This is a genomic window from Actinomadura latina NBRC 106108 (assembly GCF_001552195.1).
Classification (GTDB): domain Bacteria; phylum Actinomycetota; class Actinomycetes; order Streptosporangiales; family Streptosporangiaceae; genus Spirillospora; species Spirillospora latina.
The window spans coordinates 1-57,330 of sequence record NZ_BCQS01000020.1 but is presented as its reverse complement, the minus strand read 5'-3'; the positions used below and the strand labels follow the sequence as shown (position 1 = coordinate 57,330).

The 57,330-nt window shown below is 72.6% G+C and carries 52 protein-coding genes (1 of these 52 only partly in view); 27 read left to right on the top strand and 25 right to left on the bottom strand.

Going from position 1 to position 57,330, the window contains the following annotated elements; genetic code table 11:
- The 3 genes from AL2_RS39840 to AL2_RS37685 all read left to right on the top strand — a co-directional run.
- A protein-coding gene (locus tag AL2_RS39840) for a hypothetical protein (RefSeq protein ID WP_067637638.1) crosses the window boundary here: on the top strand, positions 1–909 show its 3' portion. It extends 3,075 nt beyond the left edge of the window; the window shows 909 of its 3,984 coding nt (coding positions 3,076–3,984); the start codon falls outside the window, past its left edge; its stop codon occupies positions 907–909.
- 71 nt (positions 910–980) lie between these two features.
- A complete protein-coding gene (locus AL2_RS25145; protein WP_067637636.1) occupies positions 981–1,778 on the top strand; it encodes a GNAT family N-acetyltransferase in 798 nt (265 codons plus the stop codon).
- 140 nt (positions 1,779–1,918) lie between these two features.
- Positions 1,919–2,467: a hypothetical protein gene (locus AL2_RS37685; RefSeq protein WP_157438349.1), complete on the top strand. Its 549-nt coding sequence runs from the start codon at positions 1,919–1,921 to the stop codon at positions 2,465–2,467.
- Here the strand turns inward: AL2_RS37685 and lysX are convergent.
- Positions 2,464–5,763: a bifunctional lysylphosphatidylglycerol synthetase/lysine--tRNA ligase LysX gene (gene lysX / locus AL2_RS25135; RefSeq protein WP_174550879.1), complete on the bottom strand. Its 3,300-nt coding sequence runs from the start codon at positions 5,761–5,763 to the stop codon at positions 2,464–2,466. The two genes, AL2_RS37685 and lysX, sit on opposite strands and share 4 nt — an antisense overlap.
- Before the next feature lie 200 nt (positions 5,764–5,963).
- Between lysX and AL2_RS25130 the strand changes: the two genes are divergently transcribed.
- Genes AL2_RS25130 through AL2_RS25120 form a run of 3 tightly spaced genes read left to right on the top strand, consistent with a single transcriptional unit; the run spans position 5,964 to position 10,930 of the window.
- Positions 5,964–7,802 (top strand): serine/threonine-protein kinase, encoded by a 1,839-nt coding sequence (locus AL2_RS25130; protein WP_245666897.1) that lies wholly within the window; start codon positions 5,964–5,966, stop codon positions 7,800–7,802.
- The gene (locus tag AL2_RS38675) at positions 7,802–9,487 is read left to right on the top strand and encodes a serine/threonine-protein kinase (protein ID WP_067637629.1); all 1,686 of its coding nucleotides are present in this window, start codon (positions 7,802–7,804) and stop codon (positions 9,485–9,487) included. The genes AL2_RS25130 and AL2_RS38675 overlap by 1 nt, the downstream gene beginning before the upstream one ends.
- 21 nt (positions 9,488–9,508) lie before the next feature.
- Positions 9,509–10,930 carry a serine/threonine-protein kinase gene (locus tag AL2_RS25120; protein ID WP_067637627.1) on the top strand — a complete coding sequence of 474 codons (1,422 nt, stop codon included), beginning with the start codon at positions 9,509–9,511 and terminating at the stop codon, positions 10,928–10,930.
- On the opposite strand, the gene AL2_RS25115 is transcribed toward AL2_RS25120, so the two are convergent.
- The 8 genes from AL2_RS25115 to AL2_RS25080 form a co-directional block, all read right to left on the bottom strand.
- Positions 10,840–12,066, bottom strand: a complete 1,227-nt coding sequence (locus AL2_RS25115; protein WP_247612201.1) for a DUF6114 domain-containing protein — start codon at positions 12,064–12,066, stop codon at positions 10,840–10,842. The two genes, AL2_RS25120 and AL2_RS25115, sit on opposite strands and share 91 nt — an antisense overlap.
- Before the next feature lie 4 nt (positions 12,067–12,070).
- Positions 12,071–12,664, bottom strand: a complete 594-nt coding sequence (locus AL2_RS25110; protein WP_067637622.1) for a DUF6230 family protein — start codon at positions 12,662–12,664, stop codon at positions 12,071–12,073.
- A 273-nt stretch (positions 12,665–12,937) separates the two neighbouring features.
- Positions 12,938–13,549 carry a response regulator gene (locus AL2_RS25105; RefSeq protein ID WP_067637619.1) on the bottom strand — a complete coding sequence of 204 codons (612 nt, stop codon included), beginning with the start codon at positions 13,547–13,549 and terminating at the stop codon, positions 12,938–12,940.
- Positions 13,550–13,638: 89 nt separating this feature from the next.
- On the bottom strand, positions 13,639–14,304 hold the full coding sequence (locus AL2_RS25100) for a response regulator transcription factor (protein ID WP_067637617.1): 666 nt from the start codon (positions 14,302–14,304) through the stop codon (positions 13,639–13,641).
- Entirely contained in the window at positions 14,301–15,596 is a 1,296-nt protein-coding gene (locus AL2_RS25095; protein WP_067637615.1) for a sensor histidine kinase, read from the bottom strand. Before AL2_RS25095 ends, AL2_RS25100 begins: the two co-directional genes overlap by 4 nt.
- Positions 15,597–15,689: 93 nt before the next feature.
- On the bottom strand, positions 15,690–16,589 hold the full coding sequence (locus tag AL2_RS25090) for a cytochrome P450 (protein WP_067637612.1): 900 nt from the start codon (positions 16,587–16,589) through the stop codon (positions 15,690–15,692).
- Between the two features lie 131 nt (positions 16,590–16,720).
- Positions 16,721–17,368 carry a response regulator transcription factor gene (locus AL2_RS25085; RefSeq protein ID WP_083946882.1) on the bottom strand — a complete coding sequence of 216 codons (648 nt, stop codon included), beginning with the start codon at positions 17,366–17,368 and terminating at the stop codon, positions 16,721–16,723.
- Positions 17,365–18,171 (bottom strand): sensor histidine kinase, encoded by an 807-nt coding sequence (locus AL2_RS25080; RefSeq protein ID WP_067637606.1) that lies wholly within the window; start codon positions 18,169–18,171, stop codon positions 17,365–17,367. The genes AL2_RS25085 and AL2_RS25080 overlap by 4 nt, the downstream gene beginning before the upstream one ends.
- Before the next feature lie 254 nt (positions 18,172–18,425).
- Between AL2_RS25080 and AL2_RS25075 the strand changes: the two genes are divergently transcribed.
- The gene (locus AL2_RS25075; RefSeq protein ID WP_067637603.1) at positions 18,426–19,991 is read left to right on the top strand and encodes a Rieske 2Fe-2S domain-containing protein; all 1,566 of its coding nucleotides are present in this window, start codon (positions 18,426–18,428) and stop codon (positions 19,989–19,991) included.
- A 172-nt stretch (positions 19,992–20,163) separates the two neighbouring features.
- The gene (locus AL2_RS37680) at positions 20,164–20,316 is read left to right on the top strand and encodes a hypothetical protein (RefSeq protein WP_157438348.1); all 153 of its coding nucleotides are present in this window, start codon (positions 20,164–20,166) and stop codon (positions 20,314–20,316) included.
- Here the strand turns inward: AL2_RS37680 and AL2_RS25070 are convergent.
- The 9 genes from AL2_RS25070 to AL2_RS25030 form a co-directional block, all read right to left on the bottom strand.
- Positions 20,313–21,233, bottom strand: coding sequence for a hypothetical protein (locus AL2_RS25070; protein ID WP_067637601.1), 921 nt, complete (start codon positions 21,231–21,233; stop codon positions 20,313–20,315). The genes AL2_RS37680 and AL2_RS25070 overlap by 4 nt on opposite strands.
- 108 nt (positions 21,234–21,341) lie before the next feature.
- Positions 21,342–22,064 carry a sugar transferase gene (locus AL2_RS25065; RefSeq protein ID WP_067637599.1) on the bottom strand — a complete coding sequence of 241 codons (723 nt, stop codon included), beginning with the start codon at positions 22,062–22,064 and terminating at the stop codon, positions 21,342–21,344.
- A gap of 2 nt (positions 22,065–22,066) precedes the next feature.
- Entirely contained in the window at positions 22,067–23,380 is a 1,314-nt protein-coding gene (locus AL2_RS25060; RefSeq protein WP_067637597.1) for a lipopolysaccharide biosynthesis protein, read from the bottom strand.
- Positions 23,377–24,672 (bottom strand): O-antigen ligase family protein, encoded by a 1,296-nt coding sequence (locus tag AL2_RS25055; protein WP_067637595.1) that lies wholly within the window; start codon positions 24,670–24,672, stop codon positions 23,377–23,379. Before AL2_RS25055 ends, AL2_RS25060 begins: the two co-directional genes overlap by 4 nt.
- Positions 24,669–25,886, bottom strand: a complete 1,218-nt coding sequence (locus AL2_RS25050) for a glycosyltransferase (RefSeq protein WP_067637593.1) — start codon at positions 25,884–25,886, stop codon at positions 24,669–24,671. The genes AL2_RS25055 and AL2_RS25050 overlap by 4 nt, the downstream gene beginning before the upstream one ends.
- A gap of 12 nt (positions 25,887–25,898) precedes the next feature.
- Entirely contained in the window at positions 25,899–27,062 is a 1,164-nt protein-coding gene (locus tag AL2_RS25045) for an SDR family NAD(P)-dependent oxidoreductase (protein WP_067637591.1), read from the bottom strand.
- Between the two features lie 3 nt (positions 27,063–27,065).
- On the bottom strand, positions 27,066–28,178 hold the full coding sequence (locus AL2_RS25040; RefSeq protein WP_210748420.1) for a DegT/DnrJ/EryC1/StrS family aminotransferase: 1,113 nt from the start codon (positions 28,176–28,178) through the stop codon (positions 27,066–27,068).
- A gap of 36 nt (positions 28,179–28,214) precedes the next feature.
- Positions 28,215–29,618, bottom strand: coding sequence for a YveK family protein (locus AL2_RS25035; protein WP_067637587.1), 1,404 nt, complete (start codon positions 29,616–29,618; stop codon positions 28,215–28,217).
- A 68-nt stretch (positions 29,619–29,686) separates the two neighbouring features.
- Complete coding sequence (locus tag AL2_RS25030) at positions 29,687–30,343, bottom strand: response regulator (RefSeq protein WP_067637585.1); 657 nt, start codon at positions 30,341–30,343, stop codon at positions 29,687–29,689.
- 227 nt (positions 30,344–30,570) lie between these two features.
- On the opposite strand from AL2_RS25030, the gene galE reads away from it, so the two are divergent.
- A complete protein-coding gene (gene galE / locus AL2_RS25025) occupies positions 30,571–31,575 on the top strand; it encodes a UDP-glucose 4-epimerase GalE (protein WP_067637583.1) in 1,005 nt (334 codons plus the stop codon).
- A 556-nt stretch (positions 31,576–32,131) separates the two neighbouring features.
- A complete protein-coding gene (locus AL2_RS25020; RefSeq protein ID WP_157438347.1) occupies positions 32,132–32,869 on the top strand; it encodes a hypothetical protein in 738 nt (245 codons plus the stop codon).
- Between the two features lie 205 nt (positions 32,870–33,074).
- Here the strand turns inward: AL2_RS25020 and AL2_RS25015 are convergent, their stop codons facing one another.
- Positions 33,075–33,671: a TetR/AcrR family transcriptional regulator gene (locus tag AL2_RS25015; RefSeq protein ID WP_067637580.1), complete on the bottom strand. Its 597-nt coding sequence runs from the start codon at positions 33,669–33,671 to the stop codon at positions 33,075–33,077.
- Positions 33,672–33,803: 132 nt separating this feature from the next.
- Between AL2_RS25015 and AL2_RS25010 the strand changes: the two genes are divergently transcribed.
- Positions 33,804–35,288, top strand: coding sequence for a flavin-containing monooxygenase (locus AL2_RS25010; RefSeq protein ID WP_067637577.1), 1,485 nt, complete (start codon positions 33,804–33,806; stop codon positions 35,286–35,288).
- 14 nt (positions 35,289–35,302) lie between these two features.
- Entirely contained in the window at positions 35,303–35,563 is a 261-nt protein-coding gene (locus AL2_RS25005) for a DoxX-related protein (RefSeq protein WP_067637575.1), read from the top strand.
- A gap of 206 nt (positions 35,564–35,769) precedes the next feature.
- On the opposite strand, the gene AL2_RS25000 is transcribed toward AL2_RS25005, so the two are convergent.
- Entirely contained in the window at positions 35,770–36,702 is a 933-nt protein-coding gene (locus tag AL2_RS25000) for an NAD-dependent epimerase/dehydratase family protein (RefSeq protein ID WP_067637573.1), read from the bottom strand.
- Between the two features lie 169 nt (positions 36,703–36,871).
- On the opposite strand from AL2_RS25000, the gene AL2_RS24995 reads away from it, so the two are divergent.
- Entirely contained in the window at positions 36,872–37,345 is a 474-nt protein-coding gene (locus AL2_RS24995) for a carboxymuconolactone decarboxylase family protein (protein WP_067637571.1), read from the top strand.
- 64 nt (positions 37,346–37,409) lie between these two features.
- On the opposite strand, the gene AL2_RS24990 is transcribed toward AL2_RS24995, so the two are convergent.
- Positions 37,410–39,548, bottom strand: a complete 2,139-nt coding sequence (locus AL2_RS24990) for an MMPL family transporter (RefSeq protein ID WP_245666895.1) — start codon at positions 39,546–39,548, stop codon at positions 37,410–37,412.
- Positions 39,549–39,807: 259 nt separating this feature from the next.
- Between AL2_RS24990 and AL2_RS24985 the strand changes: the two genes are divergently transcribed.
- The 8 genes from AL2_RS24985 (at position 39,808) to AL2_RS24950 (ending at position 47,857) form a co-directional block, all read left to right on the top strand.
- Entirely contained in the window at positions 39,808–40,938 is a 1,131-nt protein-coding gene (locus tag AL2_RS24985; RefSeq protein WP_067637567.1) for a sensor histidine kinase, read from the top strand.
- Positions 40,935–41,597, top strand: a complete 663-nt coding sequence (locus AL2_RS24980) for a response regulator (RefSeq protein ID WP_067637565.1) — start codon at positions 40,935–40,937, stop codon at positions 41,595–41,597. The genes AL2_RS24985 and AL2_RS24980 overlap by 4 nt, the downstream gene beginning before the upstream one ends.
- Before the next feature lie 174 nt (positions 41,598–41,771).
- Entirely contained in the window at positions 41,772–42,383 is a 612-nt protein-coding gene (locus AL2_RS24975) for a TetR/AcrR family transcriptional regulator (protein ID WP_067637563.1), read from the top strand.
- 66 nt (positions 42,384–42,449) lie between these two features.
- Positions 42,450–43,079 carry a LysE family translocator gene (locus tag AL2_RS24970; RefSeq protein WP_067637561.1) on the top strand — a complete coding sequence of 210 codons (630 nt, stop codon included), beginning with the start codon at positions 42,450–42,452 and terminating at the stop codon, positions 43,077–43,079.
- Between the two features lie 153 nt (positions 43,080–43,232).
- Positions 43,233–44,453 (top strand): PucR family transcriptional regulator, encoded by a 1,221-nt coding sequence (locus tag AL2_RS24965; RefSeq protein ID WP_245666894.1) that lies wholly within the window; start codon positions 43,233–43,235, stop codon positions 44,451–44,453.
- Between the two features lie 32 nt (positions 44,454–44,485).
- The gene (locus tag AL2_RS24960) at positions 44,486–45,094 is read left to right on the top strand and encodes a TetR/AcrR family transcriptional regulator (protein ID WP_067637559.1); all 609 of its coding nucleotides are present in this window, start codon (positions 44,486–44,488) and stop codon (positions 45,092–45,094) included.
- Positions 45,091–46,443 (top strand): MFS transporter, encoded by a 1,353-nt coding sequence (locus AL2_RS24955; protein ID WP_067637557.1) that lies wholly within the window; start codon positions 45,091–45,093, stop codon positions 46,441–46,443. Before AL2_RS24960 ends, AL2_RS24955 begins: the two co-directional genes overlap by 4 nt.
- Positions 46,433–47,857 (top strand): pyridoxal phosphate-dependent decarboxylase family protein, encoded by a 1,425-nt coding sequence (locus AL2_RS24950; protein ID WP_067637555.1) that lies wholly within the window; start codon positions 46,433–46,435, stop codon positions 47,855–47,857. The genes AL2_RS24955 and AL2_RS24950 overlap by 11 nt, the downstream gene beginning before the upstream one ends.
- 12 nt (positions 47,858–47,869) lie before the next feature.
- Here the strand turns inward: AL2_RS24950 and AL2_RS39395 are convergent, their stop codons facing one another.
- Entirely contained in the window at positions 47,870–49,729 is a 1,860-nt protein-coding gene (locus AL2_RS39395; protein WP_245666892.1) for a D-alanyl-D-alanine carboxypeptidase family protein, read from the bottom strand.
- 226 nt (positions 49,730–49,955) lie between these two features.
- Here AL2_RS39395 and AL2_RS24940 point away from each other — a divergent pair, with 226 nt between their 5' ends.
- From AL2_RS24940 to AL2_RS24930, 3 genes are all read left to right on the top strand, one after another.
- A complete protein-coding gene (locus AL2_RS24940; RefSeq protein ID WP_067637883.1) occupies positions 49,956–50,537 on the top strand; it encodes an RNA polymerase sigma factor in 582 nt (193 codons plus the stop codon).
- Positions 50,534–51,550, top strand: coding sequence for an LCP family protein (locus AL2_RS24935; protein ID WP_157438345.1), 1,017 nt, complete (start codon positions 50,534–50,536; stop codon positions 51,548–51,550). Before AL2_RS24940 ends, AL2_RS24935 begins: the two co-directional genes overlap by 4 nt.
- Before the next feature lie 82 nt (positions 51,551–51,632).
- Positions 51,633–52,052, top strand: coding sequence for a CBS domain-containing protein (locus tag AL2_RS24930; protein WP_067637551.1), 420 nt, complete (start codon positions 51,633–51,635; stop codon positions 52,050–52,052).
- A 73-nt stretch (positions 52,053–52,125) separates the two neighbouring features.
- Here the strand turns inward: AL2_RS24930 and AL2_RS24925 are convergent, their stop codons facing one another.
- On the bottom strand, positions 52,126–53,289 hold the full coding sequence (locus AL2_RS24925) for an aminotransferase class V-fold PLP-dependent enzyme (RefSeq protein WP_083946879.1): 1,164 nt from the start codon (positions 53,287–53,289) through the stop codon (positions 52,126–52,128).
- A gap of 120 nt (positions 53,290–53,409) precedes the next feature.
- Between AL2_RS24925 and AL2_RS24920 the strand changes: the two genes are divergently transcribed.
- The 3 genes from AL2_RS24920 (at position 53,410) to AL2_RS39835 (ending at position 56,440) form a co-directional block, all read left to right on the top strand.
- Positions 53,410–55,290: an ABC transporter ATP-binding protein gene (locus tag AL2_RS24920; protein ID WP_067637547.1), complete on the top strand. Its 1,881-nt coding sequence runs from the start codon at positions 53,410–53,412 to the stop codon at positions 55,288–55,290.
- A gap of 92 nt (positions 55,291–55,382) precedes the next feature.
- Positions 55,383–56,309 (top strand): NADP-dependent oxidoreductase, encoded by a 927-nt coding sequence (locus tag AL2_RS24915; RefSeq protein WP_168444729.1) that lies wholly within the window; start codon positions 55,383–55,385, stop codon positions 56,307–56,309.
- Positions 56,306–56,440, top strand: a complete 135-nt coding sequence (locus AL2_RS39835; RefSeq protein WP_281181611.1) for a hypothetical protein — start codon at positions 56,306–56,308, stop codon at positions 56,438–56,440. Before AL2_RS24915 ends, AL2_RS39835 begins: the two co-directional genes overlap by 4 nt.
- Before the next feature lie 44 nt (positions 56,441–56,484).
- On the opposite strand, the gene AL2_RS24910 is transcribed toward AL2_RS39835, so the two are convergent.
- Both AL2_RS24910 and AL2_RS24905 read right to left on the bottom strand, forming a co-directional pair.
- Positions 56,485–56,766 carry a YciI family protein gene (locus AL2_RS24910; RefSeq protein ID WP_067637543.1) on the bottom strand — a complete coding sequence of 94 codons (282 nt, stop codon included), beginning with the start codon at positions 56,764–56,766 and terminating at the stop codon, positions 56,485–56,487.
- Between the two features lie 402 nt (positions 56,767–57,168).
- On the bottom strand, positions 57,169–57,330 hold a 162-nt coding region (locus tag AL2_RS24905; protein ID WP_067637540.1), incomplete at its 5' end, for a DUF397 domain-containing protein.

Genomic DNA, 57,330 nt, shown 5'->3' with positions numbered 1-57,330 from the left:
CCGCCTGCATCGGAACAACGGCCGGGCGGCCCGCCCCGCCGACTGGACGCCCCCGCCCAAGACGCCATGCCCACGCGCCCGGGCACGCCCGCGCCGGGGCCGGGCGCCCCGGGCGAGGGCGCGGCTCGCAGGCCGCGCCCCCCGGCGGCCCAGGCGCCGCAGCCGGGGCCGGACGCTCCCCGCGTGCCCGCGGACGCGAGTCGTGAGCCGGATTCCCCGGCGGCCACGAGACGGTCGCCGGTGGTGGGGCCGAACGCGCCGCAGACGCGTCCGGGGGCACCGGTCTCCCCGGACGGCGGTCCGCCCAGGGAGAGAGACAGTGGTCCGCCCAGGGAAAGAGACAGTGGCCCCCCCAGGGAAAGAGACGGCGGTCCGCCCGGGCAGAGGGACGGCGCGGTGCGCGGTCCGCGCCGCGCGGAACCGGGCGTGCGGCCGCCGGAGCGTGCTCCGGAGTCCGCGAACGTCCCGCCGCGCAGGCTGGACGCGCCCCGGCTCGAGCCGCGCGAGGGCCGGCCGGGCGGGCGCGGGGCCGCGGGCCCGCCGCCCCGGCGCCTGGACGCGGCGGGGCAGGACCAGCGCGGTTCCGGGGCGGAGCGGCGGCCGCCCGCGGCGCCTTCGGACATTCCCGCCATCTGGGGCAGGCCCGGTGCCAGGACCGAGCCGCCCGTTCCGCCGGAGGAGACGCCGGCCGCCCCGGTGCAGGTGCGGCGCGGGCAGTCGATCGCCGCGTACAAGCGGCCCGAGCTGGTCGAGATCGTCGGGCGCATCGCCGAGCGCGAGCCGGACCTCAGCGACGATCAGATCGTCGAGCTGGTCGCGCGGCTCCTCGCGTGTCCCGAGGACGAGGCGCTCCTCGTCGGCGCCCGGCTCCGCTACGCCGTCCAGATGTACCGGCAGCGCCCCCGCTAACGCGGTGACCACGAACGCCGGCCAGGTCGTCGGAGGGCCTTTCGCGGCGGGCGATACGTGAGGATTGGTCGATGGTCGACGCCGTGAAGAGCCCGGAAAACGTCATGTTCCTGCAGGAGAGCGCGGCCCGTGGCCAGCCCGCAGAGCGCGTGGATGACGTCGGTGGGTGGTGGCTGCGCTTCTCCCCGGACTGCTCCTGGTGGGTGGGGGCGGTTCTGCCGCATGGTGGCGCCGGTGTGGACGACGTGACCCGCAGGGTCGTCGAAGCGGAAGAATTCTATGCCGTGCACGGCTCGATTCCGCGGTTCCAAGTTACGCCGCGGGTTTGTGCGGAAGAGCTCGACGCTGTTTTGGGCGCACGCGGATATCTCCGGCACAGTTCGGTGTCGTTGCAGGTCGCGGACACTTCCCGCGTCCTGGAGCGGGCAAGGAGATTGCACGTTCGGCTGGACGAACGGCCGACGCGGACGTGGTTCGCGACCTGGCAGGCGGTGAATGGTGATTCTCGCGCTGAATGGGACATGCTCGCCCGCGTTGATCTGCCGTCCGCCTACGCGTCCGCGATGGTGGGGGACGAAGTCGTCGCCGTCGGACGTGCGGTAGCCGACAGGGGATGGGCGGGCATTTTCAGCATGGCGACTCTTCCCCGGGCCCGTGGGAAGGGCTCGGCGCGAAATGTGCTGGCAACCCTGGCCGACTGGGCCGCCGGGAACGGAGCCGACCGCATGTATCTCCAGGTCGAGCGCGACAATGGCCCGGCGACGCGGCTCTATGAGCGGGCGGGCTTCACCGAGATATGCGCCTACCACTACCGCATCCCGAACTCTGCGCGAGAACGGGCCCGTCTGTGTGAGCTTCCCGGCCGGTGACTTCGGGACGGTCGATCTGGGACCCGCGCCCCGGATGAGGCGCGGATCAGGACGGCCGGGAACGCCCGGTGGTTCATGGACGACAAGCGGTCTCACTGAATCCGCGCACCAATGTCAGTGGATGTCTGTACAAATATCATGTGACGGAGTGGGACGAGGAGGCGCTGGCGCGGTTGCGCGCCGCCGCCCACACGGGCGACGGCGATGCCGGTGTGCTTCGGGGACGCCCGCTCGAGCCCGTGCTCCAATACGCCGGCGACGTGCTCGTGGCCGCACTCGCCAAGGGCCGAACAGACGCCGAACTGGCTCGCGAATGCCTGAATGAACTGCACGAACGTGATCTTCCGGGCGATGCCGAACTGGCCGCCGAACTCGCCGCCGCGCTCGGGACGCGTCCCGCCGAACCGCTCGTCCCGCTGCCCGTCGACCTGGGCGCCGTGGCAGCGGCCATGGACGACGGCGATCAGGTCCTCGACCTGGCGCGCGGCGACGTCCTGCCCGCCGATGACCTGCCCGCCTATGAGGGGGGCGGGGGCTGCGGGCCGCCGGGAGATGAGATCCCCCATGGTGGGCGGGGATGGTTGCCGATCCCGCCGGCCGCCGTCCCGCGTGGAGAGGACGCCCAGCGGGGAGCCGCGCGGAAATGGCTTGCCGGCGAGGGGTACCGGGCCGTTCCGCGGCGGCTCTAGGAGCCGGGGCGGACCAGGGGGAACGGGATCGTCTCGCGGATGCTGCGGCCCGTCAGGGTGATCAGGAGGCGGTCGATGCCCATGCCCATGCCGCCGGCGGGCGGCATCGCGTACTCCAGGGCGCGCAGGAAGTCCTCGTCGAGTTCCATGGCCTCCGGGTCGCCGCCCGCGGCCTGCAGCGACTGCTCGGTGAGGCGGCGGCGCTGCAGGATCGGGTCGATCAGCTCGGAGTAGGCGGTGCCCAGTTCGAGACCGAAGACGATCAAGTCCCATTTCTCGGCGAGCCGCGGGTCCGACCGGTGCGGGCGGGTCAGCGGGGACGTCTCGGCCGGGTAGTCGCGGACGAACGTCGGCGCCGTCAGGTCCTCCTCGACGAGGGCCTCGAACAGCTCCTGGACGATCTTTCCCTGCCGCCACTGCGGGTCGACGTTCAGTTTGTGGCGTTCGGCCAGCCCCCGCACCGCCGTGAGGGACGTGTCGGGCGTGACCTCCTCCCCGACGGCCTTCGACACCGACTCGTAGACGGTGATCTCCTGCCAGGGCTCGGCGAGGTCGTACTCGACGCCGTCCCGGACGACGACGGAGGTGCCGAGGGCGGCGCGGGCGGCGTCCACGACCAGGGAGCGGGTCAGCGTCGCCATGGTGTCGTAGTCGCCGTAGGGCTCGTACGCCTCCAGCATCGTGAACTCGGGGTTGTGCTTCTGCGAGACGCCCTCGTTGCGGAAGTTGCGGTTCAGCTCGAAGACGCGCCCGATGCCGCCGACGAGGAGGCGCTTCAGGTACAGCTCGGGCGCGATCCGCAGGTAGAGCTGCATGTTGTAGGCGTTGATGCGGGTGGTGAACGGACGCGCGGCGGCGCCGCCGTGGACGGGCTGCAGCATCGGCGTCTCGACTTCGAGGTAGCCGCGGTCGCGCAGCCCGTCGCGGACGGCGGCGATCGCGTCGCCGCGCATCCGCAGCATCCGGCGGGACTCGTCGTTCACGATGAAGTCGACGTACCGCTGCCGGACGCGGGCCTCGGGGTCGGACAGTCCGGAGCTCTTGTTGGGCAGCGGGCGCAGGCATTTCGCCGTGAGCGTCCACGACGAGGCGAGCACCGACAGCTCCCCGCGCCGGGACGTGACGATCTCGCCGCGCACGCCCACCTGGTCGCCGAGGTCGATGAACGTCTTCCAGTGCCGCAGCGACTCGTCGCCGAGCGCGTCCGCGGTCAGCATGACCTGCAGGTCGGCGGTCTCGTCCCGCAGCGTGACGAAGATCAGCCGGCCGTGCTCGCGGGCGAGGACGACCCGTCCCGCGATGGCCGCCGGCACGCCGGTATGGGTGTCGGGGGCCAGCCCCGGGAAGCGGGAGAGGATGTCGGCGGCGAAGTCGGTGCGCTCGCAGCCGAGCGCGTAGGGCTCCATCCCGGCGGCGCGGATCTGGTCGAGCTTGGCGTGCCGCACCCGTTCCTGCTCCGACAGCCGCCGCTGCGGGGCGCGCGCCGCGTCCGCCGCCGCCTCGATCTCCTGGATCTTGTCGACGAGCTCGGTGGACGGGACCATCGCCGCGGCCCGGTCCAGCTTCGGGCGGTTGAAGCTCGGCAGGAACCCCTCGGCGCGGGCATAGGCGAGGCCCAGCCGGATGAGGTGCCGCCCCTGCATGTAGCAGATGAAGCGGGGGCGCCAGTGCGGCAGGTACTTGGCGTTCGACAGGTACAGCGATTCGAGCTGCCAGAACCTCGACGCGAACGACAGGAACCGGTAGTAGAGCCGCGCGACCGGCCCGGCCCCTATCTGGGAGCCGCGCTCGAACGCCGACCGCAGCATCGCGAAGTTCAGCGAGAGCTGCTGCGCGCCGACCGCGGCGGCCTTCTCCGCCAGCTTGGCGACCATGTACTCGTTGAGGCCGTTCTCGGCGAGCCGGTCGCGGCGCATCAGGTCGAGCGACAGCCCGGCCCGCCCCCACGGGACGAAGCTGAGCAGCCCGCGCAGCTCACCGTGCGCGTCGAACGCCTCGACCATGACGCAGCGCCCGTCGGTGGGGTCGCCGAGGCGGCCGAGGGCCATCGAGAAGCCGCGTTCGGTCTCCTCGCCGCGCCAGGCGTCGGCGCTGCGGATCAGCTTGGCCATCTCCCAGCCGGGGATCTGCGAGTGCCGCCGGATCCGGATCGTGTACCCGGCCCGCTCCACCCGCCGGACGGCCTGCCGGACCTGCCGCATCTCGCGCCCGTCGAGGTTGAAGTCGGTGAGGTCGATGATCGCCTCGTCGCCGAGTTCGAGCGCGTCGAACCCGTGCCGCTTGTAGATGTGGGCGGCGCGCTCGCCGACGCTGACCGCGCCGGGGATCCAGGCGTGGGCGCGGCATTCGCCCAGCCACGCCTCGATCGCCTGGTCCCAGGATTCGGGGTCGCCGAGCGGGTCGCCGCTGGCCAGGGAGACCGAACCCTCCACCCGGTAGGCGATGGCCGCCTTACCGTTCGGCGCGACCATGACGTCCTTGTCGCGGCGCAGCGCGAAGTAGCCGAGCGAGTCCTGGTCGCCGTACTCGGCGAGCAGGGCGCGCGCCGCGAGCTCCTCGGCGGGGGACAGGACGGGGTCGCGCCGCCCCGGCTTGAACAGCGCCCAGAACGTGACGATCAGCAGCCCGGTGCCGAGGCTCCACAGGATCGCGTCCACCCAGAACGGCACCGAGACGTCGATCGGCTTGCCGGTGACGCGCGGCCCGAGGACGGTCTGGGAGATCGCGTAGAGCGGATGCGTCCAGAAGTCGCCGCTCGCGTTCCGGTCCGTGACGGTGACCAGGAACGTGCCGATTCCGCAGGTCACGACCAGGAGGCTGGTGAAGACGATGGTGGCGAGCCGGCGGTTGGCGCGGTCGGGCAGCGTGGTGAACTGCCGGCGCGCGGCGATCAGCAGGCCGAGGACGGCGAGGTACACGCCGGCCGTGACGAGCAACCCGACGGGGGTGGGCATGTCCGGGCTGATCACCGTCGTCAGCACGGCGGTGACGGCGAGCGCGGTGGGCAGGCAGAAGATCAGGACGAGGATCCGCCACGCCGCCTTCTTGCGCCGCCGGACGCCCATCGACAGCAGGATCCACACCAGCCCGATGGGCACGCTGGGGAACCAGCCGAGGTACCCGATCCAGCGCAGCGCCCAGATATCGGCTATCTCAAGGATGAGACCATAGGAGACCCACGCGAGCAGCGACAGGATCCCGGAGAGACGGGTGTACCAGAAGAAGATCGTCGGCGCGGCCTGGATCAGCCGGCCCCACTCGCCCCGCAGGCCGCCCTGCGGGCCTTTGTCGATCATGGTCCCCCGGTCCGCACGTGGTAGGGACTTCGCTGGTATGGCCGTCTCCTTTTTACCGGGTGTCACGTCGACCACGCTCTCGTCCGCGCGTGCCCGCCCGGCGGCGAACCTCGGGCCCGCGTCGGACGTCGTACGGGTAGGGGGATGCTGCTTGCAAGCTCGGTCCAAGGTTGTCAGCAAAAGTCGATATGGTCGCGGATATGCCAAATGAACCCACCGGCGAGCGGTTGCTCGCCCGCCGCTACCGCCTGGTGACCCAGGTCGGCCGGGGCGGCATGGGGACGGTCTGGCAGGCGCACGATGAGGTCCTCGGTCGTGACGTTGCGGTGAAGGAGGTCATCCTCCCGCATGGTCTCACCGATGAGGAACGCGCCGTGCACCACAAGCGCACGTTCCGTGAGGCCCGCACCGCCGCGCGGCTCGGCCATCCCGGCGTCGTCACGGTCTACGACGTCGTCGAGGAGGACGACCGGCCCTGGATCATCATGGAGCTGATCGAGGCGCGCTCCCTGGACCAGGTGATCAAGCAGGACGGTCCGCTGGAGCCCCGCCGCGCCGCCGAGATCGGCCGGCAGATGCTCGCCGCGCTGCACGCCGCGCACGGCGCCGGCGTCCTGCACCGCGACGTCAAGCCCAGCAACGTGCTGATCACCGGCACGGGCCGGATGGGCGAGCGGGCCGTGCTCACCGACTTCGGCATCGCGACCGCGTCCGGCGACGCCACCCTCACCCAGACCGGCCTCGTGATGGGCTCGCCCGCCTACATCGCGCCCGAGCGCGCGCGGGGCCGCGTCGCCGGCCCGGCGTCCGACCTGTGGTCGCTCGGCGTCACCCTGTACGCGATGCTGCACGGCAGGTCGCCGTTCGAGCGGCCCGAGCCGATGGCCGCGCTGGTCGCGGTGATCTCCGAGGAGCCCGAACCGCCGGAGAAGGGCGGCCGGCTCGTCCCGGTCATCGAGGGGCTGCTGCGCAAGAACCCCGACCAGCGGATGGACGCGATCGAGGCCGGCGCGCTGCTGGACGACATCGTCCGGCAGGAGACCGTCGACACGCAGCGCACCATGGCCGTCGAGTTCTCCATGGACGAGCTCCCCGGCCCCCAGACCACCGTCCAGGACCCCGAGGCGCGCCCGGACCAGCTGACGAGCTTCGACCTCCCCACCGCCAAGGCCCGCGCGGCCGACCCGGCGAACCCCGGCGAGACCGCGCCCGACCCCGACCGGGTCACCTCCTGGCGGTCCGGCCCGGGTACCCGGCCGGCCGGGGCCGTAGCGGCCTCCGAGCAGGACTCCTACGAGCAGGGGCCGGCCGAACCTGGGCCGTCCACGCACTTCCCGCCGACGACGCACCCGGCGGCGCGCCCCGCCCGTCCCGCGCTGGCCGCCAACCGGAACGTGCTGATCGTCGCCGCGATCGTGCTGGTCGTCATCGTGGTCGTCGCGGGCATCGCGCTCGCCAACGGCGGCGGCGGCGACAAGGACAAGACCGCCCCGCCGGGCGGCGGCACGACGCCGTCCGCCCCGGCCACGTCCGCGAAGCCGAGCGGTTCACCGAGCGGCTCGCCGAGCGGTGGCGGCCTGCCCGCCGGGTTCACCACGCACAAGGACTCCAGCGGCTACCAGGTGCCCGTCCCGAAGGGCTGGAGCGGGCCCGAGCGCAAGCCGGGCGGCGACCATTTCTACTCGCCCGACCGCAGGGTCTACCTCCAGATCGGCCAGACCGACGACCCGGGCGACAGCGCGATCGACGACTGGCGCCGGCAGGCGCGCAACGTCACCCGCTTCCGCGGCTACAAGAAGCTCAGGATCGCTCCGACCGGCGACCACCCGCCCGTCCCCGACACCGGTGACGGCGACGACTCCGCCGACTGGGAGTTCACCTTCGACGGCGACGGGGGAAGGATGCACATCCTCGACCGCGGCTTCGTGACCAAGGGCCACGGCTACGCCATCCTCCTGTGCGCCCCCGACGCCGGCTGGGACAAGGTGTTCAAGGACCTGCAGCCGGTCTACCAGTACTTCAAGCCCGCGGACGACTGATGGACGGCCGCCTCCTCGCCGGTCGGTACCGGCTCGAATCCGTGGTCGGACGCGGCGGGATGGGCACGGTGTGGCGCGCCCGCGACGAGACCCTCGACCGCGAGGTCGCCGTCAAGGAGGTCGTGCTGCCCGCCGGGCTGAGCGACGACGAGCGCGAGAACCGGCACCGCCGGACGCTCCGCGAGGCGCGCGCGTCGGCGCGGCTGAACCACCCGGGCGTCGTGACCGTACACGATGTCGTGGACGAGGACGACCGGCCATGGATCGTCATGGAACTGGTGCGGGCCCGTTCTCTCCAGGGCATCGTGGACGAGGACGGGCCGCTGCCGCCCGGCCGGGTCGCGGTGATCGGGCGGCAGATCGCGGGGGCGCTGCGCGCGGCGCACGCGATCGGCATCCTGCACCGGGACGTCAAGCCCGCGAACGTGCTGGTCGCCGACGACGACCGGGCCGTCCTCACCGACTTCGGCATCGCGCAGATGGCGGGCGACGCGACGCTCACCGGCACCGGCCTGATCATGGGGTCGCCGGCGTACATGTCGCCGGAGCGGGTGAACGGCGACCCGGCGATCCCCGCGTCCGACCTGTGGGCGCTCGGCGCGACCCTCTACGCGGCGACCGAGGGAAGGGCGCCGCACCACCGCAGCGACGCGATGGCCGTCCTCGCGGCCGTGATGACGCAGGACGTCCCGCCGCCGAAGAACGCCGGTCCGCTCGCGCCCGTCCTGACCGGGCTGCTGGAACGCGACCCGGCGCGGCGGCTCAGCGGGGACCAGGCGGAGGAGGCGCTCAAGGCGGTCGCGTCCGGTCATGCCGCGAACCTGGCCGCCGCCCGGCTCGGCTCCGGCGAGGCGACGGCCGTGGACGGGTCCGCCACCCGGCCGGCGCCTCCGCGGCAGCCCGTCCCCGTCCCGCCCACTCCGTCTCCGGGGATGACCGCGCCGATCCCGCCGGGGCCCGGCCGGCAGTGGACGCCCGGCCACACGCAGCCGCCGGGGCCGCGCAGGCGGTCGCCGCTGCTGCCGATCCTCGGGGGCGTCGCCGCGGCGGCGGTGATCCTGGCGGTCGCCGGGGTCGTGCTCTGGGCGAACCGCCCGTCCTCCGGGGGGACGAGCACCGCGCAGACGCCCAGCACCGTGGCCACGCAGTCCACGCCCGCCGCCCAGAACACGCCGCGCGGCACGCCCGCGTCCCCGCGGGCGTCCCCGCGGGCGTCCGCGCCGGCGGGGGGCACGGTGCCGCTGCCGGCCGGGCTCGTCCCGCAGACCGGCCCCGGCTACACGATCGGGGTCCCGCGCGGATGGCGGCGCTCGGCGCAGGGCAACAGCGTCATCTGGACCGACCCCGTGTCCAGCGCTTACATTCAGGTGGACCAGACGGTCTGGAGCGGCGACCCCTACGATCATTGGTCCACGTGGGAGCGGGAGGCCATCGCGGACGGCAAGCTGAAGGACTTCCAGCGGGTCGGGGAGATCACCCGCACGGAGGTCGCCGGGTACGCCGCCGCCGACATCGAGTTCACCTGGACCCGCGGCGCGGGACTCACCCGCGCCCGCGACCGGGGCGTGATCATCGGCAGCCGGCCCTACGCGGTCGTGGTGGCGGTTCCCGCGTCCCAGTGGAACGAGAGAGAGCCGCTCGTGAAGAATGTGCTCGACACGTTCCGTCCCTCCGGGGTGGGATGACAATGGGGGGACTCTTCCGACATGACACAGGCACGTCTGCTCGGTAACCGCTACCGGCTGGACTCGGTGGTCGGCCGGGGCGGCATGGGCACCGTGTGGCGCGCGCGCGACGTCATGCTGGACCGCGAGGTCGCGGTGAAGGAGGTCGTGTTCCCGCCGGGCCTCAACGACGACGAGATCGCCGTCCTGTACGAGCGGACGTTCCGGGAGGCGCGGGCGTCGGCGCGGCTGAACCACTCCGGCGTCGTGACCGTCCACGACGTGGTGCAGGAGGCCGACCGGCCCTGGATCGTGATGGAGCTGGTCCTCGCCCCGTCCCTGCAGGACATCATCGAGCGGGGTCCGATGGACCACCGCCGCGTGGCCGACATCGGGCTGCAGATGCTCGGCGCGCTCCGGCACGCCCACGAGAAGGGCATCCTGCACCGCGACGTCAAGCCCAGCAACGTGCTGATCACCGACTCCGGCCGCGTGGTGCTCACCGACTTCGGCATCGCGCAGATGGAGGGCGACGCGACGCTCACCCAGACGGGCCTCGTCATGGGGTCGCCCGCCTATATCCCGCCCGAGCGGGCGCAGGGCGAGCGGGCGGTGCCCGCGTCGGACCTGTGGGCGCTCGGCGCGACCCTGTACGCGGCGGTCGAGGGCCGGTCCCCCTACGAGCGGTCGGACGCGATGTCGTCGCTGCAGGCGGCGCTGACCGAGCCGGTCCCGCCGCCGCGGAACGCGGGGCCGCTCACCCGGGTGCTGGACGGGCTGCTGGCGCGCGAGCCGGTGCACCGGATGACCGCCGCGCAGGCGGAGCCGCTGCTCACCCGGGTCGCGGCGCTGCCGCCGCCCGCTCCGCCGGCCCCGCCGCCGGTGCGCTCGGCGGCGAGCGAGACGGTGACGGACGAGCCGCCCGCCCGCCGGCCGCCGGGAGGCCGCGCCGACGACGCCGCGGAGACCGTCCTGGACCCGTCCGAGTTCGGCGTGGTGACCCGGCAGGACCGCGAGGCGGTGACGCGTCGCGACCCCGGCGGCTTCGGGGAGGTCGGCGGGCCGGGCCGCCCGCCGCCCGCACGGCCCGGCCAGGACCGCGAGGCCCGCACGCTGCTGGAGACCGAGTGGGCGCCCGGCGGTCCTGGAGGGCCCGCCCGGACGGGCCCTCCGCCGCAGCCGCCCGGGCCGCAGACGCCTCCGCCGTGGGAGCAGCCGCGCCAGTACTCGAACTGGCAGCAGCCGCCGCCTCCGGCGCGGGCGGGCGGGGAACGCCGCAGGACGGTGCTGGTCGTCACGATCGCGGTGGTCCTCGTCGTGGCGGCGGTGCTGCTCGGCGCGTTCATCCTGCGCGGCAAGCTCCGGGCGGGCGCTCAGGCGTCGGCGATGCCGAGCCCGGCGAGCTGCGCGCCGTTCGCGGTGACAGTCGGCTGCTCGGACACCACGTCCGTCATCACCATGTAGGGCAGTGTCAGCGGCGGCGGATGCTCCGGCGTGAACGTCAGCGGAATCCCCAGCAGCTTGGACGACATCTTCGTCGTGTACATGACGACGTCGCCGGTCAGCGTGAGGCTGGGGGTCCGTATCCGCACGGTCGCCGCGCCGTGCGCGGACGTCTGGTCCACGTTCTCCAGGACGGCCTTCGACATGCTGAACTTCAGCGCCTTCACCGTCCCGGCCGCCGAGGCCAGGGGCGCGACACCGTCGTAGCGGAGCCCGGACATCGTCAGGGAGTCGGCCCGCAACGTCCCGGAGTCGCTGTAGACGCGGGTGCCCGATGCGGCCGCCTTGCTCTTCGGGGCGCAGGCCGGGTCCTTGCTCGACGTCAACTCCTGGAGGAGCTTGCGGGCCTCGGCCTGCGAGAGGCCGGAGCCGTTCGCCGGGACGTCCGGGCAGGCCGGCGCCGTGGGGGTCGGCGTGGCGCTGGGCGCCGGGGTCGTGGTCGGAGCGGGCGATGGCGTTCGTGTGGGCGATGGCGCCGGAGTGGGCGATGCCGGCGGCGATGGCGCCGGAGTGGGGCTGAGCAGGTGGAACCCGAGCAGTGCGGGGAGCGCGATGGCGGTCAGGTGCCCGCCGCGCGGTGCCGCGTGCGCACCCGGCCTGCCGCGTTCCCGGTGCGGTGACGAGGCGTCCGGGATGGTCGCGCCGGGGTCCGGGGCAGCGGTGGGGTCCGGGCCAGGGGCGGGTGCCGGGGCCGGGGACCAGGCGAAGCCGAGCGCGCCGCCGATCAGGCCGAGCAGCAGGCCGACGAAGAACCCGCCGAAGTTGGACGTGAGGAACGACGCCAGCGACAGCAGCACCGCGAGGATGCCGTAGAAGCTGCGCTGGGCGGGCTGCGCCCACATCAGCACGCCGGCGGTGACGAGCAGCGCGCCGATCAGCCAGCTGGCCACCCCGGCCATGCCCTGGTGGACGACGAGCGGCATCGGCGCGAGCGGGATCGCGATCAGTTCCAGGCCGGCGAGGACGGCGAACACGCCTCCCCAGAAGGGGCGTGTCCGCCGCCAGCGGCGGAACCCGCGCGGCCCGGCCCCCCGCGTTCCGGACCCGTCAGGGTCGGCGGGACGCGGTCCGGCAGGACTTGCTTCGGCAGGGTTCATGGTTTCAGAAGCACTCGTCGCCGAGCTTCATGCTGAGGTTGCTCAGCTTGAACGTCCCGGCGGTGGTCGCCCAGGCGACCTGCCTGACATTGGTCAGCTCGATCCTGGACGCCTGCTGGCCGAACATCCCGGCCTGGCCCTGGGCGCCGTTCGGACCCTTGTCCAGGGTGCTCGCGTCCCGGCCGATCTCGATGTTGGAGAACTTGGCGTCGGCGTTGAGCTGCTCCACGTCCAGGACGAGGTCGGTGGCCTCGACCGGCTTGGAACCCGTTCCGGCGGTCAGCCGGAGTGTGAACGGGCCGACCTTCACCGACTGGCACATGTTGCGGATCTGCGCGGACTTGATGCCGGAGACCTGCACCGGGTGCTTCGCGCCGTCCTTGCTCGCGTCGACCCCGCCGTACTGGACGAAGCCCTGCCCGGTGAGGGAGTCGGCGCTGACCTTGAAGCTGCCGCCGGAGACGGCGAAGGAGGAGGCGATGGCGCCCTGCGCGGTCATGAAGACGAGGGCGCCGGCGCCGATCGCGGCCGGGGCGGCGATGGCGGCGAACCGCTTCCAGCGGACGCGGCCGGCGGCGGCCTCGGGGGAGTCGCTCATGGGGGTTGCTCCTGGGGGTCTAGGGCCCGGACGGACCCGGTGACACCGGTCGATCTCGTGACAGTGAGTGCAAGTTACTACCAAGTACTTACTTGCGACAAACCGGATCACGGGGTCGCAAGGTAAAGAATCTGGGCGGTGACCTGCCAATTTTTCTTGAACTCGATGTCAATAAGGACCGGCAAGGTCAACTACTATCAACTACCGAGTGTGATCGTCACGGGCCGAAGATCCCCGACCGTACGGGCCGAAGGTCCCGAATCGGAACGGCGCTCAGGAGCCGGCGGAGAAGGCGTCCAGCGCGAGGCGCAGCGCGCCGACGTGCTCTTCGAGGGCGTCGGCCGGCTCACCGGACCGCAGCCGGGCGACCTCGCCCTCCACCTTGGCGAGCCGCTCGTCGAGGGCGGCCAGCAGCCGCTCGCAGCCCGCGAGCGCGCCCTCGGCGTCGTCCCCGCCGAGGGTGCTGCGCAGCAGCCTCGCCTGCTGCCTGAGCTCGGTGGTCCGGCGGTGCAGGTCGACGAACACCGACACCTTCGCGCGCAGCAGCCACGGGTCGAACGGCTTCGTCAGGTAGTCGACGGCGCCGGCCGCGTACCCCCGGTACGCCTGCTCGCCGGCCCCGCCGCCGGCGGTGAGGAAGATGATCGGGATGTCGCGGGTGCGCGGCCGCGCCTTGATGTGCTCGGCGGTCTCGAAGCCGTCCATCTCCGGCATCACGACGTCCAGCAGGATCAGCGCGAAATCCTCGTTCAGCAGCTCCTTGAGCGCCGCCTGCCCGGACGTGACGGGCACGACCTCCACCGGAAGCGCGTCGAGCACGGCCGCGAGCGCGGTCAGGTTCTCTTCGCGGTCGTCGACGGCCAGGATCCTCGTGTCGTTCGGCACCGGACTCCTCAACGTCGATGGCGGTGTGCCCCGTCCAAGCCTGTCATGTCCTTGCGGACGGCAACAGCGAATCGCCGGAGAGTAAATTTCTATGGCAGCCAGCCGGGTTTGACCAGTCCCGACTCGTAGGCGAACACCACCAGCTGCGCGCGGTCGCGGGCGCCGAGCTTCACCATCGTGCGGCTGACGTGCGTCTTCGCGGTGGCCGGGCTGACCACGAGGCGGGCCGCGATCTCCTCGTTCGACAGGCCCTCCCCGACAAGCGCCATGACCTCGCGCTCCCGGTCGGTCAGGGCGTTCAGCCGCGGCGAGGGCGCGGGCTCCTTGGCGCGCGCGGCGAACTCGGCGATCAGCCGCCGGGTCACGCTCGGGGACAGCAGCGCGTCGCCGTCCGCGACCGCCCGGACGGCGTGCAGCAGCTCGACCGGCTCGGTGTCCTTCACCAGGAACCCGCTCGCGCCGCCGCGCAGCGCCTCGAACACGTACTCGTCCAGCTCGAACGTGGTCAGGATGACGATCTTCACGCCGTCGAGCCGCTCGTCGGAGGCGATCCGCCGGGTCGCGGCGAGACCGTCCAGGCCCGGCATGCGGATGTCCATCAGGATGACGTCGGGACGGGCCCGGCGCGCCTGCGCCACCGCCTCCTCGCCGTCGCTCGCCTCCCCGACGACCTCGATGTCGGACTGCGCGTCCAGCAGCGCCCGGAATCCGGCCCGGACGAGCACCTGGTCGTCCGCCAGCACCACCTTGATCACTGCGCACCCCTCATGTCTTCGGCGTCCTCGTCCAGGGGGAGCGCGGCCCGCACCCGGAACCCGCCGCCCGGACGCGGCCCGGCGTCGAACGTCCCGCCCAGCGCGGCGGCCCGCTCGCGCATCCCGCGGATGCCGCTGCCGCCCGGCCGGTCGTCCAGCAGCGGGGTGCCCCGCCCGTCGTCCTCGACCCGCACCACGACCTCGTGCTCACCGTAGGCGATGCGGACCCGGGCCGTCACCGGCCCGGGACCGGCATGGCGGGTCACGTTCGTCAGCGACTCCTGGACGATCCGGAACGCGGCGAGGTCGGTGCCCGCGTGCAGCGGCCGCCGCTCCCCGGTGATCTCCGCCTCCACCGCCAGCCCTGCGGACCGGGCCCGGTCCAGCAGATCGTCCAGCCGGTCGAGCCCGGCGGTGGGGGCGCGCGGCGCGGACTCGCCCTGCGACCGCAGCGCGCCGATCACCCCGCGCATCTCGGTGAGGGCCTCCTTGCTCGCGTCCTTGATCGCCGCGAGCGCCGTCCGCGCCTGCTCGGGGTTCTGGTCGATGAGGTGCAGCGCGACCCCGGCCTGCACGTTGATCATCGAGATGTTGTGCGCGAGGACGTCGTGCAGCTCGCGGGCCATCCGCAGCCGCTCCTCGCTGGCCTGGCGGCGCTCCTCCTCGGCGCGGATCCGCGCGGTCTCCGCGGCCCGCTGCGCCCGCATCCGGATGAGCTCGGAGCTGACCAGCACCACCAGCGCCCACCCGACGACGAAGCTGGACGCGCCGAGCGTCGGCTCCTCCACCGGGAACGGCCCGTCCCGCCCGCGCTCGGCGGCGGGCACGCCGATCAGCGCGGTGAGGCCGAAGAACGCCGCGAGCCCGAGGCCCGTCCCGGCCCAGGTGACCAGCCGGTGCCCGGCCACGATCGCCGCCATCATCGCGACGGCCAGCGCGAGCGGCGCCGGCCCGTAGGTGTAGGCGCGCAGGAAGTACAGCGCCGTCACGGCGGCGGTCGCGCACACCGTGAACACCGGGTGCCGGCGCCGGAGCAGCAGCAGTGCGGGGCCGCCGAGCAGCAGCGCGAAGCCGAGCGCGTCGAGATCGGTGTGCCCCGTCCCGGCGGGGCCGCCGCCCCCGTGCTCCCAGGGCGGGCCGCCGGCCGCCCCGTCGCCCGGCCGGCCGCGCTGCGCGCCGAGCGACCCGGCGACCTGGACGAGCGCGACCAGGACCGGAACGACCCACACCGGCCACGTGCCGGGGCGCGGCAACTGCGGGCGGCCCGGCCCGGGCGACGGTGAGATGCTCATTCCCGCACAGTAATTCCTGAAGGTCCAACGGCACGTCGGCCCCGGGGAGTGCGCATCCCTACTCCGCGCGATGTACGCGAAACCGCCCGCGGTTCAGCGGGCGGTCCAGCGGACGGGGAGGTGGGTGAAGCCGCGGCGGGCGCTGGAGCGCAGCGGCACCGGCTCGCCCGCCGGCCGCGGCAGGCCCGGCCGTTCGAGCAGCGCGACGAGCATGGCGCGCAGGTGCACGCGCGCCAGCCGGGCACCCAGGCAGGCGCGGTGCCCGAACCCGAAGCACAGATGCGGCCGGGGGGAGCGCAGGAAGCGGTCCGGGACGAACCGGCCGGGCTCGGGGAAGATCTCGTCGTCGTGGTTGGCCGAGACGAGCCACAGCCTGACGTGCTCACCGGCCAGCAGCGGCACGCCGCCGACGGCCGTCGCGCGCTGGACGGTCCGCCGCACCTGGAGTACCGGCGTCCACCAGCGCAGCATCTCCTCCACGGCGCTGTCGACCAGCCTGTCGTCGGCCCGCTCCTCCCGCAGCCGGACGTACTCGGCGGGGTGGCGCAGCAGCGCGTGCAGGCCCCCGGCGAGGGTGTTCCGCAGCGTCTCGGGCAGGTCGTGCGCGACCGCGCCGACGAAGTCCACCGCGCCGTGGGACGGGATGCGGGCGAGCATGGCCCGCGCGGGGGGATCCATGTCGATGAGGGCCGTGTCGTCGTGGGCGACGTCGTCGTGGGCGACGTCCGGATCGCCGCCGCTCGCCGGTCCGTGCGGGGCGCCGTCCGGCCAGGGCGCGAACAACTCGGGATGCGCGAGGGCATGCCGGACGTCGGAGTAGCGCAGCACGGCCCAGGCGCCGGGCCGCTCCGCTCCGCGCCCGTCCAGCCACACCACCGGCGTCCGCGACCGGAGCCGCTCGAACCGGTCGTAGGGGACCCCGCGGGCGTAGGTGTCCGCACGGCCGAGGGCCCCGGCATCGGAGACGGGTGGCGCGCCTCGCCGTTGAGGCATGGGGGAACCTCCTCTCCGAGGCAGACGCTAACGCGTCCCGGCCGAACCCTGAAGGGCCGGATTCGGCCGTCCCGCCCACGTATCGCGCAGTTTGTGGGGGACAACCCCCACGCCCCCGGCGGATTCGGGGGTCAGCCCGCGAGCCACTCCCCGGTCTCGACGCTCACCAGGCCGTGCCGGGCCGCCTCGATCACGGCCTCCCGCTGCGAGTGCACGCCCAGCTTGGACAGCACGCTCTGCACGTGGCTGCGCGCGGTGCTGCGCGTCACCCCCATCGCCTTGGCGAGCGCCTGCGTGGACTCGCCGCGCGCCAGCCGCGTCAGGACCTCCCGCTCGCGGGGCGTGAGGAACTGCGCGACCTTCTGCGCGCGGCTGCGCGGGCGGGCGCCGCCGCGCAGCGCCGCCTGGCCCGAAACGACCTCGCCGTCCGCGACACGGCGCAGCACGGTGAGGATGTCGCCGGCCTGCTGCCCCTTGTGCGCGAACCCCCGCACGCCCGCCGCGACGCCCTCGTCCAGCACCGGCTGCTCCAGGAAGCCGGTCAGCACGACGAACTTGGTCCGCGGGGACGAGGCGCGCAGCCGGGGCATCCAGTCGAGCGCCGTGCCGGAGGGGAACTGCAGGTCGATCAGGCAGACGTCGGGCTGCCTGGCCCGCAGCACGGGCAGCGCGTCGGCGGGGGAGTAGACCACCCCGACGACGCTGTGCCCGGCGTCCGCCAGCACGAGCGACAGCGACTCGGCGAAGACCGCGTGGTCGTCGCAGACGATCATTCTCATGGATGGAGCCGCCAGTCGTCGGTGCACGTGTCGGCGCCGGTGCCCCGGGCCGCGAGGTCGTCCGGGGGCGGTGCCGCCGGCAGCAGCATCCGGACGCGCGCCCCGCCCATCTCGCAGGTGCGGATCTCCAGGCTGCCGCCGTACCCGGAGATGAGGTCGTGCACGATGCCGAGCCCGAGCGACGCGAGGCCGGGCCGCGCCGGGCGGCCGGGGTGCGCGCCCCAGCCGGCGCCGAAGCCGGGGCCGTCGTCGTCGACCTGGATGGCGATCCAGCCCTGGTCGGCGTCGACGCGCACGTCCACGCGCCCCGCCGCGACGCGGCACGCGTTGTCGAGGACGTTGCGGACCGCGCGCCACAGCGCGACCGGGTCCATGTGGGCCCACGCCTCGCCGCCGGTGAAGCACACCTCGTGCGTGGTGGCGAGCCGCATGCCGGTGACGACCTCGGCGGTCAGCTCGTCCACCCGGAGCCGCTCCGGGCCGGGCAGCGGCCGGGCGTCGCCGTCGTCGCCCTCGTCGAGCCGGCGGAGCAGGTGGTCGAGCCACCGGGTCTCGCCCAGCAGCTGGTCGATGCGGGCCCGGCTGGTGTCGCCGACGTCCTCCGCGACGACGACGGCCGAGGCCAGCATGATGATCGTGCCCAGTTCGTGCCGGATGTCGTGGCGGAGCCGGCGCCGCCACAGCACCTGCTCGCCGGCCCCGGACGCCCCCGGCCGGTCCCGCTCGCCGTCGCGTGCGCCCGCGAGCGTCCCCGCGCCCGCGGCGGTCTCCGCTGGGGAGGACCGCGCCCGCCCGTTGTCCATGAAATCCCCCGTCCGCTATTCCAGCACCCTGTAGACCGTCACCCCGCATCCCTGCGGATGTCTAGTCAATTGGCCGCAACAGACCGGTGATTGACCAGAAGTGGACATGCGGAAGGCAACTGTGAACTTCGCCCTTTACCGGGGCGTCTCAGGAATGTCAGTTCTGCCCGAGGCATTTCTTTCATGCCGGTGGCGTAGCCGCTTTGCGCATTCCGGCGGGTGTGCCGGTGCGCGCCGCACGGGACAGTCTCCTCATGCCGACGGTCACATTTCTCGGACATGCGGGGGTGGCGGTGGACGCGACCGCGTTCCACCTGCTCGCGGACCCGTGGCTCGCTCCAACGGGGGCCTTTCTCGGAGCCTGGCACCAGTATCCGAGAAACGATCACCTGGACCTGGCCCCGGTCCTCGACGCCGACTGGGTCGCCGTCTCGCACGAGCATCTAGATCATTTCGACCCGTGGGTCCTGGAGCGCCTTCCGGCGCGGACCAGAATCCTCATTCCGTGTTATCCCGGACCCGCGTTCCGGGAACGCATCACGGCCGCCGCCGGCGGCCGCCAGGTAATCGAGATCGAGCCGTGGGAGAAATTCCCCCTTGACAATCGCGGGTCCTGGATCACGGTGATTCCGGAACTGTCACCGATGTGCCACGACGCCGCCTTTCTCATCGTGGCGGACGGCCGCGGCGTCCTGCATTGCAACGACGCCCGGCTCACCGCCGCGCAGACCCGCCGCGCCAAGCACCTCGCGGGCGGCCGGCTCGACCTGATGGCCCTGCAGGCGTCCGGGGCGTCCTGGCACCCGATCTGCTACGAGTACCCGGCCGAGGAGATGGCGGAGGTCTCCATGGCCAAGCGGATGTCCAAGCTCCGCGCGGCGCAGCGGCTCGTCCGGCAGACCGAGCCGGAGCTGGCGGTCCCGTTCGCGGGCCCGCCGTGCTTCCTGGACGCCGAGGTCGACCACCTGAACTGGGTGCTCGGCCAGGTGGACGGCGCGTTCTGCGACCCGGAGACCGCCACCGCGTGGCTGCGCGAGCACCTGCCGAGGCAGCGCTGGGACTACTTCAAGCCCGGCGACGCCGTCGACCTCGACACCGGCGAGGTCACCCGCGACCCGGTCTCGGCGGAGTTCTCCTTCGCCGACGCCGGCCGCGAGGCCTACCTCGAGCGCTACGCCGCCGACCGCGCGGCCGCCATCGCGGGCGTCCTGGCGGAGTACCCGGAGCCGGGCCCCGGCCTGTTCGACCGCTTCTCGGCGCACTTCGCCCGCCTGGGCGGCCTCAGCGACTACTTCAACCGGCAGATCGCGATGATCGTCCGGTTCGAGATCACCGGGCCGAACGGCGGCGTCTGGGACGTCGACATCTCCCCGGACGGGGTCACCGTGTCGGCCGCGTCCCCGGACGCCCGCCCGCACTACCGGATCACCACCGCCGGCCGCTGGCTGGACACCGTCCTCACCGGCCGGATGGCCTGGGAGGACCTCCTCATCTCCTTCCGCCTCAGCCTCTACCGCGATCCCGACGTCTACAACGACTACCTGGTCGGCCTCCTCAAGCACGCCAACGCGCCCGCCCTGCAGGCCGTCGAGGAGTACGAGACCGGACGGGACGAGTCCGAGCGCATCACCGTCGCCTGCGACGGCGCCCGCTACGACATCCCCCGCTACTGCCCGCACGCCGGCGAGGACCTCTCCGTCGGCGCCGTCGTCCGCGACGGCCGGATCCACTGCCTCGCCCACAACTTCGCCTTCGACCTCGCCACCGGCGAATGCGTCAACGCCCGAGCCGCCAACCTGACGAGCAAGAAGGTGGGCTGACCCGTCCACGGCCGCGGGCCGGGCGACCCCGCGTCGCCCGGCCCGCGCGCGTCGGGGGCGCCGTAACGAGACGGTCACATATGGGGATTTAGCGGTGCTTGCCGGGCGGGTGGTAGATCGTCCTGTGTTAGGTTTGACCTGCGTTTTCTGGGGGTTTGAAGGGGTGCGGGTCTTGGACCGCAAGAAGCTCGGCCTGCTGGCCGTCGCGTTCGTTCTGGTCGTCGGTGTGATGGAGGTCGCGGCCCTGAAGGTGGGCTCGTTCGACTTCCCGGTGCCGTCCGGCTCACAGCAGCCGGCCATCGCGGACAAGGCCGGCGATCATTAGTTCCGCGTGTTGCGGGCCCGCATGAGGGTCTGCAGGTCGGGGTGGCCGCCGCCGGTCGCGTCGGAGAGGGTGGGGCAGGCCCATTCGCCCTGGCGGCCCCAGGAGTAGGAGATCTCCAGGGGCGGGCGGGGCGTGAGGCGGTCCCAGCGGGCGAGGATCTTGCGGAACTGGGCCTCCGTCGGCAGCCAGTACTGCTTGTCGCCCTCTGAGCACCTCTGCCCGAACGTCTGCAGGACGGGCGCGATCCTGGTGCGGGGGATTCCGGCGGCGTCGGCCATCCGGACCATCCGGTCGATCGCCCCTATGTCGCAGTGCTCGCGGGTCTCGGCCGAGCCCTTGCAGGGGTACGGGTCGAGGCCGACCAGGTCGACGCCGGCGCGTTTCGGGGTGAGCGGCCTCATCGGCCAGTCGGTCAGGGAGATGAACGAGACCTGGCCGGGCGCGTGGGCCTTCAGGTAGCCGGCGCGGCGGCGGATCTCGCCCGCGACCTCGGGGCAGTCGCCGGTGTTCGGCTCGTCCGACAGGTACCAGCCGTAGACCTTCGGGTCGCGCCCGAACTGCTGGACGGCGCGTTTGAACGCGTCCCAGCCGAGTTCGAAGTCGCCGCAGGTGAAGTTGCCGACCCAGAGGAGCGCCTGCATTCCGGCGGGGACGCCGGCGACGAGGGATGCGTCGGCCTTGACGTCCACCAGGTCGTAGCCGAGCGCCTGGAGGCGCGGGTAGTCGGCGGGCTGGGTGTTGAGCGCGATCCGCCGGGTCTTGTGGGGCTCGGCGGCGGGCGTGCCCGGCGAGGCGAGCGGCCCGCGGTAGGACTCGTAGCCGGACCCCCTGTGCTGCAGGTAGAAGAGGAACCCGGCCACCAGGACGACCGAGGCCGCCACCGCCGAGAGCTTGAACCGGGCGTCCCGGATGTCCATGTCGTGTTCCCCGATTGAGCGATCAGGTGACGCAGCGGACGCCGGCCGGAGCGGGATCGGCTGTCGGCTGCTGCGGGGGTCTGGAGGGCGTCCCCCGGGCGGGCGGGATCAGGCGGCGGAGCCGGGTTCCTCCGCGGCGCGCTTCTCCGGCGTCTCCTTGAACGCGCCGGTGATCCGGAGGGGCGGGACCGGGATGCCGAGGATGTGCTTCACCGTGTCCCAGAGCGCGCCGAACGTGGCCCGCATCGACGGGTCGCGCAGGTAGACCGCGTCCACGGCGACGCGGGCCGGGACGATCCGCTCGATGTAGTTGACGAGGTCGACCTCCTCACCGGGCCCGAGGACGTCGAAGTCGCGGAACCGGACCTCCGAGACGCCCGTCAGGCCGGGCCGGTGGTCGAAGATCCAGCGGCAGCCCGCGTCGTAGTGCTCGGCGAGGTCGTAGGTCTCCGGACGCGGGCCGACGAGGGTCATCTGGCCGCGCAGCACGTTCACCAGCTGCGGCAGCTCGTCCAGCGACCACTGCCGCAGCAGCTTGCCGACCCTGGTGAGCCGCGGGTCGCAGTTGGCGGTGACGGTGAGGCCGCCGACGCCCTGCCGCATCGTCCGGAACTTGTACATCGTGAACGGCCGCCCGCCCTGCCCGACGCGCCGCTGCCGGAACACGCCGGGGCCGGGGCTGGACAGCCGCACCAGCGCGTAGATGAGCAGCAGCGGGACGCTGAGCAGCAGCAGCCCGGTGAGCGCGCCGGCGACGTCCAGCACGCGGCGGGTCCACGACGGGGGGATGCCGCCGGACATGTCGACGGGACGGTTCGCGAGCTCGGACATGGTCACCCCTTGTCTTTGAGCGCGGGGGTTTCGGGTGCGGTGTTCTTGACGTGCTGGAACCAGACCAGCAGTGCGGCCGTGGTGGCGACGAAGGAGATGGACGTGGCGACGGCCGCCCCGATCGCGCCGTGCGCCGGGATCAGGTACGCGCCGAGGACGACGACCACCACGAGGCCGATGCCCTGCCCGGTGGATGCGGCTCCGGGCCGTCCGACCCCGTACAGGTAGGCCATGATGAGCCCGGTCACGCCGAACGTGACGACGCCGGCGAGCCGGATGTAGGTGGGCGCGACCGCGTCGTCGAACACGTCCCCGAAGACCCAGGGCAGCGCGGTCCCGGCGATGAGCGCGAGCGGCAGCGCGGCCAGTGCCGACACGGCCAGTGCGGGCAGGATCAGGCGGGACGTCCTCTTCGTCGCCGTCTCCCGGTCCTCCTTGGCGAAGTCGGGATACAGGACGTAGTTGACCGCGAGCCCCGGCAGCTGCACCAGCTCGGCGAACTTGCTGGCGACCGTGTAGACGCCGAGCACCTTCGGGCCGGCGAGCGCGCCGAGCAGCGCCATGTCGAACCGGAGTTGCAGCAGGTCGATGAGCTGGCCCAGGTAGCCGCGGAACCCGAACCCGGCGATGGAGCGGCCGAGCCGCCGGTCGGGGCGTCCCCACCCGGCGAAGAACCCGCGGCGGGCGAGCCGCCGGGCGATCCACGCGGCGGCGGCGACGTCGGCGAGCACGAGCCCGGCGATGAGCGCGCCGGGTCCGTACCAGCCGGTGAGGATCACCAGGTAGATCGGCAGGAACACGAACTCCTCGACGGCGATGGCGAGGCTCGCGCCGGGCTGGTCGTCGGTCCCCTGGAGGAGGCCCTTGCCGACCGACACGAACCCCTGCGTGAAGGACGGCGCGGCGGCGGCGACCGCGACCCAGATCCCGAACGACTTGAAGAACACCAGGTAGAAGAGCGGGCTGAGCGCGAGCCAGCCGATCCCCGCGATCGCCGCGCCGATCACGGTGAGCCACGCGAGCGTGGGCCGCACCCGGCTCTGGTCGTAGTCGGAGCGCGCGAGGAAGAACGGCGCGGCGCCCGGGAGCCCGGCGCTCGACAGCTGGCACAGCAGGCCGGGCAGGATCCGGACGAGCGTGAACGCGCCGACGAGCTTGGGCCCGCCGATCCGCGCGACGAGGATCGTGGCAATGCCGAGCGACCCGAGCGCTCCGATCCGTCCCGCCATGTTGCCCGCGACCAGCGCGAGCAGCCGCCGCCGCAGCCGGGACTCCCGCCCCGGCCCGGCGACGGCCGGAGACCGCGTGCCGGTCATGCCGCCTCCTTCTTTCCGAACAGGTCGAGGGCGGCGATGAGCCCGAAGATCGCCCAGCCGTGGCGGTAGTGGAGGGTCTCGTAGAAGAGGCCGGAGACGAGGAACACGGCGATGAGCGCGCCGAACAGCTCCGGACGCGGGACGAGCCGCGCGTACTCGCCGGTCAGCGCGCCCCGGCGGGCGATCCGCACGCACTTCAGCAGCAGGATGAACACCAGGACGATGAGCGCGACGCCCCCGAGGAAGCCGCGTTCGAGGACGGAGGCCACGTAGTCGTTGTGGGCCTCGCGTACGTATGTCTCCTGCCGCACCAGCATCTGCTTCTCGGTCTGGCCGGGCCCGATGCCCCACGGATGCGGCTGGTCGTCGATCATCTGGATGGTGGTGGCGAGGACGGTGCTGCGCGAGTTGGTGCTCTCCCCGGTCGTCCGCCCGATGGAGTCGCGCAGGATCGGGGACGCCTGGCTGGCCTGGTCCAGCAGCGGCTGGACGTTGACCGCCGAGACGACCGCGACCGCGCCGCCGCCCACGAACACGGCGAGCGAGCCGACCGCGACGGCGTGGTGCGCCTTGCCCTCGCGGAACAGCCGGAACAGGTAGCCGAGCAGGATCGCGACGCACAGCGCGAGCAGCCCGCCGTTCGAGCCGGTCAGCACCTCGGCGGTGAGCAGGACCCCGCAGACCGCCCACCGCTTCCACGTCGTCTCGGGAAAGCGCGAGGCGCGGGCGACGAAGAAGACGCAGATGAACCAGTTGGACGCGTAGTTGGCGTCGCCGAAGGTGAACATCGCGCGCTCGCCGTCGATCTGCTTGCCCGACAGCGCCTCGATCCCCAGCACGAAACCGACGATCATGACGACGGCGTAGCAGGTCCCGATCCACACGAACGCGCGGAGCGTCAGCCTGAGCAGCGACGTGTCGCGCCCGAAGTTCGCGATGCTCACCGCCCACAGCAGCACGAACAGGTCCTTGCCGAGGGTGAGCGCACCCGCGTCGTTGACCACGGCCGCGATGCCGCCCGCGATGATCGTCAGCAGGGTCGGGAGCAGGAACGGCCACCGGATCGGCAGCCTCCGGGTGCCCGCCCACAGCAGCATCGTCGCGGCGACGCCGACGAGCGCCACGTCGGGCAGCCCGGTGTTGCCCGGCCCCGGCGCCAGCCCGGCCGGCATCAGCATCGGCAGCGAGGCGATGCCCGCGACGATCATCACGGACGGCAGCCGCGTCCCCTTCTTCAGGGGCGCCCGCTTCTCGGCGGGTGCTGCGGGCGGGGCCTCGGCGGTCGCGGTCATGGGCGTGCGGAGCTCCCTCGGTAGGTCTCGTCGAGGACGGTCCCGAGGTGCGCCGGCGAGAACCAGTCGCCGACCCGGGCGCGGGCGCGCTCCGCCATCCGGGTGGCGGCGGCCGGGTCGTCCAGCAGCGCCGCCACGGCCTGCGCGAGCCCCTCCGGGTCCTCCGGCCGGACCAGCATCCCCGTCTCACCGGCGAGAACGAGATCCTGGTTGGACGGGACGGCCGTCGCGACCAGCGGGATCCCCGCGCCGATCGCCTCGACCAGCACGCACGGGAGCCCCTCCCACCGGCTCGCCATCGCCATCACGTCGAACGCGGGCAGCACGTCGGCGACGTCGCCGCGGTGCCCGAGCCAGCGCATCCGGTCCGCGATGCCGAGCCCGGCGGTGAGCTTCTCCAGCTCGTCCGCCATCGGGCCGCCGCCCACCCACAGCCCGAACACGTCGTCCGGCAGCCGCGCGATGGCCTTCGCGAAGATCTCCGGGCCCTTCTGGAACGTCAGCCGCCCGATCGACCCGACGACCTTCACGCCGAGCGGCAGGTCGAGGCGGCGGCGGGCCTGCGCGCGGGAGCCGGGCGCGGTCGCGTAGGCGTCCACGTCCACGGCCGGCCACGACAGCCGCACCCGCTCCGGCGTCGTCAGCCCGAGCCGCAGCGCCGTCGTCACCGTCTCCGACCCGATCGCGAGGAACGCGTCGGTCCGCTTGGCGGCGATCCGTTCGAGACCTATATATACGCGCCGCCGCGCCCACGACTGGAACTCGTTGAACGGGAACCCGTGCCAGGTGTGCACGATGCGCGGCACCCCGGCGCGGGCCGCCGCGACCCGGCCGATCACGCCGCCCTTCGCGCTGTGCGTGTGGACGACGTCGTACCGTCCCTCCGCCAGCACGCGGGTCAGCGTGCGCAGCGCGGCCACGTCGTCGCGCGGCGAGATCTGCGGCACCAGCGGCCCCACCTGGACGATCTCCATCCCGGCCGCGTGCGCCCGCGGAGTGAGGTCACCGGCGGCGGCGTTGGCGACGGCATCGTCCCCATAGAGGACGCTGTTTCTCGTGGACGCTGCCGTACTGTCCATGCCGACGCCGCCGGTGACGATCGCGCGCTCGTAGCCGCCGTCCGGGAGGGCCAGCGCGCCGTTCAGCGCGACCTGCCCGGCCCCGCCGTTGAAGCGGGTGATCACCGTGGCGACTCTGAGCTTCCTCGTGGTCATGAAACGCACACCTCACAGGCCGGGCGGTTCGGGGCTGCACCCCGCGCCGCAGAGGCAGGGCGGCCCCGCCGGCGGCTCGACGGGGCCGGGCCGCCGGACCGGGTGGTATTCGGGGAGGAGCCGGCGCAGCAGCAGCCGCACCGCGCCGTCGTCGCCGGCGCGGGCCGCGGCCTCCAGCTCGTCCAGCAGCTGCGGGAGCCCGGCGGGCGGCGCGGCGGGGCGGGTCGCCCAGATCTTCGGGTGCGCGGTGCGGATCCGCCGCTCGGAGTCGGCGAACGCCTTCTCCGCGAGCTTCTCGCCGGACCCGAGCCCGCTGAACCGGATCGTCACCTCCGGCAGCCGCAGCTGCTCGGCGTACCGGTGGACGAGGTCGACGACCGGGACGGGCCGGCCCATGTCGAGGACGAACGTCTCCGCCTCCTCCGCCATCGCCGCCGCCTCGATCAGCAGGCCCGCCGCCTCCTCCACCGTCATGAAGTGGCGGGCCACCTCGGGATGGGTGATCGTGACGATCTCGCCGGACGAGATGCGGTGCGCGAGCAGGCTCAGCAGCGGCCCCGCCTCGCCGATCACGTTGCCGACGCGGACCGCCGCGAAGCACGTCGGGCCGGGCGTCGCCGTCCGCAGCAGCAGCTCCCCGAGCCGCATCGTCGCGCCGAACACCGACGTCGGGTCGGCGGCCTTGTCGGACGAGACGAACACGACCCGCTCCGCCCCGTGCCGCACCGCCGCGTCCAGCACGTGCCGGGTGCCGAGGACGTTGTGCGCGACGCCCCGGCACGGGTCCCGTTCGACGTCCGCCAGCTCGTTGCGGCCTGCCGTGTGGAACAGCAGGTCGGGGCGGGCCGCCCCGATGACCTGGTCGACGCGCCGCTCGTCCCGCACGTCGGCCCGCGCCGGCGTGACGCCGGCCAGCTCGCCCTCCAGGCGCGCGAGGCCCTCGCCGTCCCGGTCGAGCAGGGTCAGCGCGGCCGGTTCGAGCCGCCCGACCTGGTGGCAGAGGGCGCGGCCGACCGTCCCGCACGCCCCGGTGACCAGCACCCGCCGGCCGCGGACGAGCCGCCGCCCGCGATGCCGCGCCATGACCACCTCGTCCCGCCCCATCAGCAGGGCGAGCGGGCTGACCGGGACCGGCGCGGGGGCCCCGATACTGCGGCGCGGCAGGAACCTTCGCATCGGTCAGCTCCGGGTCCGCAAAGCCTCGGTGAGCGCGGCGACCACGCGTTCCACGCCGTCGTCCGTCAGCCCCGGATACAGCGGAAGCGACAGCAGTTCCTCGCCGACCCGGTCGGTCACCGGCACCCGCGCGCACTCCTCGGCGCCCAGGATCTCCCGGTAGGCCGTCATCTGGTTCGCCGGGATGAAGTGCACGGACGTTGCGACGCCCGCCGCCTCCAGCTCGCCGCTGATCGCGTCCCGGTCCCGGACGCGGACCTGGTAGAGGTGCCAGGCGTGCCGGACGCCGTCCAGGTTCCGCTGCGGGAGGACCAGGCCCGGCAGGTCGCGCAGGGCCTCGTCGTAGCGGGCGACGATCGCGGCGCGCTGCTCCTGCCAGCGCGGCAGCGCGGCGAGCTGCGCCCGCCCGATCGCCGCCTGGACGTCGGTCATGTTCGCCTTCAGCCCGACCGTCTTCACGTCGTACCGCCAGCTGCCGCCGGGCAGGTACCGCTTCCAGGAGTCCTTGCTCATCCCGTGCATCCGCATCGCGCGGACCCGGTCGGCGAAGTCCTGGTCGCTGGACGCCACCGCGCCGCCCTCGCCGATCGGCATGTTCTTCGTCGCGTAGAAGGAGAAGCAGGCCGCGAACGACTCGGAGCCGACGTTCCGGCCGCCGCGCGCGGCGCCGGGCCCGTGCGCCGCGTCCTCGATGACCCTCGTCCGGTCGAGGCCGGCCGCCTCGGCGAGCGCCGCCACGTCCACCGGGTAGCCGCCCTGGTTCTGGACGATCATCGCGGCGGGTCCGGCCCGCCCCGCCGCCGCCCGCACCGTCTCCGGGCTCGGGACGAGCGTGTCCTCGTCGATGTCGACCAGCACCGGCCGGTGCCCCGCGTGCAGGATCGCGTTGATCGCGCCGCAGAACGTCAGGCTCGGCGTCAGCACCGCCGAACCGGGCGGCAGGTCCAGCGCGCGGAGGCACAGCTCCAGCGCGGTCGTGCACGACGCGACCGCCACGACGTGCGCGGCGCCCAGGTGGTCGGCGAACTCCTGCTCGAACGCCGCCGTCTGCGGGCCCGTCGTGATCCAGCCGGAGTCGAGCACCTTGACGACCGCATCGGACACTTCACCGGACACCGACGGAATCGTGAACGGAACGGACGGACTCATCTGCTACCCCCTGCTCTTCCGGGACGTGGAGATCCGCCGGGACGTGGCGACGACGCCGAGCAGCGGCCAGCCCGACGCGGCGACCAGGTCGCGGACCGTCTCCAGCCCCGCCACCCGCGTCACCGGCCCGACCACCACGACCACGCCGACCGCCTCGTCCGAACCCGGATCGATGTCCTCGAACGCGTGCACATGACAGAGCCGGCGCACCGGAACCGGCTGGGTGATCTCCGAGGGCGACACCTCGGACTTCTTCGTCATCACGGCGGTGCCGCCGGCGCGGACCACCGACGTGCTCTTCTTGCCGCCAGGCCCGCTGCTGTTCAGCGACGGGCCGTCGCCGCCACCGCCACCGCCACCGCCGCCGTCCTCGCCCTCGTCCTTTCCGGGCCGGGCCGTGACGACCTTCGTGTCGTCCCCGTACACCGCGGACGCGACCGACGACACCAGGTCCGCGGGCAGCGGGCCGGGCGCGCCGACCAGCGTGACCCGGCCGACGCCCTCCTTCTTCGCGGCCAGCCGGATCCGCCGCCCGAGACCGGTCAGCTGCCCCGGCCCCCGGTCGGCCCAGCCGAGCAGCGGCACCCCGAGCTTGCGCGCGACCCGCCGCTGCCCCGGGATCGTGGGACGGACCATCTCCGTCACCACCGCGATCAGGATGCCGCCGATCAGCCCGACCAGGCCCGCGATCGACGCCATCATGACCACCGGGTTCGTGCGCGGCGCCAGCACCGCCGGCTGCACCACCGACGCCGTCCCGGCCGTCGACAGCTGCGTCCGCAGGTCCGAGCGGTTCGACCGCAGGTCGGTCAGCTCCGCCTGCACCCGCTCCCGCTCGTTGGCGGCCCCGATGTCGGGGTTCGGCTGCGCGCCCGCCCGCCGCGAAAGCGGCCCGAGCTTCTTCTCCAGCTCCCGGACGCGCTTGTCGATCTCGTCCAGCTGCTGCGTGATCGAGCCCTGGTTGGACGCGTTGATCTCCTTGACGACCTCGGCGCCGATCGCGTCCGCCAGCCGCCGCGCCACCCCCGGGTCCCGGTCCTTCACCGACAGCTCGACGATCGTGGACGTCCCGAGCCCGGTCACGCCGATCGCCTTCGCGACCTTCGCCGTCGACCGGTCCACCCGCTGCTGCCGCAGCACTCCGCTCAGCAGGTTCTCGCTCGTCGCGAACGCCTTCACCTGGCTGACCACGATGGACACGCCCGCGTCCCCGGGCGCCGCGTCGGTCGCGCGGCTGCTCGCCTGCAGCCGCGACTTCGCGACCGACGGCGGCTCCTGCCCGCTCATCACCAGGCCCACCAGCACCAGCGGGACCACCGTCATGACCAGCAGGAGCGCCCAGTAGCTGCGAACCACCCGCGCCGCGACCTCGTCGATCTCCACGATCTTTCCCTCCGGCTTCGTCACGGCGAGCGTAAGAAGGGGCTTCCGCGGAGCAATCGCCCAAAAGACGACCCCGGACTACGCCTTTTGCATCACGAGCCCGGCCGCATGCCGGCGCGCATCGCGAGCGTGATCGCCTCCAGCGCCGAGTGCAGCCCGAGCTTCGCCAGCAGGTTCTGCGTGTGCGTCCGGACGGTGTTCGCCGACAGCCCCAGCCGCTCGGCGATGTCCGCGCGTCCCAGCCCGTCCACCATGCACTGCAGCACCTCCCGCTCCCGAGGCGTCAGCTCCGCCAGCAGGCCGGCGCCCGCGGCCTCCCCGCCGCCCTGGACGAGCCTGCGCAGCACATCGCCGAGCACGTCCGGCGGGATCCACCCGCCCTGCCGCGCCGCCGACCGGATCACCCGCGCGACCAGCTCGGCGCTCTCGGTCTTCTCCAGCCAGCCGACCGCGCCCCGCCGGACGGCCTGCAGCATCGCGTCCAGGTCGCTCATCGCGGTCAGCATCACGACCCGGACGTCCGGATGGTCCGCGCGGACCCGGTCCAGGACGTCAAGCCCGCTCTCGCCGCCCAGCATCAGGTCGAGGACGAGGACCTTCGGGCGCTCGGTGGCGGTCAGCGCGAGTGCGCGCCGCACGTCGGAGGCGATCGGCAGGATCACCAGATCGGGCTCGCGCCCCAGCCGCGCCGCGAGGGCCTCGGCGAACAGCGCGTGATCGTCCACGATGAGGACGCGGATCGGTTCCATCCACCGACGATGACCGTTCCCCGCGCCGGGCGGATCCTGCAAACGCTGTACTCGTCCCGGGTGCGGCCGGCGGGAGCAGGAACCGTGCGCGGACGCGCCCCTGCTCCGCCAGGTTCACCCGCGTCCGGACCCGGTCACCTTCCGTGCGGGACATTGACCGTCCGCGATGGCCTGCGGATCCTGTGCGTGTCATGCAAGGGGACGCACTGGCCTGCAGGGGATGCCACATGAAAGTCCTGATCACCGGGGGAGCCGGGTTCATCGGCAGCACGATCGCCTCCGCCTTCGCGGAGCGCGGCGTCACGCCCGTCGTGCTCGACAGCCTGGTCACGGGCAGGTCGGAGTTCGCCGCCGGCAAGATCTTCTACCAGGGCGATATCGGCGACGGGGACCTGGTCGACGAGATCTTCCGCGACCACCCCGACATCATCGCGACCGTCCACTGCGCCGCGCTGATCGTGGTGCCCGACTCGATGGCCGACCCGCTGCGCTACTACCGGGTCAACCTGTCCAAGACGCTCGACCTCGCCGGCCACCTCGTCCGCAACGGCTGCGACCGGATGATCTTCGCGTCCACCGCCGGGATGTACCGCCCCGAACCCGACCTCTCGGTCACCGAGACGTCCGTCCTCGAACCGCAGAACCCGTACACCCGCTCGAAGATGATGGCGGAACTCCTCCTGCAGGACTTCTGCAAGGCCTACGACTTCCGCGTCATCTCGCTGCGCTACCTGAACCCGATCGGCGCCGACCCGCGGCTGCGCACCGGCCTGCAGAGCAGCAAGCCCACGCACGCCCTCGGCAAGATGATCGAGTGCTACTCCCTCGACGTGCCCTTCAAGATCACCGGCGTCGACTGGGAGACCCGGGACGGCACCGCGATCCGCGACTACATCCACGTCTGGGACATCGCCCGCGCCTTCTACGAGGCCGCCGCCCGCTTCGACTCGATCGTCCCGCCGGTCGGCGACCACGCCCGCTACGAGGTCGTCAACCTCGGCACGGGCGACGGCACCACCGTCCGCGAACTGGTCGCCGCCTTCCGCGAGGTCGTCGGCGACGGCTTCGTCGCGGAGGACGCCCCGGCCCGTCCCGGCGACGTCGTGGGCGCCTTCGTCAACCCGTCCAAGGCCTGGGACCTCCTCGCCTGGAAGCCCGAGTACACCGTCGAGGACGCCATCCGCCACTCCCTCCAGTGGGCCGAACGCCGCCGCGACCTCGACGTCGCCTGACCCCCATGTTCCGGCCCGTCCGGCCCTCCAACCTTCCGCAGGAGGCCCGGGCGGGCCGTCGCCTTTGCGGCCGTCCGGCGAAGCGGCCTGCCCGCCCATGGCTGTCATCTGTGCCAGGTCGGGGGCTGTCGTGAGCAAAGTCGGCTTACCCATAATGGCTGACCGCAAAATTTCGCCAACACAAAGTCAAGCAATTCGTCAGTAGATTTCGCGCTGTGCCCGGCTCCGCATTCTCTCCGGTAGCGGAGGATGCGCCCTGCGAATTTTCGGTGCGGGTCCCCAGCCCGGCGTGAACGGTCGTCCATGAAGCGGTTCGACCCGCTTCGCCCGCGAGATCGGCGCGGACGCCACCAGCCCACGCATCGCTGAGCCTAGGCGTTCCAGCACGTGAAGGGCCTTGGAATCGCTGATCTGCCAAAGCTGCGGTAAGTCCGATTTTCGCAGTTTGTAGGATTGTTGAAAAGCCGGTCACCGTCTCCCGGGATTCGCGCGCGACCTTGTTATGATCAACGAGTTCGCGGCATGCGAACCAGATCCACGAAGAGGAGAAAAAGGAATGAAACGCATAGCTCGTGCGGCGATGGTGGCCGGGCTGGCCATCGGGGGCAGCCTCCTTGCCGTTCCCGCCGCCTCGGCGGACACCCACCCGCACCATGGCGACAACGCGCCGGAGAACGTCTACATCTACATCAAGCCCAACTACATCAAGCCGCACTACGTCTCCGAGAGCGGTCCCGGCGACCTGAACTACGCCGAGCTCAACAAGTCGCCGGGCGCCTCGCCGAACCTCGCGAACAAGTCCGTGACGACCGGCGACATCAAGCAGTCCGTGCACGCGAAGAAGGCGGGTCCCGCGACGGTCGAGGTCGGGAGCCCGGAGCAGCAGATCGAGGCCACGGAAGCGCAGGAGGGGCACGAGCAGGAGGCCGCCGAGGCCGCGCCCAAGGAGCAGGGCACCGCTCAGGGTGAGGCGAACATGCAGGACGCCGCCCAGGGTGAGGCGAACATGCAGGACGCCGCCCAGGGTGAGGCGAACATGCAGGACGCCGCCCAGGCTGCCCCGCAGCAGGACGCTGCGCAGGCTGCCCCGCAGCAGGACGCCGCTCCGCAGCAGGACGCTGCGCAGGCTGCCCCGCAGCAGGAGGCCGCTCCGCAGCAGGACGCTGCGCAGGCTGCCCCGCAGCAGGAGGCCGCTCCGCAGCAGGACGCTGCGCAGGCCGCTCCGCAAGAGCAGGGCGCCGCTCAGAACGCGGCCCAGGACCAGGGCCAGGCCGCGCCTCAGAGCCAGCCGTAAGCGGGTCCGAAAGTAGCCTGCGGTCGGTCGCAACGGAGGAACCGCTCAGTCCGACCTGTCCCGCCGGCCCTTTCCGCACATAGCGAACGGGCGATCCGCTCACCACGCCGGCTCGGCGCAAGTGCCGGCGACGAGCTCAAGAGCCCAAGTCATGCCTCGCTGACGAACATCGGCGGGGCATGATGCTGGCCGGGACCCGGTCGGCTCAGGCCGGGAGGGCGAGGAGCAGCCGGATCATGTTCGTCAGGGCATCGGGGGAGAGGGCGGGGTCCACCGCTCGGCGCAGGCCGAGGCCGATGCCGAGGCTGAGGAGGGCGTCGGCCAGTTCGCCGGCCGGGAGGGGGAGCGGGCGGTCGCGGCGCCTGGCCTCCTCTTCCAGGAGGAGGCGGAGGGCTCCGGACCAGCTGCGGCCGCCTGAGGCGACTCCGGCGCGGAGCGCGGGGTCGCGGCGGGTGGCGTGGATGGCGAACTCGGCTTCCAGCAGCGTCCAGCCGGGGTCGCCGATCGTGCGCTCGGCCCAGGCCTCGAAGACGGCGAGGCGGTCCTCGTCGGAGCCTTCACCTTGGAAGGCGTCCATGATGGCCCGCACCTGCTCGGCGCGGATCGCGTCGATGACCGTCCGGCACAACTCGTCCTTGGTGCCGAAATTGGAGTAGACGGCGCCCTTCGAGAAGGACGCGGCCTCGGCGACCTCCTCCAGCGAGGTGGCGTGATACCCGTCACGCAGGAACAGCCGGCGTGCGGTGGCGATCAGCAGTTCACGGGTCCGCGCCTGGCTCTCCGCCCTGGTCAGTCGTGCCATCCCGCCATCGTAGGGGGTGACGGCATCTGGATACCGGCGGTATCTGTAGTGCTCCGCGCGGGCCGACCGGGACTATTGACATCCCGTCCAACCTCCAAATACCTTCGGTATCTCGGACGGGGGAGGCAGCGGGTGAAGCCCGACCATGAGGTGGTCGTCGTCGGGGCCGGGTTCTCCGGGCTGTGCGTCGGCATCCGGCTGCGGCAGCGGGGCGTGCGCGACTTCGTCATCCTGGACGCGGCGCCCAGCGTCGGCGGCGTGTGGCGGCACAACACCTATCCGGGAGTCGCCGTCGACATCCCGTCCACCACGTACTGCTACTCGTTCGAGCCCAACCCGTCGTGGACGCGGTCGTTCGCGCCCGGCGCCGAGGTCCGCGCCTACGCCGAGCACTGCGCCGACAAGTACCGGCTGCGGCCGCATCTGCGGCTTGGAACCAAGGTCGACCGGGCGGTCTTCGACGAGGGCGCCGACGTCTGGCACGTCCACACCTGCCGGGGCGAGATCACCGCCCGCTTCCTGGTCGCCGCCGTCGGGCCGCTGGACCAGCCCAAGAACCCGGACATCCCCGGCATCGAGACGTTCGCCGGGAAGGTGGTCCACACCGCGCGCTGGGACCACGGCCACGACCTGCGCGGTGAGCGGGTCGCGGTGATCGGCACCGGGGCGTCCGGCCTGCAGGTCATCCCCGAGATCGCGTCCGTCGCCGCGCACCTGGACGTCTACCAGCGCACGCCGATCTGGGTGTTCCCGAAGATCGACTTCGCGATCCCCCGGGGCGTTCGCGCGCTGTTCGGCGCGGTGCCGCCGGTCCAGTCGCTCGCCCGGCTGCTCACCACCGCCGCGTCCGAGGTGATCATGGTGCTGGGCATCGTGCACTACGGCAAGGCGCCGTTCCTGGCGCGGGCGACCGAGATGATCTGCCGCGCCCATCTGCGCCGCCAGGTGCCCGACCACCGGCTCCGCCGCGCCCTGACGCCGCGCTACGGCTTCGGCTGCAAGCGGCCCTCGTTCTCCAACCGCTACTTCCCGACGTTCATGCGCGACGACGTCGACCTGGTCACCGACCCGATCGAACGCGTCACCGAGCACGCCGTGGTGACGCGGGACGGCCGCGAGCGGGAGATCGACACGCTCGTCCTGGCCACGGGCTTCAAGACGCTGGAGATCGGCGCGATGCCGGCGTTCCCGGTCGTCGGCCTGGGCGGCGTCGAACTGGGGGCCTACTGGGACGAGCACCGCTACCAGACCTACGAGGGTGTCGCCTCGCCGCTCGCGCCCAATTTCTGGCTCATGAACGGCCCCTACACCGTCACCGGCGCGTCCTGGTTCTCGATCATCGAGGCGGGCAGCACGCACATCGTCCGCTGCGTCGCGGAGGCCCGCCGGCGCCGAGCGGCCCGCATGGTGGTCAGGCGCCGCCCGCACGACGCCTTCACCGCCCGGATGCGCGAGCGGATGAAGGGCACGATCCTCGCCCAGCCGAGCTGCGCCCGGGCCAACTCCTATTACTTCGACCGGCACGGCGACGCCCCGTACGTCCGCCCGCAGTCCGGGTTCTACGTGCTGCGCCGCAGCCGGACGTTCGACCTCGACGACTACGAATTCACCGTTTGAAAGGAAAACCCCTCATGGCCCTTCTTCGCACCGCCGGCATCGCGCTCGCCGCCACCGGGATCGCGCATTTCGCCGCGCCCAAGGTCTTCGAGCCGATCTCCCAGCTCGCGTTCCCGCAGGACACCGAGACCTGGATCAAGCGGAACGGCGCCACCGAGCTGGCGCTGGGCGTCGCGCTGGCCGTCGACAGGACGCGCAAGGCCGGCCTGGCCGGCACCGCCGTCTACGCGGCCTGGCTGGGCGCCCGCGCCGCCGCCAACCGCCGCTCCGCCTGAACGGGCCCCGGTCCGGCTTGACCGGCGACCGCCGCGCAAGCCGGACCCGAGCCGCGTGGTGGTGACGAGTTGCCGGTGGCATGATGCGGCGAATGGCTGAGATTCTGCTGTCGCGGACAACAGCCTCCCCTCCTACGACGCCCCTTCTGCCGGGCTGCTCGCGGAGCGCGTGCTGACCTTCCTGAACGGGATCGGGTAGCGCCCGCTCAGGCCAGTTCCTCCTTGAAGCCCTGGCGCCAGGACGGGTAGCGCGGCTCCCAGCCGAGTTCGCTCTTGGCCTTGGCGTTGGAGAAGCCGCGCCCCTCGGTCATCATCATCACCGCCACGTCGCCGGCGATCGGGCGGGCCAGCCAGGCGGGCACCCGCATCGGACGCTTCGCTCCCGCGCACTCCGCCAGGTAGGGCAGCCACTCGGCGGCCGGGGCCGGATCGTCGTCGACGATGTTGAACACGCCCCGCGCCTCGTGCTCCACGGCCAGGACGGTGGCGGACGCCGCGTCGTCCACATGCACCCAGGAGCAGTATCCGGCGCCGCCGCCGACGACCGGGAACTGCCGCTTGCGGACGGGCTCGACCAGGTCGTCCATGGCGCCCGGCCCGTAGAACCAGCCGTAGCGCAGGACCGCGCCGCCGGCCTTGACGACCGCGTCCTCGACGTGGCCGATCGCCTTCATCCCCGGTTCGGCCGGCGTGCCCGTCATCGGGTCCACCGGGTCCTGCTCGGTCTTCACCCGGGAGCCCTCGCGGATCCCGTTCCAGGCGCCGTAGCTCTGCGCGATGAAATGGGGGACGCCGTTCGCCTCGGCGGCGGCCAGCAGGTTGTCCGTCCCCTCGGTGCGGAGCCGGTTGGTGCCGGCGAACCACCGGTCCATGTGCTTCATGTCCGCCTTCCCCGCGTGCGCCACGGAGATCGCGGTCATCTGGTGCACGATCACGTCCGGCCGGGCGGCCCGGACCGCCTCGCTGACCGAGGCCGCGTCCAGCCCGTCCATCACGACGCCGTCCGCGCCCATGTCCTTCAGCATGCCCAGCTTGGCCTCGCTCGTCGCCGTGGCCGTCACCTGGTGGCCGCGCTCCACCAGTTGCGGCACCAAGCGTCGGCCCAGCACCCCGGTCCCGCCTGCCACGAACACCCTCATGACCTTCACCTCTCTGCTCAGAATCCGTCTCTACGACGGGAAGACGGAACGGATCGACCGTGTGTGACCTGGGCGGCGGCATGATTCAGGTCACATCCTCGGGGTGTCACAGGCTGCCGCGCGGTGGCGTCATGAGGGGTGTAACCGTCAAGAACACGAGGAGAGCACGATGGAAGCGCGGCTGAACCTGTTCGAGAGCCCGGTCATGGCCAAGGTGCTGAAGCACCTCGTCGCGGCCGGCCACGCGATTCCGGACTCGACGCTGCCGCTGGCGACGCAGGAGCTGGTGCGGCTCCGCGCGAGCCAGATCAACGGCTGCGCCTACTGCGTCGACATGCACACCAAGGAGGCCGCGCACGCCGGGGAGACCGCCACCCGCCTCAACCTGGTCGCGACCTGGCGGGAGGCCACGGTGTTCACCGAGGCCGAGCGGGCCGCCCTGGAACTGGCGGAGCAGGGCACCCGCATCGCCGACGCGGCCGGCGGCGTCCCCGACGAGGTGTGGGCGAACGCCGCGAAGCACTACGACGACGAGCAGCTCGCCGCCCTGGTGTGCGTCATCGCCGTCATCAACGCCTTCAACCGCGGGAACGTCATCACCCAGCAGCCCGCCGGCGACTACCGGCCCGGCCAGTTCGCCTGACCGCCGCCATCGCCGACCCTCGGGCGGGCCGTTGCAGGGACGGCCCGCCCGAGGGTCGGCCGGGTCAGACTCTGACGCCTTCGCCGATTCCGGGCCGCGGGGCCGGGGCCGCCTTCGGGGCCCGGCGGCCGGGAAGCCACCAGTTGGCCTTGCCGCACAGCTCCATCACCGCGGGGACGAGGATCATCCGGACGACGGTGGCGTCGATGAGCACGGCGACGGCCATCCCCAGACCTCCCTGCTTGACCGCGACGTCCGGGCCGAGCAGGGAGGTGGTGAAGACGGCGATCATGATGGCGGCCGCGGCCGTGATGACCTTCGCGGTCCGCGCCAGCCCGCGGGCGACGGCCGTGCGGGTGTCGCCGGTCCGCTCGTACTCCTCGCGCACCCGCGAGATCAGGAAGACCTGGTAGTCCATCGACAGGCCGAACAGGACCGGGAACATCATCATCGGGACCCAGGTCGTGACCGGCATGGTGGCGGGGAACCCGAGGGCCGGGCCGAACCATCCCCACTGCACGACCGCCACCACCACCCCGTAGGCGGCGCCGATGGACAGCAGGTTCACCACGGCGGCCTGCAGCGCGATCGTGACCGACCGGACCAGCGCGATCAGCAGCACCATGGACATCGCGATGACGACCGCGATCATCAGCGGCAGGCGCGAGCCGGATTCCTCGGCGGCGTCGATGGTGCCGGCGTTCGGTCCGCCGACGAGGACCTCCGCGCCGCCGGGCGCGCGGGGCAGCACGTCGTCGCGGAGCTCGTGCACCAGGTCCGCGGTCGCCTCGTCCTGGTATCCGGTCGTGGGGAAGGCCATGAAGGTGGCGGCCCGCCCGTCCTCGCTGATCCGGGGCGGCGTGGCGTAGGCGATGCCCTCGGTCTTGCCGACGGCGTCGACGACGGGACGCAGATCGGCGTCCGCGGAGCCGACCTCGGCGGCGAAGACCAGGGGTGCTCCGTACCCCGGGCCGAATCCCTCGGAGAGGATCTCGTGGGAGATGTAGCTGCTCCTGTCGCGGGGCTGGACGCTGGCGTCGGGCTGGCCGAGCCGCATCGACAGCGTCGGGACGGCCAGCAGCAGCAGGCTCGCGCCGGCCAGCGCGGCGGCGACCAGCGGCCGCCGCTGCACCACGCCGGCCCAGCGCTCGGCGAGGGTGCGGCGCTCCCGGTCCGACGCGCCGGAGGGCCGGCGGGACGCGCGGCGAGGCAGCCGCAGCGAGTTGATCCGGTGCCCGGTGAAGCCCAGGAACGCGGGCAGCAGCGTCAGCGCGGCGATCATCGTCACCAGCACCGCGACCGACGTGGCGACGGCCACTCCGGTCATCAGCCGCTGCCCCATCACGAGCAGGCCCATCAGCGCGATCACGACGGTCGTGCCGGCGAACAGCACCGCGCGGCCGGCGGTGGTGACGGCCCCGATCGTGGCGCTCTCGGGCTCGTCGCCGTCCCGGAGGTTGTCCTTGTAGCGCGTCACGATGAACAGCGCGTAGTCGATGCCGACCCCGAGCCCGATCATCGCGCCGAAGATCAGCGTGAAGTCCGGCGCCGGGACCAGGTGCCCCACCAGCTTCGTCAGCGCGAGGCCGCCCGCGATCGCCAGCAGCGCGGTGATGATCGGCAGGCCCATCGCCACCAGCGACCCGAAGGCGATGAAGAGGATCACCGCCGCCGCCAGGATGCCCACGCTCTCGGCCGGACCCTGCGGGGGCGTCTCGGCCTTTTCCGCCATGTACCCGCCCAGCCCGAGCGTGACGCCGCCGCCGGAGGCGTCCTTGACCGTGTCCACCAAGGGCTTGACGTCGGCCTTCTTCACTTCCTTGTCGCTCAGCGGGATGGTCGTCCGGGCGATGCGGCGGTCCTTCGTCACCAGGTTCCCGTCCTGGTACGGCGAGACCACGGGCCCGGTGACGGGTGAGCCGGCGAGAGCGGCGATGACCTTCTCGATCTTCTGCCGGGCGGCGGGGTCGTCGATTCCCCGTTCCGCCTTGATGGCGAGAGTGAGGGTGTCCCCTTGCCGTTCGGGGAAGTGCTTCTCGATGAGCGCCTGCGCCTTGGCGGATCCGGAGTCGCCGCCGGAGAAGTCGTTGTCGGGGGCGGCGCCGTAGCCGAAGCCGGCGAACACCGCGGCGATCACGCCGACGATCCAGGCCAGCAGGACCAGGCGGCGGCGCCGGTAGCAGAGCCGGGCCAGTCCCGCCAAGCCTCCGCCCGTACCGGGAGGCTCGGTTCTTTGCGTTTTTTCCATTGGTCGCTCAAATCTGATCAGGGAATGTGGCCTGATCCTCCCTGCCGGGCACAATGCGAGTCGTCCGCCGATCGCAGGCAATTCGCGCTACCGCCGATGGCGCACCCCGTTGCCGCGGAAACCGCAGGCGCCGCGAAAGTACTGCGTGCGCAGTAGCCGCCGGCTCGTCTGCGAGCATGAGCCGCACGCGGAAAGACCTGGCTAAAGTGCGGACATGAGCACAGGACTGCGAGGTCTCTGGGCCAGGGGCAGCGGCTGGGTGATCGCGGTCTGCGTGGCGGCGGTGCTGCTGGTCACCGCACTGGCCGAGGACCACCCCGGCACCGATCTCGCCGGGCTCGGCTACGCGCTGCTGGTGGCGAGCGGCCTGGCGCTGGGCGTCGCACGCCGGGCCCCGGTCGCCGTCCTCGCCGCCACCGGGCTGGGCGCGGTGGGATACCAGGCGACCGGTTTCGACGTGCCCGCCGTCGCGTACCTGTTCGCGGTGTACGCCGCCGTCCGGTCGGGGCACCGGATCGTCACGGTGGCGGTCAGCGTGACCCTGCTGGCCGTCCTCCCGCTCGCGGTCATGGCCTCCCCGGCGGACGGGTCCGTGGGCGACGCGTTCACCCAGGCCCGCGGTGTGCTGGAACTGGCCTGGCTGATCGCCGCCGGTGCCGCGGGGGAGGCGCTGCGGCAGGCCGAGCGGCGGGCGGACGAGGCCGAGCGCACCCGGGAGGAGGCCGCCCGGCTGCGCGCGACCGAGGAGCGGCTGCACATCGCGCGCGAGCTGCACGACTCGCTCACCCACCAGATCTCGATCATCAAGGTGCAGTCCGGAGTCGCCGTCCACCTGGCCCGCAAGCGCGGCGAGCACGTCCCGGAGGCCCTGCTGGCGATCCGGGACGCCGCCCGCGAGGCGAACCGCGAGCTGCGCGCGACCCTGGACACGCTGCGGGACGATGCCAGGACCCCGCCGCACGGCCTCGACCACGTCCCCGATCTCGTGGAACGCGCCCGCGGGACGGGCCTGAACACGACGCTGACGATCGAGGGACAGCAGCACGACGTGCCGCTCGCGGTCGACCGGACCGCGTACCGGATCGTCCAGGAGGCGCTGACCAACACCGCCCGCCACGCCGCGGCCGAGACGGCGACGATCCGGATCGACTACCGTCCGGGCACCCTCGCCATCCGGGTCGACGACGACGGCAGGGCCAGGCCCGGCACGTCCCCGGTGCCCGGCGTCGGGCTGCTCGGCATGCGGGAACGCGTCACCGCCCTGGGCGGGCGGCTGCGCGCCGAACCGCGCAGGGAGGGCGGCTTCAGCGTCCAGGCCGAGTTCCCCGTGGGCGGGCCGTCGTGATCCGTGTCCTGCTGGTGGACGACCAGTCGCTCCTGCGCGGCGGATTCCGGGCGCTGCTCGACGCCGAGGACGACATCGAGGTGGTCGCCGAGGCCGCCGACGGGGCGCAGGCCCTGGCGCTGATCAGGGAGCACCTGCCCGACATCGCGCTGATGGACATCCAGATGCCGGTCATGGACGGCATCGAGACGACCCGGCGCATCGCCGCCGATCCCGCCCTGGCCGGGGTGCACGTGGTCATCCTGACCAACTACGGCTTCCACGAGTACGTCTTCAACGCGCTGCGCGCCGGCGCCGCCGGGTTCCTCGTCAAGGACATCGAGCCGGACGACCTCCTGCACTCGATACGCGTCGCCGCGCGCGGGGACGCCCTGCTCGCGCCGTCCATCACCAGGATGCTGATCAGCAGGTACGTGGCGCAGCCGCCAGACCCGGGAGCCGGCACGGCGCTGAAGGAACTGACCAACCGCGAACGCGAGGCCGTCGCCCTGGCCGCGCACGGCCTGTCCAACGACCAGATCGCCGACCGCATGGTGATCAGCCCGGTGACCGCGAAGACCCACCTCAACCGGGCCATGGTGAAGCTCCACGCCCGCGACCGGGCGCAGCTCGTCGTCCTCGCCTACGAATCCGGCCTGGTGTCCCCGCGGAACCAGTGATGCCTGAGTGCTCCGTCCTGCCCGATCATGGACGGGTCCGCCGGCAGCACCCAAGCAAGTGCTAGGTCTATGGTGACCTGGCGGGCGCAGGCCGTAAAGAGGAAGGAAGCCCTCGGTGCACGCGTTCGCCGACAATGTGCGGAAGAATGGGGGCGGCCACAGCGAGGAGGCGTTTTGAGCAGCGATGCGCGGTTCACCGTGACGCGGACGCTGAGCAAGGACCAGCAGGCACGGCGGGAGCGATTGATCGACTCCGCGCGGGAGCTCGCGCTGCAGGGCGGATATCCGGCCGTCACCATGCACGACGTGGCGGACCGGGCCGGCGTCGCCCGCGCGACCGTCTACCGCTACTTCGCCACCAAGGACCACCTGCTCACCGAGGTCGCGGCGGCCTGGGCGCATTACGTCACCGATGACATCGACGCGCTCGCGGTGGGCGACACCCAGCTGGAGCGGCTCACCGCGCTGCTGGAGCGCATCGTGTACGTCGCGGCGCGGGAGCCCACCCTGACGTCCGCGATCATCCAGGCGGTGACCTCGGACGACTCCAGCGTGGACGACGCCCGCACCGTGCTGTTCCAGTTCCTCCGCGACCGGCTCTCGGCGGCGATCGGCGACCCGGTCCCCGAGCGGGAGGACGTCGAGCTCGTCCTCGGGCACATCCTGCTCGCCGCGCTGATCAGCCTGGCGTCGCTGCGGCAGCCGGTCGAGGAGGTCGCCACGATGGTCCGGACGTCCGGCCGCCTGGTGCTGGCCGGGGCGCTCGCCGCCGCCTCGCCCACCTGATTGGTCCACGTCACGCGGGCCTGATTGGACCTGGAGTCAGGACCACCGGGCTCCTAGCGTTCTCGCGTGACGAATCCGCTGCTGTTCCTGCTGGCCGCGCTGACGCTGGTCGCCATTCCCGGCCCGAACCACCTGTACATCACCACGCGCAGCATCGGCGAGGGCCGCCGCGCCGGCGTCGCGTCCGCGCTCGGCGTCGAGACCGGCACGCTCGTCCACATCGCCGCCGCCACGGCCGGGCTGTCCGCCGTCGTCGCCGCGTCCGCGACCGTCTTCGGGTTCCTGCGCTACGCGGGCGCCGCGTACCTCGCCTACCTCGCCTACCGGACGCTGCGCAGCCGCCACCGGCTCGGCGAGCCGGCGCTGAGGCCGCAGCCGATCCACCGCGTCTACCTGGACGGCGCGCTCGTGAACGTCCTCAACCCGAAGGTCGTGCTCTTCTTCCTGGCGTTCCTGCCCCAGTTCGTCGACCAGGACGCGGGCGCCGTGCCGCTGCAGATCGCCGCCATGGGCCTCGCCACCGCGCTGATCGGCCTGGTCAGCGACCTCGGGTACGCGCTCGCCGCCGGCTCGATCGGCGGCTGGCTGCGGGCCCGCCCGGCGTTCCAGCGGCGGCAGCGGTACCTGACGGGCCTGATCTACCTCGGCCTCGGCGCCGCCGCGATCTTCGCCGCGCCCAGCGCCCGCCGCGTCTAGCGCGGTGCCCTGGTGAGCGTCCGGTGCTCGGGAGGCGAGCGTCCGGTGCGTGCCAGTTGTCAGTTCGCTTATAAGCGCGGGCCCGCAATGCGTAGCCGGTGGTGCAGCCCACCCGGCCGGGCGTCTGTAGCTTCCCTCAGGGAGGTGCGAACGGTGACCACGACCCTTGAGGAACGCTCGCCGCTGAAGCCCTGGGCCGGTGTGCCGAGCGAACTCTCCACGATGTTCCGGCCCCACCTGGAGACCCTCGCCGAGGAGATGATCGAGGAGATCCTCGCCGGCATCCCCGAGTACTCCCGCCCGCAGGACGAGGAGTACGCGCGGCTCGTCCGGCTCGCCGTCGAGGGCGCGCTCCGCCAGTTCGTCGACCTGATCATGGACCCGGACAGCTCCTGGGAGCCGGTCGCCGCCGTCTACCGGGAGATCGGCTGGGCCGAGGCCCGTGAGGGCCGCAGCCTCGACATCCTGCAGACGTCGCTGCGGCTCGGCGCCCGGGTCGCGTGGCGCCGGCTCGCGTCCGAGTCCGAGCGGTACAACATCTCCCGCCGCAACCTCGCCAGCATCGCCGAGGCGATCTTCGCGTTCCTGGACGAGATCGCCCGCGCCGCCACCGAGGGCTACACCAAGGCCCGCGCGCAGGAGGCCGGCGAGCTGGAGCACCGCCGCCGCCGGCTGCTGGACATGCTGCTCGCCGAGCCGCCCGCCGCCCCGCAGGCCGTCGCCGACCTGGCCCGGCTCGCGCAGTGGCGCGTCCCGCGCACGGTCGCCGCGGTCGTGCTGTACGAGCGCGGCCGGCAGCCGTTCTCGCACCCGTCGCTGCCGCCGGACGTGCTCGCCGACGTCAACCGCCGCGAGCCCTGCCTGCTCGTCCCCGACCCCGAGGGGCCCGGCCGCGGCAAGATGCTGGAGTCGGCGCTGCGCGACTGGGTCGCCGCGCTCGGCCCGACGGTCCGCACCGAGGACGCGGGCAAGTCGCTGCGCTGGGCGCGCGCGGCGCTGCCGCTCGCGCGCCGCGGCATCCTGCCGTCCGACCGGCTGCTCCGCTGCGCCGACCACATGCCGGCGCTCGTCGTGTTCAAGGACGAGGAACTGGTGCGCGCCATCGCCGACCTGCGGCTCGCGCCGCTGAAGAGCGTCCGGCCCCGGCATCGCGAGCGGCTCATGCGGACGCTGCTGTCCTGCCTGCAGAACGGGTTCAACGCCACCGAGGTCGCGAACCGCCTGCACGTGCACCCGCAGACCGTCCGGTACCGGCTGCACCAGCTGGAGGAGCTCTTCGGCGAGCGGCTGTACGACCCGGACAAGCGGCTGGAGATGGAGATGGTGCTCACCGTGTGGCTCACCGAACCCCCGGACGATCAATCAAACGATTGACCGGGAGGGGCGGTACGTCCTAGTTTGAGGCTATGACCAGTAACGATTCTGGTCGAGAGCGGATCCTGGACGCCGCCACCCGGTTGTTCGCCGCGCTCGGCTACGACGGGACGTCCACCCGGATGATCGCCGAGGCGGCCGGGCTCAACGTCGCCACCGTCGCCTACCACGTGGGCGGCAAGCGCGACCTGTACCTCGCGGTGATGGAACGTGCCCACGAGACCGAGCGCGCGGAGCTGGAGGCGGCGCTCACCACCGTCAGCAACGACGCGCGGGGCCTGCTCGACCTCGCCGACGCCTATGTCGACTTCTGCATGAGGCGGCCGGAGATCCCGGCGCTGTGGATGCACCGCTGGCTGTCGGACGCCGCCGACATCGCGCATCTCGAAGCGCAGTACGTCCAGCCGCTCGTCCAGATGGTCGTCGACATCGCCCGCAAGCTCGTCCCCGACCACGTCGACGTCGACTACGTCGTGTGGACGATCGTCTGGTCCACGCACGGGTTCGGGGCCGGCGGCGTCCTGGACACGGACGGACGGCGCCGCGGCCTGGACGACCCGCAGGCCGTGGCCCGGTTCCGCCGCCACATGCGCCACACCGTCGCCCTCGCGATCGGGATCCCCGACGGGATCACCGAGTGACGGAGCGGCCCGCCCCGGCGCTGCCCCGCCGGAGGCTCCTCGGCTACGGCATCGGCTCGGTCGGCACGGGCGTGTTCTCCGCCGTTCCCGGACTGCTGCTCCTGTACTACCTCACCGATGTCCTCGGCGTTTCGGCGGCCGTCGCGGGGGCCGTCCTCGTCCTGCCCAAGGCGTGGGACGTGCTGCTCAACCCGATCGTCGGCGCCGCCAGCGACCGCGAGGCCGTCCGCACCGGGCGCCGCACCCGGCTGCTGCTGCTCGGCGCCGTCACGCTGCCGTTCCTGTTCGCCGCCATGTTCGCCGTCCCGGCCGACTCCCCGGGCATCGCCGCCGTGTGGACCGGGGTCGCGTTCCTGCTGGCCGCGAGCGCGTTCGCCTGTTTCCAGGTGCCGTACGTGGCGCTGCCCGCCGAGATCTCCGCCGACCCGTCCGAGCGGGGCCGCGCGATGGCGTGGCGCGTCGTCTGCCTGACGCTCGGCATCCTGGTCGCGGGCGGCGTCGCGCCCGCCCTCACCGACGCCGCCGGGGGCGGGCGCGCCGGATACGCGCTGATGGGCGCCGTGATCGGGCTCGCCATGGGGGCCGCGATGATCGCGAGCACGCTGGCGAACCGGTGGATCCCGTCCCGTCCCGGGCCCCGCCCGCTCGGGCTGGCCGCCGCGCTGCGCACCGCGCGCGGGAACCGGCCGTTCTTCATGCTGCTCGGCGCCTACGTCACCAGCACCCTCGCCGTCGCGATCATGCTGGCCGGCGCCCCCTACGTCGCGACGTACCGGCTGGACGACTACGGGCTCACCTCGGCGATGTTCGTGTGCATGGTCGGGCCGAGCGCGTTCGCGGTGCCGGTGTGGCGATGGCTGTCCCGCAGGTACGGGCTGGTCAACTGCTATCTGGCGGCGCTGGTGCTGTTCGCGGCGGCGGCCGTCGCGCTGTTCCCGCTGATCGCGTCCGCGGCGGGCGTGCTGGCTTTCAGCGCCGTGATCGGGGTCTGCTACGCGGCCGTCCAGCTGCTGCCGCTGTCGCTGCTGCCGGAGACCGTCCACGCCGATGCCGGACGGACCGGGCACGCGCAGTCCGGGGCCTTCACCGGGCTGTGGACGGCCGCCGAAACAGGCGCGCTGGCCCTCGGGCCCGGAATCTTCGCGCTGATCCTCGCCGTCTCGTCGTTCAACTCGTCCGATTTCGATACTCCGGTCGTCCAGCCGGGTTCGGCGCTGACCGGGCTGACCGCCGGATTCACGTTCGTCCCCGCGCTGCTCCTGCTGCTCAGCGTCCCCCTGCTGCTGGCCTACCGCCGGCTGGCCACCGCCCACCGCCGTATTGAGGAAACACAGGAAAATGCCGTCTGACCCCCTCCCCGAAACAGGCCGCCCCGGCAGCGAGCTGCTCGCCGAGCTCGCCCGGCTGCGGGACGCGGACCTGCCCGTGCGCGGCGGCCAGGTCACCGCCTACGTCTACGACACCGGACGCGAGGCCGTGCACGACCTCGCCGCCACCGCCTACCAGGAGATGCTGGAGGTCAACTGCCTCGACCCGACCGCCTTCCCCAGCATCGTCGCGCTGGAACGGCAGCTCGTCGGGTTCGTCGCGGCCAAGCTCGGCGGCGGCTCCGGTGTCTTCAGCAGCGGCGGCACCGAGTCGATCATGCTGGCGGTGAAGGCCGCGCGGGACGCCCACCCGGTCGAGGGACGGCCCCAGATCGTGCTGCCGGCGACCGCGCACCCCGCGTTCCACAAGGCCGCGCACTACCTGGGCCTGGAGGTCGTGCACGTGCCGGTGGACTCCGCGTACCGCGCCGACCCCGCCGCGACCGCGGCCGCGATGACTCCCCGCACGGCGCTCGTCGTCGCTTCGGCCCCGTCCTACCCCCACGGCGTCATGGACCCGGTCCCGGAGATCGCCGCTCTCGCGGCCTCCGCCGGTGTGCCCTGCCATGTGGACGCGTGCGTCGGCGGCTGGGTCCTGCCCTGGCTGCGGGACGCGGGACGCGACGTGCCGCCGTTCGACCTGTCCGTGCCCGGCGTGACGTCCATCTCCTGCGACCTGCACAAGTACGGGTACTCGCCGAAGGGCGCCTCGGTCGTCCTGTTCGCCGACGAGTCGCACCGCCGGCGCGCCTACTTCGCGTCCGCCGAATGGCCCGGCTACACCGTCATCAACGCGACCGTCCAGAGCAGCAAGAGCGCCGGGCCGCTCGGCGCCGCCTGGGCGACCCTCAACGCCGTCGGCGCGCAGGGGTACCGCGACCTCGCCGAGAACGCGATGAAGTCGGCGGAGCGCCTGATCGCCGGTGTCGCCGCCATCCCCGGGCTGCGCGTCGTCGGCGAACCGGTCGCGCCGCTCGTCGCGGTCGCGTCGTCCGACCCCGCCCTGGACGTGTTCGTCATCGCCGACGAGGCCCGGCGGCGCGGCTGGTTCTTCCAGCCGCAGCTCTCCTATCAGGGCATCCCGCCGAACCTGCACTTCACGCTGACCGGCGTCAGCGACGCCGACGCGCTCCTCGCCGCGCTCGCCGACGCCACCGAGGCCGCCCGCGCCGCCGGCCCGCCGGACGTCCCGGCCGAGCTGGTCGACGCGCTCGCCGGTCTGGACCTCGACAGCCTCGACGACGCGGGTTTCGCCGGGCTCCTCGCCTCCGTCGGCGTCGACCTGGCGGGCGGCGGCGAACCCGAGATGGCCGTGGTCAACGCCATCCTGGACGCCCTCCCGCCCGCGACCCGCGAGGCCCTCCTGATCCGCTTCCTTTCCGCCCTCTACGCCTGACCTGAACCTCGTCTATTCGAGCCTGATCAGGCGCTTCAGGTAGGACGGCTCCTCCAGGTCCCGCCCGAGCCGCAGCGGGACGGTGGCCGCGCCGGCGGTCACGGCGCCGACCCGCTCCCCGCCGTCCCCCCGGTGGGGCGGGTCGCCCGCGACGTCGACCGGCACGGTCAGCCCGGCCCAGCCGACGACCGTCACCGGCGACGCGGCGCGCAGCGGCGTCGTCCCGCCGAGCCCGTCGTCGACCCGCGCGACCCGTGCGCCCGCCGGCGCCAGCGTCACCGCGGTCAGCGCGTCCTCGGCCGCGGTGACGAGCCGTCCCGCCGCGCTCACGGCACCCGCCGCGGTCGGTGAACGCTGCCCCATCACCGCGCCGACGATCAGCGCCGGCACCCCGCCGACGCTCTTGCGCGCCGCGAACACGAAGTTCCCGCCGGCCGCGTCCGTGTACCCGGTCTTGCCGCCGACGACGCCGTACTGCCCCAGCAGGAAGTTGCCGCCCTCCCGCGCCGCGCCGCCGTTGTCGGGGACGTACGCGCGGTTGTTCGCGATCTCCGTGAAAGCCGGGACCTTCATCGCGGCCCGCAACAGCTTGACCTGGTCTTCCGCCGTGCTCACGGTGCCCGAGTCATAACCGCTCGGGTCGGTGTAGCGCGTGCCGGTCATGCCCAGCCCGGCCGCGGCCGCGTTCATCTTCGCCACGAACGCGCGCTCGTTCCCCGCGTCCCACCGCGCCAGCTCGTGCGCGACGTCGTTCGCCGAGATGATCAGCAGCGCCTCCAGCGCCTTCCGCTGGGTCAGCTTCTGGTAGGCGGTGACGCCGAGCAGCGACTCCTCGCGCTTCTTGCGCATCGGGATCTGCGCCGCCGCCTCCGGCGACACCATCAGCACCGGCCCCGGCTGCCCCGGCTTCAGCGGATGATCGCGCAGGTACACGAACGCCGTCATCACCTTCGCGACGCTCGCCGTGGGCGTCGGCGCCGTCCCGCCCGAGGACCCCATCATGCCGAGGCCCTCCACGTAGACGGCGGACTGCCCCGCCGCCGGCCACGGCAGCACGGGCGCCTGCCCCGGAAACGCGTGACTGGACGCCATGGCCAACTCGATCGTCGGCTGCGGGACGGGCCTGATGAGCTGCCCGGCGACGACCCCGGCGACCAGCACCAGCGCCGCCGCGAGCACAATGAGCCAGCGCCGCCCGCGCTTGGCCTTCTCCGGCGGCTCCGCGGGCGCCGGAGGCGCCGCCCCGTCCCAGGGCACGCTCCACTGCCCGGACGACCGAGACGCCGGATACTCCCCGGATCCCTGCGCGACCGGCAGCCGCTCAACCCGCGTGACCGGCGCCCCCTGCGGCACCGCACCAGACCACGCCTCCCGCGGTGGTGCCTCGCGTGGTGGTGCCTCTGAGGTGGCCTTGTCAGGTGAGGTGGCATTGTCAGGACGGTCTTGTGGGGGCGGCGCGGCGTGCTTTGGCGCGGCCGGGCGCGGTGTGGGCTGTGTCGGGGCGGTGCCGGAGCGGTCCTGTGAGGGTGCGCTGTTGCGCGCGGACGTGCTCTCGGGCGCGCGGTCCTGCGGCGGCGACTTCTCGGTGTCGCGCGCGGCGTGCTGGGGTGGTTCGGCCGTCTCCGGAGGTTCCTCGTCCTCCACGGGATCGTCGTCCGGGGCGGCCGTGGCGGGTTCCTGCGGCGTGAACTGGACGTACCAGGTGCTCTTCGGGGCGGGCGGCTCTTCCTGCCGGGGGCGGCGGATCGCTATGTCCGGGCGGGTCAGGTTGACCTTCGCGGGGACGCGGAACTCGGCGGTCGCCGTGCGGGAGGCGTCCTGTTCGTCCTCGCTGCCGGACGTGTCCGGTTCCCGCTCGGCCTCGTCGTCCACGTCCCGACCCTCCTCGACTCGACCCCTGGCAGGCAGGCGGAGCGGTCCCCCCGACAACCCCGTGCATAGTGAAGGATGCGCAGTTTATCGAGAAGGTTCGCGCCGATTCGCCTGCGCGGACGCCGTGTCCCGGGCCGGACGTGAACCCGGAGGGGACGTTGTGGAGATACATCGCTGACAACGTCCCCCCACGGGAAGGCTCGGTGCGCATGCCATGGTGGCCGCGATGACCGCACCTCCGACGGCTCAGGACAGCGACGCATCACTCATCGAGGGGTCGCTCGCCGACCCCGAGGCGTTCGCCGCGCTGTTCGACCGCTACTCGGCGATGCTGTACCGGTACGTTTCGCGCAGGCTCGGGCCGGAGGCCGCGGAGGACGTCGTGGGGGAGACGTTCCTCGTCGCGTTCAGCAAGCGGCACCGCTACGACCTGGTGCAGCGGGACGCGCGGCCGTGGCTGTTCGGCATCGCGACGAAACTGGTCGCGCGGCATCACCGGGCGGAGGCCACGCGGTACCGGGCGCTGCGGCGCAGTCCCGTGGACGGTCCGGTGGAGGGGCCGGCCGACCGGGTGGCGGCGGGCGTGACCGCGTCGGCGTCGCGTCCCGCGCTGGCGGCGGCGCTGTCCGGGCTGGCGCGACGGGACCGGGACGTCCTGCTGCTGGTGGCGTGGGGCGACCTGGCCTACGAGGAGGTGGCGCGGGCGCTCGGCATACCGGTCGGCACCGTCCGTTCCCGGCTGAACCGTGCCCGGCGCAAGGTGCGCGCGGCGCTCGGCGACACCGACCCGACGCGTGAGGAGGCGTGAGCGTGGACGACCTGGACCTGATCCGTGACCTCGGCCGGGGCCTGGAGCACGAGCCGCCCGCCTCGCTCGCCCGGCAGCGGAACCGGCTGCTGGAGGCGGCCCGGCGGCGGCGCCGCGGCGCCGGGCGGTGGACGTTGATCGGCGTGGTCGCGGCCGTGACGGCGGCGGCGATCCTCGTGCCGGCGATGATCTTCCACGGGCGGGACGCGTCGCCGGTGGCGACGCGGTCGACCGCGCCGGCGGGGCGGGCGCTGAACGTGCTGATCCTCGGGGCGGACGCGCGGGGCGGCGGCTCCCCGCCGCGCTCGGACACCATGATGCTGGTGCACGTACCGGCCGACCGGCGGCGCGTCCACGTGGTGAGCATCCCGCGCGATTCGCTGGTGCCGCTTCCCGCGTGCGAGATCGTCGGCGGGGGGAAGACCGTCCCGGCCCGGACGGGGCTGATCAACTCGGTGTTCGCGGTGGGCGGCGTCTCCTGCGCGGTGAAGACGATCGAGTCGCTGACGAGCGTCCGGATCGACCAGGCCGTGGTGATCGATTTCGCCGGGTTCCGGCAGCTGGTGGACGCGCTCGGCGGCGTCCGGATGACGCTGCCCCGGCCGGTCGCCGACCCGAAGGCCGGACTGAGACTGCCGGCGGGGGAGCAGCGGCTGGACGGGACGCAGGCGCTCGCTTACGTCCGGGCCCGGTACGGCCTCGGGGACGGCTCCGACCTGGCGCGCATCCGGCGGCAGCAGCAGTTCCTGGCGGCGCTCGCGCACGAGCTCAGGGCGCAGATGAGCGGGAACTCCCTGCGGTTCGCGAAGGTCCTCGCGATGATGGCCGCGTCGGTCGAGGCGACCCCGAGGCTGCGCGTCGGGGAGCTCCGGGCACTGGCCGGGAGTCTCGGCAGGGCCGGGACGATCGAGTTCGACACGGTTCCGGTGCGGCCCGCGCGCCGGGATCCGAACCGCCTGGAGTGGGATCCGGCCGGGGCGAAGCGGATGTTCGACGCCTTCCGGGAGCCGTGAATGGACCCGTTTCTGCCGGGTAGGGGCCGCATATCCCGGGCCCCCAGAAACGGTTCACGAGGCTCAAGGAGTGAGCATTCTTATGGCCACCAAGATCCGCGAAATCATGACCGGCTCGCCGACGTCGGTGTCGCCGGAGCTCGACATCGTCACGGTGGCGCGGGCGATGCGCGACGAGGACATCGGCGCCGTGCTGGTGGCGGAGGGCGACGACCTGAAGGGCGTCGTCACCGACCGCGACCTCGTCGTCCGCGGGCTCGCCGCAGGCGGCGACCCCGCCCAGGCGAAGATCGGCGGCATCGCGAGCAGCGTGACCGCGACGGTCGGCCCCGACGACACGCTGGACAAGGCCGCGCAGATCATGCGCGAGCGGTCGGTGCGGCGGCTTCCGGTGATGGAGGACGGCCGTCCGGTGGGCATCGTGTCCATCGGCGACCTCGCGATGGAGAAGGACTCGGAGTCGGCGCTCGCGGACATCAGCGCCGCGCGCCCCAACATGTGAGGCGTCCCCGCGCGGGACCAGTGAGCGCGTCCGGAGGTCGCCACCCGTGCCCATCCTCCGACCCCGGGCGCGCTCACGCGCGGGGCAGCACGGACAGCAGCCGCTCCAGTTCCTCTTCGGTGTTGTAGTAGTGCACGGAGGCCCGCACGGCCGCTGGACGGGCGTGCGGGTCATATCCGTGTGAGAGCGGGTAGGTGACGTTGATGTTGACGCCGTGTTCCCTTGCGGCGCCCTTGATGGCGGCCGGGTCGTGGCCGTCCACGGTGAACGTGACGATCCCGGACGGCCGCGCGCCCTTGTCGAGGACGGTGACGCCAGGCCGTCCGGCCAGCTCTTCGCGTAGCCCGGCCGCGAGTCCGGTCACGCGGGTCTCGATGTCCGTCATCCCGAGGTCGGACGCATAGTCGGCGGCGACGCCCAGGCCGATCTGGCCGGCGACGTACCGTTCCCATGTTTCGAAACGCTGGGCGGTGTCGCGCATCTCGAAGCCGCCCGGCATCTTCCAGGTGGCGGCGTGCAGGTCGAGGAACGGCGGGACGAGCGTCCGCACGATCTGTCGGCGCACGTACAGGAACCCGGTGCCGCGCGGGCCGCGCAGGTACTTGCGGCCGGTCGCCGAGAGGATGTCGCAGCCGATCTCCTCCACGTCGATGGTGAGCTGGCCGACCGACTGGCAGGCGTCCAGGAGGTAGAGGACGCCGTGCTCACGGCACAGCCGCCCGACCTCCGCCGCCGGGTTGACGAGCCCGTTGTGCGTGGGGATGTGGTTGAGCGAGACAAGGCGGACCTCGCCCTTGGACAGTTCGGCCTCCAACGCGTCCAGTGAGAGAGTGCCGTCGGCCTCGTCCGGGATGACGTCCACCCTCACGCCCGTGGCCTCCGCCACCTGCTGGTAGGCGATCGCGCTGCTGGAGTACTCGCTGGTCGTCGTCAGGATGCGGTCGCCGTGCGCGAACGGAATCGAGTAGAACGCCATGTCCCATGCCCGGGTGGCGTTCTCCACGTAGGCGATCTCGTCCGCGCGCGCGCCGATGAGCCTCGCCACGGCGTCATAGAAGTGCTGGACGGCCTTCGCGTTGGCTTCGGCCGCCTCGTACCCGCCGATCGTCGACTCCAGTGCGAAATGCTCGCTGACGGCCTCGATGACCGGACGCGGCGGCAGCGCCGCCCCGGCGTTGTTGAGGTGGGCCACCCTCGCGCAGCCGGGGGTGCCGGTCCGGATGTCCTCGATGTCCACGGGTCCCCTCCGAGAAATGTCGTACCCCCGCGTGATGCTTGGACGCGGCGACGACTTGACCTCAACCTTCCTTGAGGTCCCATGCTTGCCGTTCCAGGCTAACGATCACCAGGGGGCCCCATGGACATGGAAGTCACGGCGTGGATGTCGCTGCACCACGCCATGAACGCGCGGGACAGCAGACCGTTCTCCAAGGCGACGCTGCGCCGCATCGGCGGATTCGCCCGCCCGCACCGCCGTCCACTGGCCGCGTTCCTCGTGCTCAGCGTGGTGATGGCGGTCACGGCGGTCGCGACGCCCGTCCTCGCCGGGTGGGTCGTCAACGCGATCGTCGACCACGCGGCGACGTCCACCGTCGTCTGGCTGGCCGCCGTCATCGCCGTCCTCGCGGTCGCCGAGGGCGGGCTGGGCCTCGCGAACCGGTGGCTGTCCGCACGCATCGGCGAGGGGCTGATCCTCGACCTGCGCACCGCCGTGTTCGACCACGTCCAGCGCATGCCCGTCGCGTTCTTCACCCGGACCCGCACCGGCGCCCTCGTCAGCCGCCTCAACAACGACGTGATCGGCGCCCAGCGCGCCTTCAGCGACACCCTCTCCGGCGTGGTCAGCAACATGGTGACGGTGCTGCTCACCTTCGCCGTGATGGTCCGCATCTCCTGGCAGATCACCCTGCTCGCGCTGGTCCTGCTGCCCGTCTTCGTCCTGCCGGCCCGCCGCATGGGCGCCCGCCTGGCCCGGCTCGAACGCGAGGCCGCCGCGCACGACTCCGCGATGAGCACGCAGATGACCGAGCGGTTCTCCGCGCCCGGAGCGACCCTCGTGAAGCTGTTCGGACGCCCGGCCCGCGAATCCGCGGAGTTCGCCGCCCGCGCCCGCCGCGTCCGCGACATCGGCGTCCGCACCGCGATGGTGCAGCACGTCTTCATCACGGCGCTCACCATGGTCTCGGCGCTGGCACTCGCCCTCGTCTACGGTCTCGGCGGCTTCCTCTCCCTGCGCGGCCACCTCGACGCCGGCGCCGTCGTCGCGCTCGCCCTCCTGCTCACCCGCCTCTACGCGCCGCTGACCGCCCTCGCCAGCTCCCGCGTCGAGGTGATGAGCGCCCTCGTCAGCTTCGAGCGCGTCTTCGAGATCCTCGACCTGGAACCCCTCGTCGCCGAGAAGCCCGACACCCGTCCCGCCCCGTCCGGGCCGGTCTCGGTCGAGTTCGACAACGTCACGTTCGCCTACCCGTCCGCCGACAAGGTGTCCCTGGCCTCCCTGGAAGAGGTCGCCACCCTCGACACCCGCGGCGGCGTGGACGTCCTGCACGACGTGTCGTTCCGCGCCGAACCCGGCCAGATGATCGCTCTGGTCGGTTCCTCCGGCGCGGGCAAGTCGACGATCGCGCAACTCCTCCCGCGCCTCTACGACGTCGACTCCGGCGCCGTGCGGCTGGGCGGCGTGGACGTCCGCGACATGTCCTTCCAGAGCATCCGCGAAACCCTCGGCATGGTCACGCAGGACGGCCACCTGTTCCACGAGTCCATCCGCGAGAACCTCCTCCTCGCCCGGCCCGAGGCCACCGGCGACGAACTCTGGGACGTCCTGCGACGCGCCCGCCTCGACACCCTGATCGAAGGACTGCCCGACGGGCTCGACACCATCGTCGGCGAACGCGGCTACCGCCTCTCCGGCGGCGAGCGCCAGCGCCTCACCATCGCCCGCCTCCTCCTCGCCCGCCAGCGCGTCGTCATCCTGGACGAGGCCACCGCCCACCTCGACTCCACCTCCGAGGCCGCCGTCCAGGAGGCCCTGGCCGAAGCCCTGGACGGCCGCACCGCCATCGTCATCGCCCACCGCCTGAGCACCATCCGCGCCGCCGACCAGATCCTCGTCATCGAGGACGGCCGCATCATCGAACAAGGAACCCACGACGAACTCCTCGCCGCCGCCGGCCGCTACGCGGAGCTCCACAACACCCAGTTCACCAACACCCCGCCCCTGGAACCCGCCCTCTGACCGGACTCGCACCCGCGCCGCCCCGGCACGAGCGGGGCGGCGCGCAGCCGCCCCTTGCGTTTAGAGGGCGGGTGCGGAGGCAGGGTGGAGGCATGCGTGCCGTCACCTATGACTCCTATGCGTCCGACAACTCGCGGCTGAAGGTCGGGGACGTCCCCGACCCGAAGGTCGGCCCCGGCCAGGTGCTGATCGAGGTGCGCGCCGCCGGCGTCAACCCCGTGGACTGGAAGGTCATGGCCGGCGGCCTCGACGGGATGATGGACGCGATGTTCCCCGTCATCCCCGGCTGGGACGTCGCCGGGATCGTCCGCGCGCTCGGCCCGGACACACCCGACTTCGCCGTGGGCGACGAGGTCATGTCGTACGCCCGCAAGGACGTCGTCAGCCGCGGCACGTTCGCGGAGTATGTCGCGGTGTCGGCGGACGACGTCGCGCGCAAGCCCGCGGCGCTCGGCTGGCCCGAGGCGGGCGGGCTGCCGCTCGCCGGGCTGACCGCGCAGCGCGCCCTCGACCGGCTGGACGTCGGCGAGGACGATGTCCTGCTCGTCCACGCGGCGTCCGGCGGGGTGGGGAGCTTCGCGGTGCAGATCGGACGTGACCGCGGTGTCCGCGTGATCGGCACGGCGTCCGAGAAGAACCACGACTACCTGCGGGAACTCGGCGCCGAACCGGTCGCCTACGGGGACGGGCTGGCCGGCCGCGTCCGCGACCTCGCCCCCGGCGGGGTGACCGCGGTCGCCGACTTCGCGGGCGGCCAGCTGGACACGACGCTGGCGGTCCTGGCCGAAGGCGGACGGCACGTGTCCGTCGCCGACAACACCGTGGAAGAGCACGGCGGCCACTGGATCTGGGTCCGGCCGGACGGCGCGAAGCTCGCCGACCTCGCCCAACTCGCCGGCCGCGACGCGCTCACGGTCGAGGTGGCCGGGACGTTCCCGCTGGAGGAGACCGGCGCCGCGTTCGACGCCAGCCGCGGCGGGCACACGCGCGGCAAGCTCGTCATCGTCATCACCCCATGAAGGTCGCGGTGACGGCCCTCACCCGCTGGATGTCCTATTCGGTTCCGGCCCAGGACCTGAGCATCCGTCCCTGGCGGGCCCCGGCGATTCCCCGCAGCCGCTTCGTCATCACCCAGGTGACGGCACGCTAGTCCGGCCCGTCCAGCGCCCCCGCTGAGCCGTCCGCGTCGGAGTCCTAGTCTCCGTCGCCGGTCAGGGCCTCGTTCCACTCCTTGATGGTCCAGGCCGACACGACGCCGTTCAGGACGAACGGGTCGTTGTTGACGAACTCCTCCGCCGCCTCCCGGCTGGTGAAGATGGCCATCGCCCCGTCCGCCTGTGCATCGGCGAACGTGCCGATCATCACCAGTCGGCCGTCCGCCGCGTACCCCTCGTAGTGCTCGACGTGCTCGGCGAAGAACGCCGGCGCCTTGGCCGCGACATTCTCCGCCGACTCGTAGAAGATGACGTACTTCACGAGCTCCCCCTCCTCACGTGCCTCAATTCACTCCGCTGCAGCCCCGAGACAAAGCCGGGACGTCGCCGAGGTTTCGGTCACCTGCGGGACGTGGTGAGGGATCTCGGCGCGGACGCGGCGCCGTGCATGCTCGGAAAATGCCGGCCACGATTCACATTCGCACACCACCGCACCGCGGACAACCCGACTGGCGCCGCCGGTCCCGGACGGCGATGGTTCTGCGCGACAATTGCCGCCACGTTCCCGAAACGACCGGAGGCGGCATATTGCCCGCGATTCACGATTTCGGCACCCGGGGAGCCGCTGCTGACGCTCCTGCGGGCGAGCAACGTGGTCTTGCATGGTCGCTTCGTCCTCACCCGCGCCCGGCTCCTGGGGGAGGGGCCGGGCGGGGTCGGGGAGCTAGTGCTTGAGGTCCTGGAGGATGGTGCGGAAGGTGTGGGGGGCGAGGAGGAGTCTGGGGCCGTCAGGATTCTTGGAGTCGCGGACGGCCACGGCGCCGGGGAAGCGCGCCACCTCCACGCATGCGTCTCCTTGGTCGCCGCTCTGCCGTGCCTTCCGCCA

Bases quoted from the DNA above. Each gene is read 5' to 3' on its own strand.
- AL2_RS24915 (WP_168444729.1), top strand. From the start codon at position 55,383: ATGCGTGCCGTCACCTATGACTCCTATGCGTCCGACAACTCGCGGCTG.
- AL2_RS25050 (WP_067637593.1), bottom strand. From the start codon at position 25,886: ATGACCACGAGGAAGCTCAGAGTCGCCACGGTGATCACCCGCTTCAAC.
- AL2_RS25030 (WP_067637585.1), bottom strand. From the start codon at position 30,343: ATGGAACCGATCCGCGTCCTCATCGTGGACGATCACGCGCTGTTCGCC.
- AL2_RS25065 (WP_067637599.1), bottom strand. From the start codon at position 22,064: ATGTCCGAGCTCGCGAACCGTCCCGTCGACATGTCCGGCGGCATCCCC.
- AL2_RS24950 (WP_067637555.1), top strand. From the start codon at position 46,433: ATGCCGTCTGACCCCCTCCCCGAAACAGGCCGCCCCGGCAGCGAGCTG.
- AL2_RS25055 (WP_067637595.1), bottom strand. From the start codon at position 24,672: ATGACCGCGACCGCCGAGGCCCCGCCCGCAGCACCCGCCGAGAAGCGG.
- AL2_RS24920 (WP_067637547.1), top strand. From the start codon at position 53,410: ATGGACATGGAAGTCACGGCGTGGATGTCGCTGCACCACGCCATGAAC.
- AL2_RS24995 (WP_067637571.1), top strand. From the start codon at position 36,872: ATGGAAGCGCGGCTGAACCTGTTCGAGAGCCCGGTCATGGCCAAGGTG.
- AL2_RS24985 (WP_067637567.1), top strand. From the start codon at position 39,808: ATGAGCACAGGACTGCGAGGTCTCTGGGCCAGGGGCAGCGGCTGGGTG.
- AL2_RS25130 (WP_245666897.1), top strand. From the start codon at position 5,964: ATGCCAAATGAACCCACCGGCGAGCGGTTGCTCGCCCGCCGCTACCGC.
- AL2_RS25070 (WP_067637601.1), bottom strand. From the start codon at position 21,233: ATGGACATCCGGGACGCCCGGTTCAAGCTCTCGGCGGTGGCGGCCTCG.
- AL2_RS39835 (WP_281181611.1), top strand. From the start codon at position 56,306: ATGAAGGTCGCGGTGACGGCCCTCACCCGCTGGATGTCCTATTCGGTT.
- AL2_RS25060 (WP_067637597.1), bottom strand. From the start codon at position 23,380: ATGACCGGCACGCGGTCTCCGGCCGTCGCCGGGCCGGGGCGGGAGTCC.
- AL2_RS25080 (WP_067637606.1), bottom strand. From the start codon at position 18,171: ATGGACAACGGGCGGGCGCGGTCCTCCCCAGCGGAGACCGCCGCGGGC.
- AL2_RS25145 (WP_067637636.1), top strand. From the start codon at position 981: ATGGTCGACGCCGTGAAGAGCCCGGAAAACGTCATGTTCCTGCAGGAG.
- AL2_RS25005 (WP_067637575.1), top strand. From the start codon at position 35,303: ATGGCCCTTCTTCGCACCGCCGGCATCGCGCTCGCCGCCACCGGGATC.
- AL2_RS25075 (WP_067637603.1), top strand. From the start codon at position 18,426: ATGCCGACGGTCACATTTCTCGGACATGCGGGGGTGGCGGTGGACGCG.
- AL2_RS25120 (WP_067637627.1), top strand. From the start codon at position 9,509: ATGACACAGGCACGTCTGCTCGGTAACCGCTACCGGCTGGACTCGGTG.
- AL2_RS25085 (WP_083946882.1), bottom strand. From the start codon at position 17,368: ATGAGAATGATCGTCTGCGACGACCACGCGGTCTTCGCCGAGTCGCTG.
- AL2_RS24930 (WP_067637551.1), top strand. From the start codon at position 51,633: ATGGCCACCAAGATCCGCGAAATCATGACCGGCTCGCCGACGTCGGTG.
- AL2_RS25020 (WP_157438347.1), top strand. From the start codon at position 32,132: ATGAAACGCATAGCTCGTGCGGCGATGGTGGCCGGGCTGGCCATCGGG.
- AL2_RS25045 (WP_067637591.1), bottom strand. From the start codon at position 27,062: ATGCGAAGGTTCCTGCCGCGCCGCAGTATCGGGGCCCCCGCGCCGGTC.
- AL2_RS25115 (WP_247612201.1), bottom strand. From the start codon at position 12,066: ATGAACCCTGCCGAAGCAAGTCCTGCCGGACCGCGTCCCGCCGACCCT.
- AL2_RS25110 (WP_067637622.1), bottom strand. From the start codon at position 12,664: ATGAGCGACTCCCCCGAGGCCGCCGCCGGCCGCGTCCGCTGGAAGCGG.
- AL2_RS24960 (WP_067637559.1), top strand. From the start codon at position 44,486: ATGACCAGTAACGATTCTGGTCGAGAGCGGATCCTGGACGCCGCCACC.
- AL2_RS38675 (WP_067637629.1), top strand. From the start codon at position 7,802: ATGGACGGCCGCCTCCTCGCCGGTCGGTACCGGCTCGAATCCGTGGTC.
- galE (WP_067637583.1), top strand. From the start codon at position 30,571: ATGAAAGTCCTGATCACCGGGGGAGCCGGGTTCATCGGCAGCACGATC.
- AL2_RS25015 (WP_067637580.1), bottom strand. From the start codon at position 33,671: ATGGCACGACTGACCAGGGCGGAGAGCCAGGCGCGGACCCGTGAACTG.
- AL2_RS25000 (WP_067637573.1), bottom strand. From the start codon at position 36,702: ATGAGGGTGTTCGTGGCAGGCGGGACCGGGGTGCTGGGCCGACGCTTG.
- AL2_RS25090 (WP_067637612.1), bottom strand. From the start codon at position 16,589: ATGCCTCAACGGCGAGGCGCGCCACCCGTCTCCGATGCCGGGGCCCTC.
- AL2_RS24940 (WP_067637883.1), top strand. From the start codon at position 49,956: ATGACCGCACCTCCGACGGCTCAGGACAGCGACGCATCACTCATCGAG.
- AL2_RS25095 (WP_067637615.1), bottom strand. From the start codon at position 15,596: ATGAGCATCTCACCGTCGCCCGGGCCGGGCCGCCCGCAGTTGCCGCGC.
- lysX (WP_174550879.1), bottom strand. From the start codon at position 5,763: ATGATCGACAAAGGCCCGCAGGGCGGCCTGCGGGGCGAGTGGGGCCGG.